Below are 55,757 nucleotides of genomic sequence, written 5' to 3' on the forward strand. Positions count from 1 at the left end.
ACTCAACGTCAAATTCTTCATCAGCGACGTGATTATCGCGGTTATCCACCGCAGAATAAGGCACAAAATCCTTCGCGGGCGCGCCCACAGAATAAAACGAGTCGAAACGGTTCGCGCCATCCAGGCCCAGAACATACTTAGTAATTCTCACCGAAAGAATCCTCCGATTTCATGTTGATGCCGCATAAGAGTATCTAGTGTCCCGAAGGGGAACCCGGGTATGGCGCACGTCGTGCAAACGTAATGCGGATGGGCCGTCTCTTATTTACGACATCCCGGAAAGGAATAATTTACATGAGAGTGAATAATATGAAACTATCACAAATCTAGACGGACAACCTAACAAAGCTAATGTTCAGTTCTTGCCGCCATAAACGCGATATCGGAATAACACGTCCCCTCATGTATAGCAGAGATAGGTTGCCTACCACTGGCCATACACGCGCTCCGAATTCTCACGAATACGGCGGCAGAGCGCCTCCAGCTCCTCACCGCGGTGAGCAGCCATAAAACGCACCGTGTAATTTGTCATGTACGACGCGTTCGGGCGACCGCGGAAAGGATGCGGGGTCAAGAACGGTGCATCCGTCTCAGCCAGAATCAGCTCGGGGCGAGCCATCGCCAACGATTCCTGAATACCCTTCGAGTTCTTGAACGTCACCGTGCCGGCAAAGCTCATGTACCAGCCGCACTCATTGCAGATCGCCGCAAGCTCCGGGCCACCCGAATAGCAGTGGAACACGGTCCGCTCCGGCGCGCCCTCTTCATCCAGGATGCGCACGACGTCCTCGTGGGCGTCACGGTCGTGAATCTGCAGTGCCAGGTTGTGCTTCTTCGCCAGGCGGATGTGTTCGCGGAAGCTATAGTGCTGCGCCTCCTTGCCCTCCTCGCCGGTGCGGAAGTAGTCCAGGCCGGTCTCACCGATAGCGCGCACACGGTCGGTAGCGGCCAGGCGGTCCAGGGTTGCCAGCGCCTCGTCGAGGGTTCCTGCCTGCGCCAGCTCGGGCGCGGTGTTCGGGTGAATCGCGACGGCTGCGAGCACACGCTCATCGGCCTGGGCGGCGGCGACCGCGTAGAGGGAGGAGGGAATATCGCATCCGACCTGCACGATGGCGCCGATGCCAAGTTTCTCACCGGCATCGAGCGCGTCGCGGGCGCTGATTTCTACTTCGCCGTCGAGCAGGTCCATGTGGGTGTGGTTATCCACAATCGGGTACGGTAGCGGCTCGGGGGCGGGCGGGAAGACCAGGTTGCGACTACGACCGTTCTCGCCGGTGGTGGAGCGGCGGCGGGTTCCTTCTCCGCCTTCGGCGTCGCTAATACCCACGTAGAGCTCCGCCTCGTAGGGGGCTGGGATTTCGCCGGGCACGACACTCCAGCCCTGCGGCAGCACGGTTCCCTCCAGCTGCGCGGGGGTGGGCAGGGTGTACCCCGCCAGGGAGGCGAGGGCGTTCAGGTCCTCCTGGGTGATGGTGTTACCGGTGTGGTTCTGGCACATGGGGAATCCTTCTGTGTGTTTGCGATACCGCGGGATAGCCCGCGCAGGACAATCCGGGGGGGGCACGCCCCGCGGTGTCACGGCGTCACAGTAATAACTATTCCGGGCGGTTCATTATTCCGAGCGGGCGGCCAGGGCTGCCTCGTACAGCTCGCGCTTGGAGGTGCCGGTCTCGGCGGCCACGGCGGCGCAGGCGGCCTTGAGTCGCTCGCCGGCAGCCACACGGTCGAGTACCAGCTGCACGACGTCCTGCGCTTCGGGGGTTTCGGGGGCCTGCGCGCCCTCGACGATAATGACGATCTCGCCGCGAATACGTTCTGACTCAGCCCACTCGGCGAGCTCGGCCAGGGTGCCGCGGCGAACCTCCTCGTGGAGCTTGGTCAGCTCACGGCTGACGGTGCCTCGACGGTCCGCGCCGAAGGTCTGCACAAAGTCAGCGAGGGTCGCGGCAGTGCGGTGCGGGGACTCGTAGAAGATCATGGTGCGTTCCTCCCCCGCCAGCGAGGCGAGGCGACGCGAACGCTCGGAGCCCTTTCGGGCCAGGAACCCTTCGAAGGTGAAGCGGCCGGTGGGCAGGCCGGAGAGCGCGAGCGCGGTCAGCGCGGCGGAGGGGCCGGGCACCACGGTGACGGGCAGGTCCGCCTCGGCAACCGCGGCCGCAGCCACGTAGCCGGGGTCGGAGATGGTTGGCATGCCCGCGTCCGAGAGAAGTAACACGCGCTGGCCATCCTGCACCGCCTGCACGATGGTTGCGCTGCGTCCTTCTTCGTTGTGGTCATGGTTGACGATGACGCGACCGCGGGTGCGCACACCGAGCCCGGAGGCGAGGGTCCGCAGCTTGCGGGTGTCCTCAACGGCGATGAGGTCTGCGGTGGCGAGGGCCGAGCGCAGGCGGTCGGAGGCGTCGGCCAGGTTACCGATGGGGGTGCCGCCGAGGATGAGCACGCCGCCTTCCTCGGAGGTGACGGGCACGTCGGAGTTGGGCGCATCGGCCGTTGAGGGTTCGGAGAGCTCGGCGGATTCTTCGGGGTATTCGGCGGCGGGTGCGGTCATGGCAGGCCTCGTGTCTGTGTCTGGTCTTCGCTTACCACCTAAGTGTAACGCTCGTTTTTTGGGCGGCGGGTGAGGGTAGCGCTTTCCCCGCGGCGGACCATCAGGGCGTCATATACCCTCGTCACCGGGCGGAAATGGTGCATCGTACTGTCTAACCATTTAGGATGGATGGGTGAAGATACCTAAGCTCTCCTCCCCCGAGGCCTCGACCGAGTCGAGCCAGGCCGCCGTCCGCGCAGGACGCTACGGCCTGGATTCCCTGCTCGATGCCCTCGCTGTCGCCTACATCCGGGCCCCGCGCTGGGGCTGGGTGGCTCCCACGCTGATTGTGTTGCTGGCCGGCGTGCTGCGCTTCTACAACTTGGCCCACCCGAACGCCATCGTCTTCGACGAAACCTACTACGCGAAGGATGCCTACTCCTACGTTCACTACGGCTACGAACTGAGCTGGACGAAGGACGCGAACGCCTCCTTCGTGGCGGGGCACCCCTCGGGTATCCTGCCGGACTCGCCGGAGTACGTGGTGCATCCGCCGCTGGGCAAATGGATGATTGCCGCCGGCATGGCGATTTTTGGCGATAATAATCCCTTCGGTTGGCGCGTCTCGGCGGCCGTCATCGGTACGCTTTCGGTGGCGCTGATTGCCTACGCAGCGTGGTTGCTCTTCCGTTCCGTAACGGTTTCGACCATCGCGGCGCTGCTGGCCGCTGTGGACGGCCTCATGCTGGTTGAGTCGCGCCTGGCGCTACTCGATATCTTCCAGATGTTCTGGATTCTGGCGACCTTCGTGTGCCTGCTCTTGGACCGCATCCACGCCCGGCGCGTATTGGCCCGCAATATTGCGGAGGCTGCCCGGCAGTACCAGGGGGAGCTCCCTCCGATGTCTTGGGGTCCGGGTATGGGCCTGCGGCTGTGGCGTGTGGCGGCCGGTGTGTGCGCCGGTGCCGCCGTGGGCGTGAAGTGGAACTCTCTCTTCTTTATCGCCGCGATGGGTCTGCTGACGGTTTTCTGGGATATGAATGCCCGCCGCATCGTTGGCCTGCCGAAGTGGGGGCTGATCGCTCTGGTGCGCGATGGCATCCCGGCCTTCGTGCAGATGATTGGTGTGGGTCTGCTGGTGTACCTGAGCACCTGGGCCGGCTGGTTCCAGTCTTCGAATGCGTACTTCCGTCACTGGGCTCAGGAGAACCCGGGCAAGGGCCTTTTGTGGCTCCCGGAGGATTTGCGTTCCCTGTGGGAGTACCACGCCTCCGCTTTCAAGTTCCACTCGGGTCTGAGCACCCCGCACACCTATTCCTCGCAGGCATGGCAGTGGCTGATTCTGGGCCGCCCGACCTCGTACTTCTACGAGTCGCCGAAGCTGGGTTCTGCCGGATGCACGGTAAAGTCATGCTCCGAGGCCATCTTGAACATTGGTAACCCGGCAATCTGGTGGGCGTTTATTCCCGCGATCTTGGTGGGCCTATTCGTGTTCCTGCTCAAGCGGGACTGGCGTTTCGGCGCGCTGCTGCTGGTGTTCGGTGCCGGCTATTTCCCGTGGTTTATGTACCCGACCCGCACGATGTTCTACTTCTACGCGCTGTCCTTCGAGCCGTTCCTGGTTCTGCTGCTGGCCGGTGCCCTGGGCCTGTGCCTCTCGGGGGCTCGCGGTTCGGTGGTGAGGGCGCGCGTCGGCGTGACAGTGGTTGTGCTGTACCTGGTGGGTGTGCTCGTGCTGAGCGCGTACTTCATGCCGCTGTGGACAGCTCAGGTCATCCCCTACGAGCAGTGGTACTCGCACATGTGGTTTAAGTCTTGGATTTAGAATCTCGGGCTTAGTCCACGAGGCTTAGTCTGCGGGGCTTAGTCTGCCGACGCCCCAAATACGCGAGGGGGCCGGAACTTATAGTTCCGGCCCCCTCGTTATGCGTTCTGGTGCGCGATGCTAGTTCTCGCCCACGCGGGCTGAGGCCAGCTTGACGCGCAGTTCCTGGCGTTCCTGGCGGCGACGCTCCGCCTTAAGCTTGCGATAGGTCGTGGGCCAGGTGCCCACCAGCAGAATCACGATCTGCACAGCCACGATAACCGCCACGGCGATGGCCGCGTCAATCCAGAACTGCGGCGGGTAGAGGCGAATCAGGGTGCTTCGCACCGAGAATTCCCAGTTACCCTGCGGGAAGAACACCTGGTGGAAGGTCGTGAAGAGCCATTCCCAGCCGAAAGCTCCCACGACGCCCAACACCACGATGAGGCCGAGGGTAATCCAGGTGCCGGTGAAGAGGCTACGGCGAATCACCCCGGGGGCGCGCTCGCGCAGCGAGAGGCTGCTGAAGAGCGTGATCAGCACAAATACGGCGACGGCCATCGTGGCGATTAGCAGAACCCACTTCACGTCGTGCATGTGGTTGACCTCTGCGTCGGTGAAGGCAAGAGCGTTGTCGGCGCCGGTGGTGATGCGCGCGAGGTACTCTCGCGGGGCAAAGTTGTTGATGTAGTCCAGGCCGTAGGAACCCAGGCGCATGCGTTCGATGAGGTAGTAGCCGTAGCTGTCCTCGGGGAACCCGGGTCGGTGGTACTCGAACCAGAGGAAGGGCGCGGAGGCGACGACGCGAATCGCAATCATCAGCACGCTCAGCGGCACGGCGAGGGCGATGAGCGTGGCACGCAGCCTCAGCAGGCGCGGCTGATCCTGCATGGCGTCCTGGCGTGCCGCGGCGCGTTCCGCAGCCTCGGGTGAGGAGTCAAGCGAAGAGAGCGGCGCGTTGGGGTCGGCGACGGTCCGGTTCTGGCCCGTGCGGGTGGTTTCGGTGCGGTACTTGCGGCTGCTACCCGTGGTGGTTGCGGCCTCGGCGGTGGCGACGCTCGCCGCCTGGGCGGGTGCATCCGCGGCGGGTGCGCTGGAGGCGCTCGCGAGGGTTGTAGCTGTCGCTTCAGCTTCGGCGGCACGCTGCATGGTCTCACGATTGAGATCGCTGAGCGTGGGGTTCTTGGGGGTGCTCTGAGAGTCACGGACCAGGGGCACGAAACCGGTGGAAACGTTGGTTCGGGTGCGCACGCGCGAACCAACACCCTGCTCGCGCAACTTGCTGCGGGCCGGAACGACGGGAACGGAACCGGTGGGCAGGTCGGGTTCTTCGGCAACGTTCGGAACGTCGGCGGCGATGCGTCCGAAGGCGCCGGTGTTCGGTGCCGGTTCAACGGCCTGACGGTTGGTCTGTCGTTCGGCTTGGCGGGCCTGCAGGAGCTCCTCTGCGTTGGTTCGACGGATGGCCGGGCGCAGGGCTCCCCACATGCCTCGAGGTGTTTCTTTGGTCATGGTCTCGCGTTCTATCGTGAGTGAGTGTCCGTTGAGTGTGTTCGGGCGGGTGAATACTACCTGCCAGTTTCTCACACGCAAAGAACCTTCCGCGGCAATTCGCGGAAGGTTCTTTACATTCTAGTGCTTTAAAGCTTAGCTTTCGGTGTCCACAGCCTGGACAGGTACCTTGTAGACTACGTGCCAGCCCTGCGGTGCGGTGAGTCGGGCGGCGTGCTCGTCGCAGAGGTCGTAGGCGTGAGGGTCACGAAACTCCGAGAGCTCATCGATGGTTGCGGTGGAGTCCGCGTAAGAGTAGTGGAGGGTGACGGTCGCCTCTCGTCGGCAGGTTTGGCGGGAGCACAGTCGCGCAGTCTGCATGTGGGTTGTACCTTCCTGGCTTAGCTCGCCTGCTTGCGTAGTCGGCGGCGTTCTCGTTCTGACAGACCGCCCCAGATGCCGAAGCGCTCGTCATTGTCCATTGCATATTGTAGACACTCTTCGCGTACGGGGCATACACCGCACACCCTTTTGGCGTCCCGGGTGGAGCCGCCCTTTTCGGGGAAGAAGGCTTCGGGGTCGGTCTGGGCGCAGAGCGCTTCGGCTTGCCAGGCGAGCTCTCCGTCGTCTCCTTCGGTTCCGTAGAGTCCAGCGGCGGCAGCCCAAATATCGACGGGGGCGGACTGTCGCCGCTCGGCGTCGGTTAGAAAGGCATCGGCGGCCTGTTCGAGTGATGGTGCAGGGTTCATGCTACGGTGCTGAGCGCCTGAGGTGCGTGCCGCGGTTATGCGGTCAGCGGCTAGGTAGGAGCCCATGGGTTTTCCTTCCGTGTTCTCATTGTGAGGATAATGAGTCTGCGGATCCGTCGTGGACGGAATCTTAGTGTGTATGGTGTGGCATGGTTCGCTTCAGCCTCTACGGTCCCCCAAAGCAAACACGCTTATATATCTATTAGACGTGCGACACGCCGTTTCGTCAAACTAGACTTAATGATTATTTAGATGTATATAACGTGACGATTATTTATTGTAATTGCGACTTTTATTTGGTTTGGGAACAAAAATATCGTCTCGCGAACGGCACGAAACCCCTCGTCGGGCTCGTCATCACGTACCTGGTTTCCGGGGCGGTTCCGGGCAATCGGCTACATTTCGGGGCTCCGGCCCTAATTTTAGAAACCCGCCAATAAATTAAGAGTAGCCATACCTCAGCTATTTTTCGTCCGCACGTTTCCCAATTTATGCAGTTGTGCATATAGGCCCTTACGGACAAAAATTTCACACCCGTAACAAGAAAACTTTACATTAAGCGGTTTTATGACAAGCACTATTTGAAAATATCGCTCCGCGCCGCGTGTTTTTTCTTCTCGTTCCCTGAAAATTTTCTCCTTACCGTTCTATGACGATCTCTCCCCTCGGCCGCGTGGCCGAGATAACCCCCGGCTCTCCCCTCCCCTCCCCGTGCCCGGCGCAATGCCTGCGGTGCGGTAGAGTGAAACCATGGTTACCCTATCCCCCACCGGTCCCGCGGTTCCCGCCTCCCTCAACCGATTCTTTGAGGCCCTCAGCTCCGTGCAGACCCCCGCACTCATCTGGTACTCCGACAACGGCGAGCGCATCGAGCTCTCCGGGCGCGTCCTCATGAACTGGGTCAACAAGACCGCCAACCTGCTCATCGAGGAATGTGACCTCGCCACTGAAGAGGCCTTCGATCTGCAGGCACCCCTGCACTGGCGTCCTCTGGTGGTCGGCCTAGCCGCCCTGCGCGTGGGCGCAACTCTCGACCGGGACGAGCCCCTGGCCGCCGCGGTATGCACCGAGCAGGACGCGCGCTTCGTCAACGGCCCAGCCTATCTTCTGGCGGTAGACCGCGCTCCCCTGGCCCTCGCCTACTCTGGGGATTTGACTGCTCTGCAAACCTACGCTGATGAAGTGCTCGATTTCTGTGCCCTGGTGCCCAGCATGGGTGACCACTACGAGGGTCTGCTGCCCGACGAGTCTGCCGAAGTGGTCGAGGGCTTCACCTACTCCGAGGCCTACGCGCAGATTCGCCAGCTAGCGGACTCGTACCGTGGCGAGACGCTTTCCGGTGGTCAGCGGGCGTTGGCCCTCATGCTGAGCCCCAGCTACGGTTTTGATTCCTCGGAGGCGACGCTGAGCACCCTGATGCAGGCCTTGGCCATCATGGCTTCGGGGCGCGCCGTGTTCCTGGCCGATCCGGCCGTTGAGTGGAGCGAAGAGCGGCTTGCATCCTTCCTGGAGGCCGAACGCGCCAAGGAACTGCCCTGTAGTTAGGCCCCCGATACGATAAGAGCGTGAAGCTAAAGCACCGGCCCCGATACACGAAGTATCGGGGCCGGTGCTTTTGTCTTTTATAGGGCTGGTGGGCTCTGAGCGGTGCCGTTTAGCGGCCGCGCTCGGCACCGGACGCGTTCGCCCCGCCGTCCTGAGCCTTGGAGCCTTCCGAGGCTTCGCCGTCCAGGATGGCGGCCGCGTCATCAAACATGTGGCCGAGTTCCTCATGGTCGGTGCCCTCACCCTTGGAGACCTGGTTACGGTGCGAGCCGTACACCCAGAAGCGGTAGAGGAAGTAACGCAGGATGGTGCCCAGGATGGTACCGATGATCGTACCGGAGATGAACGAGGCCTCCGCGGTGCGCAGGTTCAGCACGTAGGTGCTAAAGGCCACGCAGCCGGCCTCAACCATGATGCCCAGCAGGTTGACGATGCCGAATTCGACGGCCTCGCGCTTCCAGTTTTCGGAGCGGGATTCGCGGAAGGTCCACAGGCGGTTCATAAGCCACGAGAAGATGGTGGCCACGATACTTGCGACGACCTTTGCCTTCGTGTGGGACTGCGACATGACGGTCATCATGAGAACCCACACGGTAATGGAATTCACCACAAACGCAGCGCCACCGACGGTTCCGAACTTAAGCACCTCGATGCCGTAGCTGTCCCACAGGGATTTCAGTCGTTCGGTCATGGTGGGTTTAGTCTGTGCGCTCATGCGGGGCCTATCTAACAGGTGGTGTCGGTGGATAGCTTCCGGGTCCGCCAGAGCGGGGCCGCGAGGCAGAGACCGGGCGCCGGGGACTTTTCAAGCTCTTCATATGGTAGTACAGACCGGCCGGGTTATCCCTAGCCGCGCCGGATTTTCAGTCAATACCCAGCCGGTAGCGGCAGTTTTCCCCCCGCCACAGGCAACCGCCCGCCCACAGTTCACGATACGGTTCATCTAACGTGTACGCCCCGAAGCGAGTACACTTAGGTGATGTGACTTACCCTGTGACTGGACCCGTAATTGGCGTCATCGGCGGAGGCCAGCTGGCCCGCATGATGGCCCCCGCAGCAACTAACCTTGGCCTCAACCTGCAGATTCTCGCGGAGGCGCCCACCGTCGGCGCCGTGGCGGCGGTACGCACCGCCCCCGTTGGCGATTACAAGGATCTCGATACCCTCCGCGAGTTTGCCCGCGGCAAGGATGTCATCACCTTCGATCACGAGCACGTGCCCACCGAATTTTTGCGCACCCTCATGGCCGAGGGTGTGAACGTGCAGCCTCAGCCCGACGCCCTGCAGTACGCGCAGGATAAGCTCCTGATGCGCCAGGCCGTCGAGCGCCTGGGTCTGCCGAACCCTCGCTGGGCTAAGGTTTCTACCCTGGACGAGCTTCTTGCCTTCGGCGATGAGATTGGCTGGCCCGTGGTGTTGAAGACCCCGCGCGGCGGCTACGACGGCAAGGGCGTGCTTGTGCTGGATTCCCCCGCCGAGGCCCGCGAGCGTAGCTCCGAATGGTTCGAGCAGCTGCCCTCGCGCACCGATTTCTCCGCCCTGCTGGCCGAGGAGAAGGTTCCTTTCACCCGCGAGCTTTCCGCACTGGTGGCTCGTCGTGAGAGCGGCGAGGTGCGCCCCTGGCCGGTCGTTGAGACCATCCAGGTGAACTCCATCTGTGACGAGGTGATTGCCCCCGCGCAGAACCTGGCCCCCGAGATTGCCGAGGCCGCCGCGGCCGCAGCCGTGACCATCGCCTCCGAGCTGGGCGTGACCGGCGTGATGGCCGCCGAGCTCTTCGAGGTGCCCGGCTCCCCCGCAGGCTTCTACATCAACGAGCTAGCGATGCGCCCGCACAACACCGGCCACTGGACTCAGGACGGCTCGGTGACCAGCCAGTTCGAGCAACATCTGCGCGCCGTGCTGGATCTGCCGCTGGGCGATACCTCCGTGCTGGACGAGGTCGCCGTCATGAAGAACTACCTGGGCGGCGAGAACGAGGACATCTTCGGCGTCTACCCGCTGGCCCTCTCGGCCGAGCCTCGCGCCAAGATTCACTTCTACGGTAAGGAAACCCGACCCGGCCGCAAGATTGGCCACGTGAACATTTCGGGCCGGGTCGATGAGCTTGAGAACCTGCGCCACAGCGCCGCCAACGCCGCATCCATTTTGCGCGATGGCCGCCCCCTGTAGGCGACGGGCCACTCAAATATAGGTCGAGCGCGGGTTCTCTCCGCTGAGAACCCGCGCTCGACGCCCCTAGTGATGGTGGTATTCCACCGCATTGTGAAAGGATATGAGGATTATGTCTCAGTCTCCCTATGATTCCTCCCAACCCATCGTCGGCATTGTGATGGGTTCCGATTCGGACTGGTCGGTCATGGAGGCCGCCGCCGAGGTGCTGGAAGAGTTCGGCATCCCCTACGAGGCTGACGTCGTCTCGGCGCACCGCATGCCCGAGGACATGATTGAGTACGGCAAGAAGGCTCACAGCCGCGGCATCCGCGTTATTATCGCCGGTGCCGGCGGTGCCGCTCACCTGCCGGGCATGCTCGCCTCGGTCACCGCTCTGCCGGTGATTGGTGTTCCGGTGCGCCTGAAGAACCTCGAAGGCATGGATTCGCTGCTGTCGATCGTCCAGATGCCCGCCGGCGTTCCGGTAGCTACCGTATCCATCAACGGTGCACGCAATGCGGGTCTGCTGGCCCTGCGCATCCTGGGTTCGGGCACCGATGCTTTCGCCCGCCAGGTGCACGACGACCTGCACGAGTTCTCGGCTAACCTGCGCCAGTCGGCTATCGACAAGGGTGCGGCTCTGCGCACCCGCGTGGCCGAGGCGAAGGCCAAGGCAGCGGCCGAGTGCGAGGCTGAGGAGAACGTCTCATCTACCCGCCCGAATTCCTCCCCCGAGGCCTCCTCGGAGCCGCAGGCTTACGTTCCCTAAGCTCGGATACACTAGAGGAATGAGCAATATTCTTCAGTCCGATATCTGGGCACGTTTTCAGGAATCTAATGGTCACACCGTAATCCGCAAGAGCGGTAACGGCTGGTCGTACCTTGCGACCGTTGAGGGCGGTGCCACCGGCCGCTACCTGTACAGCCCGTACGGACCGGTTGCTTCGAGCGCTGTGGCCTTCGACGAGGCTCTCGCGTCGTTGAAGGAAGAGGCCGCGAAGCACCGTTGCCTGTTCGTGCGTATCGAGCCTACCGAATCGGCAATCTGGGGTGACCAGGATGCCGCTGCATTCTTGGCTCGTCGCGGCGCGGTGCTGGCTCCCCGCCAGGTGCAGCCCTCGCACACGCAGATTATTGACCTCTCGGGCACCGAGGACGAAATCCTCAAGGGCATGAAGTCCAATAACCGCAATCTGCACCGCAATATCCACAAGAAGGGCGTGACCGTCGAGGTCTCGACCGATCCTTCGGATATGTCGATTCTCTTCGGCTTCCTCGAGGAGACCGCAGAGCGTAACGGCTTCAACCGCCAGCAGGACGACTACCTGATGCAGGTTGCTCGCGTGCTGATGCCCGCCGGTGCGGCATCGCTCTACATTGCGAAGCTGGCGGGCGAGAACGGTGAGAGTACCCCGATTGCGGCGGCGTTCGTGTACGATTCGGACGACACCCGCACCTACGCGCATGCGGCGGCTTCATTCGAGCATCGCCGCCTGTCCGCGGGCATTCCGGTGGTTACGAACTTCATCCTGGACGCTAAGCGTAAGGGCCTGAAGTACGTTGACCTGTTCGGCATCGCGCCAGAGGATCAGCCGGATCACGAGTGGGCCGGTTTCACGAAGTTCAAGAAGTCCTTCGGCGGCGAGTCCGTAGAGTACCCCGGCACCTGGGATGTGCCGGTCACCTCGCTGGGTTACCGCGCCTATACCCTGGCGTACAAGGCACGCCCGGCGGTTCGCGATGCGGTATCTAAGGCCAAGGATAAGCTGCGTTCCCTGCGTTCGCGCTAACACGTGCCGGTAACGGCGATAAGCATAAGGAGCCGCCCCCGACCGAACGATTCGGTCGGGGGCGGCTCCTTATGCTTGGGGGCTACCTCAAAGGCTTAGGCTTCGCCGGGGCTCTTGGTGTGCGAGAGAATCTCGCGCAGGCGGGAGAGGCGGTGCTCAGCCTCAACGGTGCGCACGGTACCGGAGGAGGAACGCATGACCAGCGACTGGGTGGTCACAACGTTCTTGTTGTAGCGCACGCCGCGCAGCAGCTTGCCGTCGGTAATACCGGTTGCGGCGAAGAAGCAGTTGTCGCTGGTGACCAGGTCGTTGGTGGTCAGCACGCGGTCCAGGTCGTGGCCCGCGGCCAGTGCCTTCTCGCGCTCTGCCTCGTCGGTCGGTGCCAGGCGGCCCTGAATCACGCCGCCGGTTGCCTTAATGGCGCATGCCGCGACGACGCCCTCGGGGGTGCCACCGGTGCCGAGCATCAGGTCCACGCCGGTGTTCTCGCGGCAGGCCGCGATAGCGCCGGCGACGTCACCGTCGAGGATGATGCGGGTACGGGCACCTGCATCACGAATCTCCTGGATCAGCTTGGCGTGGCGGGGGCGGTCCAGCACGCAGACGGTCAGCTCGCTGACCTTCTTGCCCTTAGCCTTAGCGACCAGGTGCAGGTTCTGCTTGACGGGCAGGCGCAGGTCCACGAATTCGGCGGCCTCGGGGCCGGTGACCAGCTTCTCCATGTAGAACACGGCGGAGGGGTCGAACATGGTGCCGCCGTCTGCCACGGCAATCACGGAGAGGGCGTTGTCCATGCCGAGCGCGGTCAGGCGGGTGCCGTCGATGGGATCAACCGCGACGTCGAGGGAGGGGCCGGAGCCGTCGCCGACGTTCTCGCCGTTGTACAGCATGGGGGCCTTGTCCTTCTCGCCCTCGCCGATGACCACGGTACCGTTGAAGTTGACGGTGGAGAGGCGGTAGCGCATAGCGTCGACAGCTGCGCCGTCCGCAAGATTCTTTTCGCCCGCGCCAACCCAGGGACCCGCTGCGATGGCTGCGGCTTCGGTAGCGCGCACCAGTTCCATTGCCAGGTTACGGTCGCCGTGGTTATTGTTCGTAGTCATAGACTCACCTTCGAGAATTCTTGACAGCGCCGGTTGGCTGGACCTTTCCAGCACGAAATCACCGGCGATCAGTGCTCCTTTCAGGATAGCGCGCTTACGCACCGCTTTTCTCGTTATGAACGGGTTTTCGGGCGTGTTGGTCATTCAGTGAAAGGATGCGCTCCTCTCACTCCGCGAGGGCGCGTCGCATTAGCTATTTTTTGCATCGTTAGGGCATATTTGAGTTAAGTTCTTTTGGGCGTTGGTGAGGGACCTCTCCATTGAGGCCGCTCGGGTCGCCGAAACCGCATCCCCTGCGCCCAGGTATCAAGGAGAAGACACCATGGCTAAGAAGCCCAACCAGGTTCAGCCGACCCCCGCAGAGGCATGGAAGCGTCTGAAGGACGGCAACCGACGTTTCGTTGAGGGTAGCAACGAGCACCCCAACCAGGACACCATCCGCCGCACCGACCTGGCTGCGGGCCAGTTCCCCTTCGCCTCCATCTTTGGTTGCGGTGACTCCCGCCTGGCGGCGGAAATTATTTTTGACCTGGGCCTGGGCGATGCCTTCGTGGTGCGCACCGCCGGCCACGTGCTGGAGAACGCCGCGCTCGGTTCGCTGGAGTACGCGGTTGAGGAGTTTGAGACCCCCATCGTGATGGTTCTTGGCCACGACTCCTGCGGCGCCGTGACCGCGGCCAGCAAGTCCCTGGAGTCCGGCGAGATGCCGCACGGCTTCATCCGTAACCTGGTGCAGCACATCCTGCCTTCGGTAATGTCCCCGAAGCTGCCGGAGAACCCGGTCGTCAACGACATGGTGCGTGAGCACACCCGCCAGACCGCCATCCGCATTATTGAGCAGTCCCACATCATTTCGGATGCGGTGGTTGAGGGTAAGGTCGCCGTGATTGGTGTCTTCTACCATCTGAAGGAGGGTAAGGCGGAGCTGGTGTTCAGCTCGCAGGACCTCGCTCTGCAGGAGGAGAAGAACGATGAACAGAACCCACCGACCCAGACGCTCCCCGTGGTCGTGAAGACTCCCCCGCGCGTCGTGATTGCCGAGAACCTGGACTAGAGCCCGGATTTATTTCTCTGGAGGGACGATAAAACGGCCCACCGCGAGAACCCACTCGTTCACACGCAAGACCATGTTTTTTCATGGGTAAGCCCCTCCCCTACGGTGTGTTCCCACATTCGCGGGGGTGGGGCTTTTTCCGTGCTCTGAATCCTGCAAAATTTATGAGCGTTTTTCCTTTTCTGGCACCGGATTTTGGCGACGGGGGCCACTTTGAACGCCTATGCTAGAGATATGGCTGAAAACATTGAATACCGCATTGAACATGACACCATGGGCGAAGTTCGCGTTCCGGCTGATGCACTCTACCGTGCACAGACCCAGCGCGCAGTCGAGAACTTCCCGATTTCGGGTCAGACCCTCGAATCCGCCCATATTCGTGCGCTTGCCCTCGTGAAGAAGGCAGCCGCGACCGCCAATGAGGAACTCAAGGTGCTCGACGCTGAGCGCGCCCAGGCTATCCGCGACGCAGCGGATCTGGTAGCAACCGGTAAGTACGACGCCCACTTCCCCATTGACGTCTTCCAGACCGGTTCCGGTACCTCCTCGAACATGAACGCGAACGAGGTTCTGGCAACCCTGGCAACCCGTTCCTTGGAGTCCAAGGGTATTGAGGTTCACCCCAACGACCACGTGAACGCTTCCCAGTCCTCCAACGACGTCTTCCCCACCTCCGTTCACGTTGCTGTGACCGAGGCTCTGGTAAAGGACCTGATTCCCGCTCTCGAGGTGCTCGCTGAGTCCCTGGAGCGCAAGTCCGTTGAGTTCAAGGACGTCGTGAAGTCCGGTCGTACCCACCTGATGGACGCAACCCCCATCACCCTGGGTCAGGAGTTCTCCGGCTACGCCGCAACCGTGCGTTACGGCATTGAGCGTGTGAACGCTTCCCTGCCCCGCGTGGCTGAGGTTCCCCTGGGCGGTACCGCCGTGGGTACCGGCATTAACACCCCGGCAGGCTTCTCTGCTCGCGTGATTGAGCTGCTGGCCGAGGAGACCGGCCTGCCCCTGACCGAGGCTCGTAACCACTTCGAGGCTCAGGCTAACCGCGACGGCCTGGTTGAGGTTTCCGGTCAGCTGCGCACCCTGGCGTACGGCCTGATGAAGATCAGCAACGACATCCGCTGGATGGGTTCGGGCCCGAACACCGGCCTGGGCGAGCTGCACATCCCCGACCTGCAGCCCGGCTCCTCGATTATGCCCGGTAAGGTCAACCCCGTGATTTGTGAGGCTACCATTCAGGTTGCCGCTCAGGTCATCGGTAACGACGCAACCATTGCTCTGTCTTCCACCAACGGCGCGTTTGAGCTGAACGTGGGCATCCCGGTGATGGCCGCTAACCTGCTGCAGTCGATCCGCCTGCTCGCTAACGTCTCTCGCGTTGCCGCCGAGAAGATGGTTGACGGTCTGACCGCTAACGTTGAGCGTTGCCGCTTCCTGGCTGAGGCTTCGCCCTCGACCGTGACCCCGCTGAACAAGCTGATTGGTTACGAGGCTGCTGCGAAGATCGCTAAGTACTCGGTGGCTCACAAGGTGACTGTCCGTGAGGCAGTTGTGGCTCTGGGCTACGTGGAGCGCGGCGAAGTGACTGAGGAGCAGCTGGATGCGGCTCTGGACGTCACCAAGATGCTGGGCAACTTCTAATCTCACCCGCTTGAACCTCACCTGAGGTTCGCGGCTTAACCATAGAGGGAGGGGCGACTCGCCATGACGGCGGGTCGTCCCTCCTTCTGTCTGTGTTCTCTGCCCCGTCATTGAGTTGGCAACAGGTTCTCACTATTGTTCAACAATATTGAACACTTTGAACTGTTTATAGTGGACCAGCGTGTAGATGAGGCAGAGTACAGCCGGGATACTGACGACAAGCGCAGCGTTGAAGGAGCCGAGATGGTCAAGCATCAGTGCTACCGCACCCATGGAGTACAACGTTCCTAGCCCAAACACGGCACCGTCAAGGGAGCTGGCACGCCCCAGTAGCTCATTCGGTGTAATGCAATCACGCAGATTGTTGGAGAAGATGAAAGCTGATGCCCATCCTACGTCCAGGATGAAGAGCAGTGCGCCGAGCACTACGGGGTTATTGCTGATGGTGACCAGCGGTATTCCGAGCAGGGATACGACATTGGCGACCAGTAGCATTCCTCGTGTGTTCTCGAAAGAGAGGAAACGATCGATGATGAGCGCCGCGACGATACCACCGATACCGCTGCAGGCCATAATCATACCTACCACTGAGGCTTCAAAAGTGAGCTCCTCATACAGGCGGTAAATAATAATGAGCGAATACGATGCTGTAGCTGCCGCCAAGAAGAACGTGTAGACAAGGATAAGTCTCTGCGGGGCACCGGAGAACATGTATTGGATACCGTCAAACATGCGGTGAATAAACCCATGTTGTACGGTTTCGCGTTGCTCAGTTTTAGTTTCCATCTCTACGGATGGCAACGTTGCGTATGAAATAGTTGCCGCTCCGAAAAGGAGCACCGGGACGATAAGACCGACCGTTGCACCCGCGACAAGAACAATAAACCCTGCTGTAGGGGGCGCAATGATTGCGGATATTCCCTCGCAAATTTCACGACGTGCATTGTACGAAAGAAGGTTTTCTCGTCCGAGAAGCTGCGGAATATATCCTGCTTCTGAGGCAGCAGCCAGCTCAGAGAAGACACCGCTCACAAATCCTAGTGCGGCGATGGCGAACCATGACAGCATATGCTGCTCAATCATCAACGCCAAGGTAAGGATGCTGAGGATGTTTACTGCCCCGGCAATCACAATCATAGGTTTTCGAGGCAGACTATCCGATAGGGTTGCTAGTGGATATGCCAAGGCGATATTGGGGATTTGCATGGCTACCGCCATCACGCCAGCCAACCCAATTTCGCCTGTACTAGCGAGAATCGCGATGGGTAGGGCGAAGGAATATATTCCTGTACCTACCAGAGAGCCGATAAGGGCTACGTAGATTCTCCAGGGTATTTTATGTGTTGTCATGCTTTGCTCCTTCCAGGACGCATCAAAATAGCGCCCAAGAATTGCGATGAACACAATGAGCCTAGTTCACAGAAAAATGGCATGCCTTAAAGATTTATAGGCAGAGTAAAAGGAAAGCGACTACGCTCACCAGAACATCACGTGAACGAATCTTTCTCGGGTTACTGACTAATACGGGGCCGTCACTCCCAATGTAACCCGTGTCATATATAAAGCATCTCATGCGCACCACCCATAACTCGACACACAGGCACAACTTAAAGTAAAAAAGACATAAACAAGGCAAAGCCACAGCAAAACTTGGGATTTTAGCTCTTCAATCCCACAGAAAAGCAGGAAGAACCACCCAATAACATGTAACAAACTGTCATAAAAATGCTGGGAGGGGCGACTTGCCATGACGGCGGGTCGCCCCTCCCTCTGTATCTACACGCCTCATTCGGAGGCTTTTACTCAGTCCCAGTAGCTGTCTAGTACTCTTCCGGCGGCACCGACTCCAAACCAAAACGGCAGTGACCGTCATAGTTCAGCGCCGCATCAATACGGTCCAGCATCCGCTCCGAAAGCAACGCACGCTCCGCCGGGTCAGACACATCCACCCAACGCACCTGCGAAGACTCCTCGTCGTTCACCTTCGCCTCACCAGAAACCCAGCGGCACAAGAACGTATGATCCAAGAACTGGCAGCGGTCACCATTGCCGAACTGCATCGGCGGGTCAGCCTTCACCTGTGCCAGCTCCAGCACCTCAATCTGCACGTTCGCTTCCTCCTGTGCCTCACGCAGGCAGGTCAGTGCGGGGCTCTCGCCCGGGTCCACAATGCCCGTGATCGGGGTCCACGCCCCGTTATCGCTACGGCGCACCAGCAGCACCTTAGAATCCTGCTCACGGTACACCACAGCCGTCGCGCCGGACAGCCACAGGTAATCCGAACCAATCCGCTCACGCAGCTTACGGATATAGGGAGGAGTAGGCATAACATCAACCTTTCAAAAGCCCCGGCAGTTCTGCCGAGAAATAGGTGCTAGGGAGCAGAGCGAACAGCCGCGAGCCGCACGAAGAACGAACCCGCCGCTTAGCCGGACGGTCACCCTACTTCGGAATCTACCACAGAGAATACGCAGGAGCCGCCAACGCCACCAGCGCACCCAGAAGCATAAACGGGCCGAACGCAATGCGGGTGCTACCGCGCGCCTTCGTGAACAGCACTAGAGCCAAAGACACCAGACCACCGGCAAGGAACGTTACCAGCGACGCCCAGCCCAGGTTCGCCCAAGACAGGTACCCGAGCACGCCGCCCAGGATACCGGCAAGCTTCACATCCCCGCGGCCCAGCGCGCCAAAAGACAGAATACGCAGAAGCCCGTAGCAGAACCACAGCACCAGACCGGCACCAATCACGCGCCAAATATCGGCGGGGCGGCCCGCAAAAAGCAAAGATACAGGCAGCGCCGTATAAGTGGCAATAGCCAAAGGAATCAGGATGCGGTGCGGCAGGCGGTGCTCCCGCACATCAATACGCCACAGCCGCAGGGCGCACCACAGAAAATACAGCAGGTAGCTGCCGAGCACCAGAGCGGCAATTGTGGAGGCGCCGCCTGCGTTGTAGAGGCGGGAAAGCTCAGCGAGCATAGAACGTCCATTCTGTAATGCAGGAGGCAGTACTACCGGAGGCTGCCAGCCACGAGGACCAGCTAGTCGGAGGGCCAGCCAAGAAACACGAGCCGACGGCACTGGAGCGCATAGGCACTAGAGCGTGCAGGTTCTAGGAGCCGAAGCGGCGGGAACGGTTCGCGTAGTCCCGCAGGGCACGCAGAAAATCAACGCGCGTGAAATCCGGCCACAGGGCACGGCAGAAATAAAACTCAGAATACGCGCTCTGCCAGGTCATAAAACCGGACAGGCGCTGCTCGCCCGAGGTACGAATCAGCAGGTCCGGGTCAGGCATATCGGCGGTGTACAGGTGCGAAGAAATATTCTCCACGCTCAGCTGTTCGGCAAGCGATTCCAAGGATGTGCCCTCAGCGGCGGCCTCGCGCAGAACCGAGCGGACCGCATCCACAATCTCCTGGCGGCCGCCGTAACCGACCGCAATGTTCACCCGCACGCCGGATAGGTGCGCAGTCTGCTCAATCGCCCAGTCCAGGCGCTCGTGTAGCTGACGAGGAATCAGGTCAATATTGCCGATGGCGCGCACAGGACCGCACGCAGCCTCCACCAGCCGTACCAGGAAGTTATCGATGACCGCCACCAGGCCGGTCAGTTCCTGCTCGGGGCGCTTGAGGTTCTCAACCGAGAGCATGTACAGGCTCACCTGCGGAATCGACAGCTCGGCGCACCAGGCCAGAAAATCAATAATTCGCTCCGCACCGGCGGCGTGGCCCTCACGGGTGCTCAAGCCGCGCTGAGCCGCCCAGCGGCGGTTGCCGTCCACCAGCACTCCAATGTGGGCGGGCAGGATTTCAGGGCTCAGCGAGCGCTCCAGGGCCCGCTCGTAGACGGTCAGCTCCGTGACAGTACCGGGGTTGCTGGCATGACCGTGCACGGTAATCACGGGCAGGGCGTTAGCGCTCATGGCTCGTACCTCATTCGGCTGTCGAAGCGGATGCATCACGGGCTCTACGGTGTGAGAGCCCAAGCTCTAATTCTACGCCCCGGGCGCGCGCCGCGGGGCTCCCCGCGGGTGCGGAAGGGCTGAGAATCGGCTCAAAGTTTGAGCTTCCGGGGGCTCAGACGGGGCCCGGACCCGGAGTGGGTACTCATGCGAAGGCCCCGGCCCCGCTCTCCGTATGCATCACGGGGCGGAACCGGGGGCGCTGAAGAAGCATCGTGGCTGAGCTCTAGATGACGTAGTAGTCGCTCAGGCCCTCGTCCAGGCTAGATTCGGGCAGCTGAACCTCAGCGTGCGAGGCGGCCAGCGTGTAGTCCTCCCAGGGCCAAATATCCTTCAGCTGTTCGCTGGGAACGGCGAAGAACACGCCGTTCGGGTCCACCTGCGATGCGTGCGCGCGCAAAGCCTGATCGCGCTGCTCAAAGTGGTCGGTCACCAGGATGCGGGTCGTAGTCTCGTGGCGAGGCGCCTCCCCCGAGGAGGCGCGGTGCGCGAGGTTCTCAATCCAGCCGCTCAGCAGGCTCTCACCGTGCGTATCGAGCAGATGCTCGTGCAGGGCCAGGGTGCGTTCGGGGTTGAATGCGCGGTCGTAATAGAGCTTCAGCGGGGTCCAGGGCTCTCCCTCACCCACGTAGGCTTCCGGGTCGCCTGCCTTCTCGAATGCTTCCACGGCAACCTTGTGGGTCATGATGTGGTCGGGGTGCGGGTAGCCGCCGATCTCGTCATAGGTGATGATGATGTGCGGGCGGTATTCACGCACCAGACGCACGAGCGGCGCGGCGGCACGGTCCAGGGGCATGGTGCCAAAGCTACCGAAGGGAAGCGACGGCATGGGGTCGCCTTCGGGCAGGCCCGAGTCGAAGAAGCCAATCCAGCGGTGCTCAATACCCATAATCTCGCGGGCAGCCGCCATCTCAGCGCGGCGCAGACCCGGCAGGTCACGGTGCGCACGCGGGCTCTTATCGACCTCCTCATTCAGAATGTCGCCGCGCTCGCCGCCGGTCATCGTCGCCACCATGAAGCGCGCGCCACGGGCGATATACGCGGATGCGGTACCTGCGCCCTTGGAGGATTCGTCGTCCGGGTGTGCGTGCACGGCCAGGATGCGCAGACCGGTGTAGTCCTCCTCCAGCGGCTTAATAGCCTCGACGGGAGGGTGAGTCGGCAGGTTCGCCTTCAGCTGTTCGATGGCTTCGCTCACGGTGGTGTCCTTTGGGTTAGTGCCTGGCGGTGCGGTGGGTGGCGTATTAGGTGCGGGATGCGTCGGCGCCTTCCGGTGATTATCCGAAGGCCACGACGAAAGCATTACGAAACAACGCCGGTGTAACTCCTCGTATGATACCCGGGGTCGGGAAGGTTCACTAGCGCAGATGACGCCGTGTGACATCGTGAAACGTAAGGTCATATCCGGGGGTGTATCCGGAGAAGCGCTGGGGAATCTCAAGTATGCGGCAGCCACCGTCCGCCCGGCTTTTCTGCCGTCGGCCCGCGCATCGTCGAGGATACGCTCAAAGGTGCGCTCAGAGGGGAAGAAGCGACCGAGCTACCAGCCGAAAACCCTCCGGTGCTCTAAAATAGGTCTGTTGATTCATTCCGTTACCGGCGCCGCCGCGCATTGAACGCGGCACACGGTAGCGGGTTTATTCGTTTCGCACCGGCAACGCCGGCGCACAAGCAAAGGATACGCATGGCTGACAACACCGGTGCATGGCTCACTCAGGACGCCTTCGACCGTCTCACCCAGGAGCTGGAGTACCTCTCCGGCCCGTACCGTCAGGAAATCGTCGACCGCATCGCGCAGGCACGCGACGAGGGCGACCTCCGTGAGAACGGCGGCTACCACGCCGCCCGCGACGAGCAGGCCAAGAACGAGGCACGCATCAAGCAGCTCAAGCACCTGCTGGAGACCGCCCACATTGGCGACGCTCCCGTCGACGACGGCGTCGTGGCCCTGGGTATGGTCATTGAGGCCGAGGTTGCGGGCCGCCACTTGAAGTTCCTGCTTGGTTCCCGCGAGATTGAGGACACCCTCCCCGCCGGTACCGATCTGAAGGTCTTCTCGGAGAAGTCTCCGCTGGGTGCCGCAATCCTGGGCGCTAAGCAGGGCGACGAGGTTTCCTACACCGCTCCGAACGGCAAGGAGCTGAGCGCCAAGATTGTCTCTGTGACCCCCTACCACGCCTAAGTCGAGGCTCATAGATTTGCGGCTGTCGAGGTCCACGGCCCCGGCGCCAACACGCTAAAAGTGCGGGGTGCCGATTCTTCGGAATCGGCACCCCGCACTTTTTATGTCTTCCGCTTCACCGCGTGAAGATTCACGAGCGAGCGGCAACCCACAAAATGTAAGGTCGGCTTAGTAGACGATAATCGGTTTGAAGCCCTCGTCCTCCAAGGCAGAAATGACCTGGCGGCAGTGCTCCACACCCTTGGTTTCCATGTCGATGGTGATGGACACATCGCCCATGGAGAGCGAGCCACCCACGCGGGTGTGATCCACACCGGTAACGTTCGCGTCGTTCTCGGAGATGATGCGTGAGATGGTTGCCAGCTCACCCGGGCGGTCAGAGAGCATCATCTTAATGGTCATGTAGCGGCCGGCAGCAGAAAGACCGCGCTGAATCACCTTCAGCATGAGCATCGGGTCGATATTGCCGCCCGAGAGCACGCACACGACGGTGCCTAGGTCGCCGTACTCTTCCTTCAGCTTGCCGTTCATCAGCGCCGCCACGGGCACCGAACCGGCGGGCTCCACCACGAGCTTGTTGCGTTCCATGAGGAAAATGAGGGCGCGGGCGATATCGTCTTCGCTCACGGTCGCCACGTCATCCACCAGCTCCTTGATGATGGAGAAGGGCATCTGGCCGGGGCGACCCACGGCGATACCGTCGGCGATGGTGGAGACCTTCTTCAGGGGCACCAGAGCATCCGCAGCGAGGGACAGCGGGTAGGCCGCGGCGTGCTCAGCCTGAACACCGATAATCTTGATCTTCTTGCCGAGCTCCTGCTCCTTCGCGCGAATCGCCGCGGACAGGCCGGCCAGCAGACCGCCGCCGCCAACACCCACGATGACGGTATCCACATCGGGCACCTGCTCCAGAATCTCCAGGCCAATCGTGCCCTGGCCCGCGATAATGTCTTCGTTATCGAAGGGGTGCACGAAGACCGCGCCGGTCTCTTCGGCGTAGCGCTTCGCCTCCGCCAGGGCCTCGTCCACGGTCACGCCGTACAGCTCAACCTCGGCACCGTGATCGCGGGTTGCGGTAATCTTCGGCAGCGCCGCGCCCAGCGGCATGTAGATGCGGGCCTTAATGCCCAGGCGGTCAGCCGCCAGGGCCACACCCTGCGCGTGGTTACCCGCGCTCGCGGCCACCACGCCGCGATTCTTCTCCTCCTCGGAGAGCTTTGCCATGCGCACATACGCGCCGCGCACCTTGAACGAACCGGCGCGTTGCAGGTTCTCACACTTGAAGAACACCTCGGAACCCAGGCGCTGGCTCAGGGCACGCGAATGGGCGACCGGGGTGCGTTCAATAACGCCTTCGAGCAGCTCTGCGGCACGTTCAATATCGGTAATGGTCACGGGCAGGGAGTCGAGATCTACGCTCACGGGTTTTCCATTCTGACGGTGCGTTGTCCCGCGGGCGCGGGACGGTGATGTATTGCTCATCCCATTTTAGAGGATGGGTACAGCGAAGGGGGCTACCCGGTCGCGAGTAGCCCCCTGGCGAGACACCGCCGTAGACGGCATCGCGGCCGGCGGTATCGCCGGGACGAGTTAGCGGTGCGTTATCGAGGATGGCGGGGTGCCCTACGCCAAAACCTCCCGCTCGATGCAGGCCCCTAGTCTTCGGAGGAGTCCGAAGCCTCGGAAGCCCGATTCTCAGGCTCCTCAGCCTTCTGATGGCGCGGCACTCGGGAGGCCAGCTTCTTGACGCTCTCCTGCCGTTCCTGGGCCTTCTCCTCAGCCTGCTCGCGGCGAGCCACCTCGTGCGGGAAGAGGAACTCCTCATCGCGCAGGTTAGGATCGTGTTCCCAACCGCGATCCGCCAGGTAGCGCACCACCGAGTTCACCACGGCCAGCGTCGGCACCGCGAACAGCGCGCCCACGGCACCGAAAATCATGGAGCCGCCGGCCACCGAGAAAATCACGGCCAGTGGGTGCAGTGATACAGCCTTACCCATGATGAGCGGCTGCAGAATATGCGACTCCACCTGCTGCACCAGTAGCACGATGCCCAGCATAATCAGCGCCTGCACCGGCCCCAGGGCCACGAGCGCCAGAAGCACCGCCACGACACCGGAGAACAGCGCACCAATCACCGGGATAAAGGAACCCAGGAACACCAGCACGCCCAGCGGAATCGCCAGGGGCACACCCAGGATGGCGGCGCCCAGGCCGATACCGATGGCATCAATCGCGGCCACCAGAATCTGCACGCGGACATAGGCGCCCAGGGACTTCCAGCCCGCGCGGCCCGCACCATTCACGGCCTCGCGCGCGTCCTTGGGGAAGAGACCGACGACGAACAGCCAGATGCGTTCGCCCTCCATCAGGAAGAAAAGTAGCGTGAACAGGGTTAGGAGCACACCGGTTGCGACATCGGCAGCGGTCGAACCGACCCGAGACACGCCGTTCAGCACGGTGTTCGGATTGTCCTTAAAAGTGTTCTCAATCTGGTGCAGGAGCTGGTTCAGCTGGTCAGCACCCAAATCGTACCCGAGGCTCTTCAGCCAGTCCACGAGCTGCTGATAGCCCTGCACCGCCTTATTAGCCATCGTGGCGAAACCGCGCACCAGCTGCTGACCGGTCAGCGAAATAATCACGGCGAGAAGCAGCAGCAGACCCAGCTCGGCGATGGCAGCCGCGCCGCCGGCCCGCACGCCTTTCTTCCGCAGGAGCATGACGGTCGGGCTCAGCAGAGCCGCCAGGAGCATGGCCACCATCATCGCGATGACCAGCAGGGAGACGTGCCCCAAGCCCTTCCACACGACCCAGCCCGCGCCGGCAATCACGATGAGGCGCCAGGACCACGCGCCGGCCACGTCCACGGCGAAGGGAACCCGGTAGCCCTCCCCCGCCCGACGTTCTTCGGCACTCGATATATGCTTCACGCTGTCTCTCTTTCTCAAGCCCGCCAGGTTGCTGGGCGAGCCGGTATTCGTGGGGCGCTAAACCCCGCCAAAGCCGCGAAAGCGGCGGCACCGCTACGGTACCGCCGCTTCGTACGAATTTTTAGTCGTTGCTGAAGATGCTTGCCAGATACATGAGTACGCGCAGAATCTCAACGTACAGCCACACCAGCGATGCGGTCAGGCCGAAAGCCAGGCGCCAGGACTCGCTCTGCGGCAGACCCGCATCCACAGCCTCGGCGGTCGTGGTGTAGTCAATCAGCAGCGAGTAGGTTGCCATCGCAACCGCGATCAGAGCAATCGGCAGACCCAGCGGGATACCACCGATGCTCATGCTATTCAGCGAGAAGCCGAAGAGACCAGCGGTCAGCATGGACACCAGGCCGTAACCCAGGTAGCTGAGCGCACCAATCATGAAAATCTTATTCAGCTTGGGGGTGGTGCGAATCTTGCCGTTGGCGAAGAGAGCCAGGGTCACACCCGCAACCACGATGGTTGCCAGAACCGCCTGGATGGCGGTGCCCGGGTAGCGCAGGTTGACGATGGCGGACAGACCGCCCAGCATCATGCCCTCCATGAGCGCGTAGGCCATGACCAAAACCGGGGAAACCTTCTGCTTGAAGGAGTTCACGAGGCCCAGCACCAGGCCGCCCAGCAGACCCAGGAGCATCAGCACGGGCACGTACCATGCGACCACGGCGCCCACCACGACCAGGCCCAGGTTAATGGCGGTCTTGACCAGCACGTCGTTCATGGTCAGACGCTCACCGGCCGGAACCGGCTCGGAGTAGGTCGGCTCGGAGTAGGTCGGCTCGGAGTAGGTCGGAGCACTGTAATCGGTGTACTGCGGCTGACCGTAGCCCTGCTGGCCATACTGAGCCTGGCCGTACTGGGGCTGGCTCTGCTGACCGTAAGCCTGCTGCTGGCTCTGCTGAGCCTGGCCACCGGCGCCGAAGCGACCGAAGCGAGGATCGCCCTGCCCCTGCTTCTTCGTCATTGAATTAATAAGCGGGTTTCCCGCCATCTTTCTCTCCTTGGATAGATAAGTACTACTAATGCGTTTAATTCTAACCGATGGTTGCCCAGCTCACGCTTCTGTTCGTTCTGAGCACGGCATAGTCTCACATAGCGCGACTCCGCGCAGACACCAGACTTTCGTAAGAGGCCGGCGAGAGATGCTAGGAGGCGTCGCGTGCATCCAGCGCATCCAGCAGGTCTTCCAGATAGCTCAGGACGGCCTGCTCCTCGTTCGTGCCGATCACCTCATCGGCCAGCTCCTTCACGCTCGGCACGGCATTCCCCGTGGCCACGCCGTGTCCGGCGAAGCTGAGCATCCGGCTATCGTTCTCGCCGTCGCCGAAGGCGAGGATTCCTTCGGGGCTGTAGCCAAATCGTTCACAGAGATCCTGCAGACCCGTCGCCTTATTCACGCCCGTGCGAACCAGGTCGATTGCCCCGAAGCCACTAACCAGCGGGGTCACACCCTCGGGCAGCACCTCGCGCAGGTGCGCGTTAATGCTTTGGGTCTGCGCCGGAGGGGTCAGCAGCGGGAACTTGATGGGTGCCCCGCGAACCTCCTCAATGGAGTCAACCAGAATCGCGCCGGGGAAGAAGAAAGCCGCAAAGTCCTCCAGGGTCAGGGTATCGGGAATACTCTGGCCCGTGTCCTCAAAATAATTACGGATGACGTGCACAATCTGTTCGCGGCGATCCTTCGGTAGGAAGATTCCTTCAGTGGTGCACACGAGTAAGCCAATCTGCTTCAGCCCCTCCAGCACTTCGTAGATGGCGGGAACGTCTTCCTCTAGGAAGGGGTGCACCGCCAGCTGGCCGCTATCGTCTGCCAGGTAGGCGCCGTTCTCAGCAATGTAGATGAGGCCTCGGTTCTCAAAGCCACGCATGTAATCCTGCAGCTTGGCATAGGTGTTGCCGCTGGCCACCACGAATCGAATACCGCGCGCATCCAGGCGATCGAGAATCGCGGAGAAGCGTTCGGTGTCGAAGGTCTTCGCGTCGGTGAGGAAGGTGCCATCCATATCGACGGCAATGAGAGAGGGCTGAGTCTGCATGCTATGCCTTTCTGGCTCTGCTATCCCATTCAGGGCGGGTGCGCCTGCGGCTGTACTCCTTTAAGGGTCTCATGTTTTTGAGGTTCCGAATGCCGCCGCTAGGAGGTTTTATGTATTGAGCACCGTCACAAAACGTCATCTAAAACCCCAATTTTTGGGATGCAGATCACTTTTTTGCCCTATTTTTCACCACTTTTGCACTCTTTTCCGCTACGAACTGAATTTACTTGAAGTGTAAAACTTTACTTGTCAAACTTAGGGGCATGAACAACGACACCACGAAATCCACCGGCCTGCTCATCCTCCGCCTCGTCTTCGGCTTCGTCATGATTATGCACGGCATCCAGAAGGCATTCGAATGGACCCCCGCGGGTACCGTCGCATCCTTCGAGCAGATGGGCATCCCCATGGCAGCCGCAGCGGCATACTTCGCCATGGCGACCGAACTACTCGGCGGCACCATGATTATCCTGGGTGTAGGCACCCGCATCGCGGCAGCAGCATCCGTAGTATCCATGAGCGGCGCGCTCATCTTCGTCCACCTCGCGGCAGGTTTCTCCTCATCCAAGGGCGGCTACGAATACGTCCTCACCCTTGCCGCAATCGCAGCAGCCTTCTTCTTCACCGGCGCTGGCAAGTTCTCCATCGACGCGCTCTTCGCACGCCGCAAGTAGCGTCCACAGATAGACTTTCGACCTCCGAATCGGTGCCCTGCACGGGCAACCAATCACCGGTAGTCGAACCAGGCTTCACCGCCAGGCCGCGCTGATTCCGGCAGCGCGCGGCCCTTATCTACCCGCGGTGAAGAGAGCACCGCCGCGTGCTCGGCGATGCCCCCGATAGTATGGGTCGGGGGCATCGCCTTTTAATCGAAACGTTGTTCTGCCTCCGCATCGAGGCTATAGCGGCGATGCTACGGCGAAGGGCGGCGGTCCATTTCCCCTCGGGGAATGGACCGCCGCCCTGTATGCGTCACCGTTTGACGACCGACGAGTGCCCCCACTGGGACTCGAACCCAGAACACAAGGATTTTAAGTCCTCTGTCTCTGCCAATTGGACTATGGGGGCTCGTTTGGTGCACACCAAACATAGAACACCATTATTCCACGAATCCCGAGTAACGCATATCCGCGCCTCGGTACCCAAGAACCCGCACTGGCTCTCACCCGAGGCGGGGCAGGTTGGGTGACGAAGCGCCAATCCCGGGAAACGCCACGAACGCGGCAACGGGCGGCGCCGAAGACCGAAGTCTTCGGCGCCGCCCGTTTCACGTCCAAGGCCTAAGTGGCCTCACCGACTATCGGCCAGCTCGGTTTAGAGCTTTGCCTTATGCGGTGCGGGAGCGGTACCGGTTGCTTCCTGGAATGCCAGGCGCGGGGAGCGCTGGTGGCGAATCGAGGAGGTGTCGCGACCGAAGATCTGGTTCAGAGCCCAGGTGGTCATAACGCGAACGGTACGCTCGGCGGTGGGGATTGCGGAACCGTGGTAGCCGCGGTGCATCATCCAAGCCAGCGGGCCACCAATGGTCTTGCCCTTGAAGTTTGCAACGCCCTTCCACAGGCCCAGGCCTGCCACAACACCGATGGTCTCGTGGTAGTAGTCGGTCAGGGGCTCGCCGCGGCGAGCAGCCAGCAGGTTCTTAGCCAGAACAACAGCCTGGCGGGAAGCGTGCTGAGCGTTGGGGACGCAGAAGCCGCCCACGCCGCCGCCGGAGAGGTCCGGAACAGCAGCGTTATCGCCTGCAGCCCATGCGCCCTCAACCACACCGTCATCACCGGTGACGCGCAGGTCGGCGCTCACGCGCACGCGGCCGCGCTCGTCAATCGGGAAGTCGGTGTTCTTCAGCATCGGGGATGCTGCCACACCTGCGGTCCAAATCAGGGTGTCGGTGGAGATCTCGCCGGCGGGGGACTTGTCAGCCATGTTGATCAGCTGCAGGTTGCCGTCGGTTGCGTCAGCCAGGGAGGTGTTGAGCAGAACCTCGATGCCGCGGGCGCGCAGCTCTGCGACAACCTTCTCGGCGCGGTCTGCGGGGACCTCGGGCATGATGCGCGGTGCGGCCTCAATCAGCACGAAGTGCAGATCGGAGACAGACAGGCGCTCGTTACGCTCGACAGCCACGCGTGCCATGTCCTCGAGCTCGGAGATGGTCTCGATACCGGCGAAGCCACCGCCCACGATCACGAAGGTCAGGGCGCGACGACGAGCCTCAGCGTCGGTCAGCAGGGATGCGACCTCGATGCGGTCCAGAACCCAGTTACGAACCGAGACGGCCTCTTCGATGGTCTTCATGCCGATGGCCACGTCTGCCAGACCCGGAATCGGGAAGGCACGGGTCACGGCACCGGCGCCCAGCACGATCTCGTCGTACTTCAGCTCGAAGGGCTCGCCATTATCGGTGGGCTCAACGACGGCAGTGCGGTTTGCATGGTCGATGGAGACAACACGGCCGGGAATCAGCTCGGTGTCGCGCAGGTGCTGACGCAGCGGCACGGTTGCGTTACGGCCTTCCATGGAACCTGCCGCAACCTCGGGGAGGAAGGGCTGGTAGGTCATGTAGGGGTTCGGCTCGACGATGGTGACGACGCCACCGGTCTCCTTGATAGCCTTCTGAATCTTCTTAGCAACGGTGAAGCCGACGTAGCCACCACCGACAATCAGGACGCGGGGACGGTCCTGTGCCACCTTAGTGAATGCCATGTTAGTTACTTCCTAGTCTCAGGTACCGGGAGTTCTCATCCCGGTAGGGTGGTATGCGCAGCCTCCGGCTCGTTCCGAAAGCTTTCCTAACAAACCAAAGCGGCTCGCCCTGGAAGTCCTTACGCAACGCGAAGTGGCTAGCGGCACGAGCCTGTCTGTTACATACCTGGTTCACCATATATTTTACGCCTTTTGTTTAGGTGAAATCGCATTTATGCCCTCTCGAAGGCGCACCTAAGCCAAAAGTTTCGAGGCTTGAACGAGGTTCACACAAGATAAGGCACTTACAGTTAGGTGAACCCTTTCCATTTTTTCGTTCAACGTTCGAATTTTTCGTTACGATTGGGTGCGTTTGAACCCATCAGGTACCGCCATGAGAGAGAATCACCGCGGCCAGCAAAAACTCAGCCGTTCGCGAACGGGCTAAGGCAAGAAATATAACGGACCGGCATTAGCCGCTCCCCCACCCCGCAAAAAGTGCAATCCCGCGGGGCCGCCCACCGCTACGACGACGAACCGCCGCGCCGGTGAGGCTGGTGATGCGGATGCGGCACGTGCTCCGCCGCGTGATGCGCCTGCTCGCGCACCGCGGTCCCCACCTGACGGGCCGCGTCGCCTGCCCGCACGTGCATCCGGTGCAGACGATGCACCGCACCGGCGGTAATAATCGTGACCCACACCAGGAGCGCACCCACAATGACCGGCGGCAACCAGCCGCGGTCCTCCGGCGGGCGGCTCGCGTCCGGGGCCGCCTGCTTCACGATGTTCTCGCCCTCTTCGTGCACGGGCGCGGCATCGCTGGGCGACGGTGCGCTCACCTGGTGCTTGCGGTGCACCGCAATCCACTCCGACATCGAACCCAGCGGATTCGCCGTCACCGTGGGCGCGGGCAGAGCCATAGCGTCCTGTGGGTTGAACACGCCGTACCCGTACAGCGGGTCACGACCCGTAGCGCCCTCGTCATCGGCTGAGGCAATCAAACGCTGGGCCAGCTGAGCCGCAGACTCCTGCGGGTACTTCTGCTTTAACAGCGCCGCCACGCCCGTCACCAGGGGGGCCGCCGCAGAAGAGCCCGACCACAGCATGTACCCGTTGCCCGGGGCCGCCGCAATCATGTCGGTGCTCGGAGCAACCACGGCAATCGAAATACCCTGCGTCGACGAGCCTTCAGAAACCTGCTTCTTTCGGTCCACGCCGCCGACCGTCAGCACGCCCGGAATCGTCGCGGGAGCACCCACCTGAGTCAGGCCGCTACCGCGGTTACCCGCCGCCGCCACAATCAGCACGCCCTTCTGCTCGGCGTAGGCGAAAGCGTCATCCCAGCTCTGCGGCCAGCTCGTCTTATTCGAGCCAATCGACATGTTGATAATCTGTGCGCCGTGGTCGACCGCGTAGCGCACCGCGGCAGGAATCTGCTCGTCGATGCTCTTACCGCCGGTCGTACCCATGTTCAGCGAAATCGGCAGGATCTTCGCATCCGGGGCCACGCCAATCATGCCGGTCGGCTTACCCGGCTGACCCGCAATCGCGGAGTACCCCTGAGTATCGTGGCCGTGGCCGGCAATCAGCGAGGCGACCTCCGTGCCGTGCATCGGCTCCGCGCCCAGGCCCTGCCAGCCGTCCTCGCTGCCCACGCCCGAGACGTCGGTACCGCGCAGCACGTTGCCCGCCAAATCCGGGTGGTTCCCGTCCACACCCGTGTCAATCACGGCAACCGTCACACCCTTACCCGTGGCCTGCGACCACAGCGAGGTAATGCCGTACTCGTTCAGCCAGTACTCGCGGTGGCGCACATCGTCACCGTTGGCGATATCCGCACCCTGGCTCGGGGCGGCCGTGCTCTTCGGCACCGCCGTGCCCGACGGCGAGGGGGTCGCCGTCACCTCCCTCTTCGGGCTCGGAGAGGCCGTGGCAGAGGAGCTGGGATCGGTCGCGTTGGCCGCGGTCAGCCACGAGGCCGGACCCAGCGGCAACAGGGTCAGCAGGGCGGCAGAGGCCAGCGACCCGGCCGCACGCGAGCGCACCGGGTTCAGGCCCGCCGAACGCAGAACACCCAGGGGGCGGCGGATGCACCGCGCGGCACGCGCAAACCGATCCATTCGTTTCTCCTCAACTGAACGACGCAAACTCACCTGGTGAGGCAAGCTCAGCTAGACAATACAGGCCGGCCGACCCGCACCGCGCGGGTCGGCCGTTAGGATTTCCGGCCCGGAATCGGGGCGGATTTTGCCGAAGTAACGGGCTACAGCTGGGACAGCGCGATGCCGTCCAGGATGTCGTGCTCGCTCACCGTCACCGAATCCACCGCGCCGTCAGTCAGCTCGTTCAGGCGAGTCAGGATGCGGGCGTAAATCGTTGCACCGGCACCAATCACATCCACCCGGCCCGGGTGCATGTAGCCCAGGGCCTCGCGCTCGGCACGGTCCAGGGAAGCCAGCCAGCGAGAAGTCTTCTGAACGGTCTCGATGGAGAAGGTCTGCGCGTTAATGGCCTCGGAGTCGTAGCGGTCCAGGCCCAGGGCGGCCGCCGCAATCGTCGTCGCGGTGCCTGCCACGGCCACCACGCGGCGGGCGTTCTGCAGGGGGACGGTCTTGCGGGCCACGTCAAGAGCTTCGTCGGTGTCTGCCTCAACGCGGGCAATCTGCGATTCGGTTGCCGGCGCGTTCACCATGTGACGCTCGGTCAGGCGCACGCAACCGATGTTGACGCTGCGGGAAGCCTTCACGCCCGACTCATCCCCCAGCACGAATTCGGTGGAGCCACCGCCCAGGTCGAACACCAGGGTGTCGCCGTCGCCCGCACCCACGGCGCGCACGGCGCCTGCGAAGGAGAGCGCGGCTTCCTCATCGCCGCTAATCACCTCGGGCTCAATGCCCAGGATATCGCGGATGCCGTTCACGAAGACGTTGCGGTTACCCGCATCGCGGGTTGCGCTGGTCGCCACGAAACGCACCGAGTCCACGTCGTGGTCACGTAGCAGTACGGCGTACTCACGGGCTGCCGCGAAGGTGCGGTCCAGGGCCTCCTGCGCCAGCCAGCCGGTCGCATCCACGCCCTGGCCCAGACGCACGATGCGCATCTCGCGCACAACGTCCTTCAGGACGGTCTTCTCGACCCCGTCCACCACCTCAGTGGTGGAATCGGCAATCAGCAGACGGATAGAGTTCGTACCGCAGTCAATCGCTCCAACGCGCACGGTGGGTTCCTTTCAGGACTATCGTCATCATCGTTCGCTGCCAAAGGCAACGCGAGCGCCGCAGGCGAAGCTGTTTTCGCTTCTCGGCGCTCTTTCTATCTATTATGCGCCCGCGCCGTCACGGGCGACGGTGCGGGCGCATCGAAATCAGTATTTAGGCTTCCTCGCGCCAGGCGGGGTCGCAGGAGCATACCTCGGGGGTCCACCATTCTGCGATGGCGTCCAGGCCGCGGTCACCCATGGGGTTCACGCCGCGTCCTACCGAGAGGGTGTGGCCGATGACGGCGTGCAGGCACTTCACGCGGGTAGGCATGCCGCCGGCCGAGATGCCGTCAATCTCGGGAACCTCGTCGGTACCGCTGATCAGGCGGATGCGCTCACGCTCGGCCAGGTAATTCTCGTGGGCTGCGGCGTAGGCGGCGGCCAGCTCAGCATCCTCGGCGAGGGCGTCGGTCATCTCGTACATGAGGCCGCCGGCCTCCAGGCGGGATGCGGCGGCGGTGATGACCGGGTGCGCCAGGTAGAACACGGTCGGGAAGGGGGTGCCGTTGCTCAGGCGGGGTGCGGTGGCGGCGACCAGCGGGTTGCCGCACACGCAGCGGGCGGGGATCTCGACCACGTCGCGCACCTTGCGGCCCAGCTGTGCGGAGAGAACGCGGATGTCCTGCTCGGTGGGCTTCAGGGTTTCAACGGTCACGCCGAAACCGCCGGGGGTACGGTTCTTCAGATCCTCAATGGTGTTTTCGGTGCTCATAGTCCTTATTCCTGTCCCGTCCGCTCGTGCGGTCCGGGAACGTTAGGGTCGTGGGTTCGTGGCGGGTCGCCGGTCTGCGCGGCGAGCCTCTCGGTCAGCCGCTCGGCGCGGTTTTAGTTCTTTTCGAGGGAGTCCCAGATCTTGGTGGTCCAGGCGTCCTCGGGGGCATTCTTTGCGTTCGCGGAGGTCTTGTCAGCCTTCGAGGAGTCGTCGGTGATGCCGGTGACCACGTAGGGAGTATCCCCGGGGTTGACGTAGTAGAGGCGGCTGCGGGCCTGCTGGCGCACGTAGTTATCGTCGTTCCACCAGGTCTGTTCGGCCTTCAGCTGGGCGTTCTCCTGCTGTAGCTGCGAGATGTGGGTGTGGATTCGGTTTATTTCCCGGTCCTGATCCATGTAGGTCAGCACCGGGTATGCGGTGCCAAGGGCAATCACGCCCACCATAACGGTCATCAGGAAGCTTCGCCCGGAGAACATGTGGGCGGCCACGGGCGTGGCGTAGCCTTCATCTTCACCGTTCTGCCGACGGGCACGGCGCCGCGCGCGCTCCTGCCGGCGGGCCTGCTCCGCGCGTTCGCGTTCGGGGTGACGGCGGTTGAGGCCCACACCGAAGAAGAGCGCGCTGGCCTTCTTCAGCAGGGAGGTGCCGGCCTGGCGGGCCGCCGAGGGTTTCTGGGAATCGGTGGAGGTTTGAGCGGTGCCGCGGTCCTCAGCCGAGGTGCGACCCGTTGCGTTACGCCGGGTCTGCTCGTCTGCTCGCTGGCTCATTAGTTCTCTCCCCCATCGTTGTTCCTACAGCAGTGCGCTTCTACCTATTCTACCCGGGTTTGTGTACCCGCCTGAGCGTTCCTTCCGGGACTGTTTCTGGCCTATTTCGAGGGGCTCCAGGGCTTTCTGCGCTACCCGGGTAACGGGTGCTCTCCCGGGTACGGCCGGAGGCGGCGCCACCCCGATTTGGGTAGCGCCGCCTCCTTGAGAGCTAACCGCTCACGCGGTCACATGCTTCAGTAGCTTATGCCTTGAAGCGGGGGAATGCGGACTTGCCAGCGTAGACAGCTGCGTCGCCCAGCTCTTCCTCGATGCGCAGCAGCTGGTTGTACTTAGCAACGCGCTCGGAACGTGCGGGAGCACCGGTCTTGATCTGGCCTGCGTTGGTTGCAACAGCCAGGTCGGCGATGGTGACGTCCTCGGTCTCACCGGAACGGTGAGAAACCATGCAACGGTACTCGTGGCGCTGAGCCAGCTCCATTGCATCCAGGGTCTCGGTCAGCGAACCGATCTGGTTCACCTTCACCAGCAGAGCGTTAGCAGCGCCCTCCTTGATGCCGCGAGCCAGGCGCTCGGGGTTGGTCACGAACAGGTCGTCACCGACGATCTGGACCTTGTCACCGATCTGCTCGGTCAGGGTCTTGTAGCCCTCCCAGTCGTTCTCGTCCAGCGGATCCTCGATGGAAACCAGCGGGTACTTAGCAACCAGGTCAGCGTAGTATGCGCTCATCTCGGCTGCGGACTTCTTCTGACCCTCGAAGTCGTATGCGCCGTCGTTGTAGAACTCGGAGGAAGCAACGTCCAGAGCCAGTGCAACCTGCTCGCCCGGCTTGTAGCCGGCCTTCTCGATTGCCTCAACGATCAGGTCCAGTGCAGCTGCGTTGGACTCCAGGTTGGGTGCGAAGCCACCCTCGTCGCCCAGGCCGGTTGCCAGACCGCGGTCGTGCAGCACGGACTTCAGGGAGTGGTAAACCTCAACACCTGCGCGCAGAGCCTCGGAGTAGGTGTCGAAGCCGATGGGAGCAATCATGAACTCCTGGATGTCAACGTTGGAGTCTGCGTGAGAACCACCGTTGAGGATGTTCATCATGGGGACGGGCAGAACGTGAGCGTTCGGGCCGCCGAGGTACTTGTACAGGGGCAGGTCTGCAGACTCAGCAGCAGCCTTGGCCACGGCCAGGGAGACGCCCAGGATAGCGTTGGCGCCCAGCTTGCCCTTGTTGTTGGTGCCGTCCAGAGCAATCATGGCTGCGTCAACAGCGCGCTGGTCGGAAGCCTCGATGCCGATGACCTCTTCAGCGATTTCTTCGATAACAGACTTCACTGCGCCCAGAACACCCTTGCCCAGGTATACGGACTTGTCGCCGTCGCGGCGCTCAACAGCCTCCCACTCACCGGTGGATGCGCCCGAGGGCACAGCTGCGCGTGCGAATGCACCGTCTTCGAGCAGAACCTCGACCTCAACGGTCGGGTTGCCGCGGGAATCCAGGATCTGGCGTGCGTGAACTGCGGTAATAACAGCCATGGATTGTTCTCCTTATGAGACGTCAAGGATGTGAACGACACACCCGGTCGTGGCGCGTCGCGTCCCCTAAATTTTAGCAAAACTCCCACACAAACACACTAGTAGCCACCGCTTTTTTAGAGCCTTATTGAAGGTGTATGGAACCCTTAGTAGCCCTACAGGACGCGGCAATCGATGCGCAGAGAGCCCCCGCTCCCCCGCCGACCGCGCGTGTGGGATGTATCCCAAAGCACAACACGACCCCAACCGGCGGGGCGTCACCCACGGTTAATAGCGCGGCTCGTCATTCGTATGCTGCGCAACATAGCGGCGGATGTACGAACGCAGGGCGCGTTCGGCGTCCAGGCCGTTGCGCTGAGCACGGCAGACCAGCGCGAACAAAAGCTCGCCGAAATCCTCCTCGGTGTGCATATAACGCAGGTCGTCGTCCATGCTCGTGGGCTCCGGGGGCAGAATGATGCCGGCCTTACGTGCCTTCACAGCAGTCTTCTCAGCCATGGCGAGCGCCGGCAGATGCGGCGGAATACCGTCCAGCGCGCCACGGTCGCTCTTCTCCTTCTTCTTCAACGCATCCCACGCCGCCTGCTGCTCAGCTGCGGTGCGGGGTGCCTCCGAAGAGCCCTCAGACTCAGCCGCGAACACGTCGGGGTGGCGCGAACGAAGCTTCTGCACCAGGCCCTCAACCACCTGCACAATGTCGAAGCCCTGCGGGTTTGCCGCAGCAATATCAGAGTGGAACACGACCTGCAGCAGCACGTCACCCAGCTCCTCACGCAGCAGCGGCATATTCGGCTCGCCGCCGGTTTCTACGGCCTCGACGACCTCGTAGGATTCCTCCACGAGGTAGCGAATCAGGGAGGCGTGGGTCTGCTCGGCGTCCCAGGGGCAACCTCCGGGAGCGCGCAGGCGGGCCATCGTCTCAACGAGCGTCTCGAAGGCCCCTCCGGCTCGACGGGCGGTGTCTTCGCTGCTCCGGGTGGCGGGCAAATCGGGAGTGATGGGGGTATCAGTCATAGCGGTCTTCCTCACCGAAAGTGTGAATACAGCGCGCCGCGCCGACCCCCACACGGGGAGCCGGCGCGACTCAAATGGTTTTAGAGGTTCCAGTGCGACAGGGCGCTCGTCATGTGCGCCGGGATCTTCGAGCCCAGACGCGGGAACATGCGCAGCTCCTCCACGTAGCGTTCAGCATCCAGCGGGCGCGGGTAGCTGACGAAGGCCTGCTCGTTCGCATAGTCAAACGCAGCCTGTACCGGCACGCCGGGGGTGAAGGTGAGGCTCATGGCCAGTGGCGAGCCCTCACCCTCGCTGTACGAGTCGGTCTTCAGGGCGGGAATATCGAGCAGGGTTTCGGGAATCAGCTCGAAGGTGCGTGCCTGCTCCCAGAAGCCGTTGCGGCGCACGTGGGTCAGGGCGTCGTAGTACGAGCCGAGCGCACGCACGCGAATCAGCACGGTCGTGGCGTCCTTCGCGGTGCCATTCTCGCCGAAGAGGTGCTCGACGACCGGGGCCAGACGCTGGGCGACCTGGGCCTCGGTCAGCACGAGGTTGCCCTCGGCCAGCTGAGTTTCGGAAGGAACCAGCGGGCTCACCGGCTGGGATGCGGGGGTATCCGGCTCGTCGGCGACGGTGGGCAGCTCGTTGAACTCGCTCAGGACCGAGGTCGAGGGTGCCGAGGGCACCGCCGAGGATGCTGCCGAAGAAGCAACGGGAGCAGCGGATGCTGCGGCGCCACCGGCGGCCACGGCTGCTGCCGCGGCGAGCGCACCGGTGACGGCCGGCGCCGGTGCCTCCGCCTTTGCAGGTTCCTCGGAACGAGCCTGGGCGGGTTCGGGTTCCTCTGCCTTCGCGGTCTTCGAGGGTTCCTCTGCTTCGTCGGCGGGCACCAACTCGCGGTCGTTCAGGAAGGTGGGCAGTTCGGGCTCAGCCTCGGTGGATGCTACCTCCTCAGCGGTCTTTTCACCCTTTTCGGCGGGAGCCTCGTGAGCGGAGGATTCCGCGGCGGAAGACTCAGCGTTAGAAGCCTCAGCGCCGGAGGCCTCGGCGGCAGGAGCCTCGACCGGTGCCGCGGGCTCCTCGACGGAGACGAACGCGGCAGCCTCGGTGGAGGTTTCCTCGGGTTCCTGCGGCTCGTCCAGCTTCTCCTGGGCGTTGGCGACGATAGCGGCCAGGGCGGCTTCCATCTCTTCGCCGTGGTCGACGGCCTCGGCCTCAGCATCCTCAGCCTCAGCGGCATCGGGCTGGGCGTGCACGGGCTCGGTGTCCTCGTCAGCCTCAGAAACCTCGGGCTGCTCCGGCTGTGCGGAAGTAGCCTCGGCGTCCTGCGAGTTGGCGGTACCGAAAATCGGGTCGTTATCGTAGTCGTGCTCGTACTCGGGCTCGGCGACCGAGGCTTCGCCCGATTCGGAGGCCGAGGCGGCGAGCGCGGCGGCACCGGTCACGGCAGCGCCGGCAACGGCGAGGCCCGCAGGAGCGCTCTGGCGCTCGACCTGCTCGGGAGCCTGTTCCTCGCGGACTTCCTCGGAGGGCTGAGCCTCAGCTGCGGGGGTCTCGGGCTCAACCTCCGGGGAATCGCCGGACTCGGATGCCTCAGCCTCCGATGCCTCAGCCTCGGGTGCTTCAGCCTGGTGAGCTTCGGCTGCCTCAGCGGTAGCCACAACCGAGGTCTCCTCGCGGGCGGGGGTTTCGAGCAGGAAGCTCTCGTGGGTGGTCTGCCCATCTACGGCACCCAGGTAGGAGGCGTGCACCTCCAGGCCCTCACCCAGGCGCGGGTTCAGGGTCACAGCCGCGCGGTTCCAGGTCGCGCCGGCTTCCTGGGCCTCGGTGTACAGGGCTGCGACGGGCGCAAACCAGTCAACGCCGGGTAGCACGATGCCGTTCTCGACCTCGCGACCGCGGTGCAGCAGACGGTAGTGCATGTCCTCATCCACCTGGCGCAGCTCCAGGCTCAGGGTTCCCGAACCGCGGGTGCGCATGAGCTCAGTCAGCGAGTGGAGGGCGCGCTGCTCGCCGAGGACGGGGAGGTCCGCGGCACCCTCTGCGGGGGCGGTGAGCACAATGGATTCGGCCACAAGCTCGGCGTCATCGGCGCTCAGCTTCTGCTCGGCGGAGGCAGCTTCATCGGATCCCGGCTCGGATGCGGGGTCCTCGGTGTCCTTCTTTGCCTCGTCCTTAGCGACCTCGAGCTTCTCCTCGGACTCGTTAGAAGGCTCGGCAGGCTCGGAGGCAGGCTCGGAAAGCTCCTCCACCGTGGCCGTTTCGCTCACAAGTACCTCCACCGCAGGTTCGGTCTTTTCGCCTGAGCGGGTAGGCTCGGCGCTGAGGGATTCGGGCTCGGTAGAACGCTCGGAAGCGGAGTGCTCGGCGGCGGGCTGCTTAGCGGCAACGGCCTCGGATTCCTCGGCCTGCTCGGCCTGCTCGACCTCCTCGAAGCTGTCCTCCTCGCTCTCCGGGTTCAGGCCCAGGCGAGCCGCGTAGACGGCGGCCAGGTCGTCCAGGCCGGCGCTCTTTGCTTCGATGATGGCGGCGCGGGTACGCGCCTCGCGAATCTGCTCAGCCGAGAGGTATTCCTCTGCGGCAGCGTTATGGTCGGTGTCGTCGACATCGGAGGTAGCCGGGCTTTCCTCCGCGGAGCTCTCCGCACGGACGGCGCGCAGATGCTCTTCAAACTGGGAGCGAGCATCCTCGGCGGTGTCGGTTGAGGGCTCGGCCTTCGCGGAGGAGTCGCCCTCGGCCTCCTCGGAGGTTTCGTCCTCATCGTCGCGCAGGAAAGCGGGGGTTTCAGGAGCAACCGGGGCGTCCTCGACGGCCTCGGAGTCGTTGCTCTCCTCGCGAGCTTCGGGAGCCGCGGCGACCTCGGAGTCCTCGTGCGGGTAGGAGTTCAGGGCCTCCAGGATGCTACGACGCTCCTCCTCGTCGGTGGTCTTGCCGGTATCCGAGAGGGAGCCCTCGGCGAACGAGGGGGCCTCCTCGTCATCATGCAGGAGGGCGCGCTTCAGATCTTCCACGGCGCGATGCTCTTCGGAACGTTCCTCGTCACGGTTCTGGCGGGTGCCCTCCGACTTCACGAAACGGCGCAGGGAATCCTCCCACTGCTGCTGCTCCATAATTTTGTCGCTCAGCCCCGAGCCGCGGGACGGCTTGCTTTCCTCGTGCCCGTCCTGTGCCGCGGTGCTCTCCGCCTCGCGCGCCTGTTCATCCCACTTCTTCTTACCGATCCCAAAGAAGCTCATTGGGCGTCCTCCTTCGGCGTGCGCCGTGAATACGCGCGGTGCCCGCCGAACCTCCCTCGCGACCACGCGCGGGTTCACGGGCACAACGCTGATGTCCTCATAATCTCTTTAATTCTATCGTGTGCATAGAGTTTCGCCTCGCTATCTGACCGATAGCGAGGCGAAACTCTATGAAACGACACAACCTGCCACCCGCACACCGGCAGAACGCGGGATGCGCGGCTCGGTACCCCGGGGGCCTATCGGGCCTCGTCTCGTACCGGGTTGGCGGCCTTCGCGGCCTTCGCCAGCTCGAAGCGCACCGCGCGCAGGGCGGTTGCGGCCATGACGCGCACGCCAATGCCGATGGCCTGCTCGCTCGGGGCGTAGTCGCCCTGGTGCAGGTCGTAGGTGGGGTCGCCGGGGGCGCGGGTACCCAGTCGGAACATGGAGCCGGGCACCTCCTGCAGCATCCACGCGAAGTCCTCGCCACCCATGGACTGCTCGACGAGCACGATGGAATCCTCGCCCAGCTCGGCGCGGGCGGCGTTCTCGAGCATGGTGGTTTCCAGGTCGGTGTTCACGACCGGGGGTACGCCGCGGATATGCTCCACGCGGGCGTCCACGCCGAAGGGAACGGCGACCTGTTCGATGACCTCGTCCAGCAGGTTGCCCGCCTGGCGCCACACCTCAACGTCCAGGCAGCGCATGGTGCCGGCCAGGTAGCCCTCGGCGGGAATCGCGTTGGGGGCGACGCCCGCGCTGACCTGGCCCCAGGCAACCAGCACGCCCGAACGAACGTCGGTGCGGCGGGTCAGCACGGCGGGAACCTGCACCGCAATCTGGCTCATCGCGTAGATGAGGTCCTCGGTCAGGTGGGGTCGGGAGGTGTGGCCGCCGTGGCCGCTCAGGTGAATCTTCACGGTGTCGGAGGCGCTGGTAATCGCACCGATGCGCGTACCGATTTGGCCGAGGTCCACCTTCGGGTCACAGTGCAGGGCGAAAGCGCGCGGAACATCCTTGAGCAGGCCCTGGGAAATCATCTGCACAGCGCCGCCGGGCAGCTGCTCCTCGGCCGGCTGGAAGAGAATACGGATGCTGCGGCCCAGCGGGGTCTTCTCGTTGAGCTCGTGTAGCGCCAACGCCACGCCCAGCATGACGGTCTGGTGAATATCGTGGCCGCAGGCGTGCATCACGCCGGGAACCGTGGAGGCGTAGGGCAGCTCGGTCTGCTCGACGATGGGCAGTGCGTCGATATCGGCGCGCAGAGCCGCGGCGAAGGGGCCGTCTCCGATGTCAACGTAGCAACCGGTGCCTTCGCACGCGATGGGGTTCATGCCGGCTTCTCGCAGTCGGTTCATGAGGCGCTCGGTCGTGACGACCTCGCGGAAGGAAAGCTCGGGGTTGGCATGCACTTCGCGGCGGAATTGCACGAGGGTGCCCATCATGCGCTCCACCCAATCGTCGAAGACGGGGGTGGACAAATCGTAGCGAGAATTAGCAAAAACCATACACAGTAGAATAACCCTCCCGGTGACGGTTTTCCTATCCATCCCGGCCGTTACCGGCCCTTTAAGAATGTCTGTGACTTTGTGACGGATTTTGAAGACCGCTCGGGGGTTCGTCGGAGGTGCAGGCGGCGAGGGCTGCGGGGGTCCGGGGTGTGCTTCTCCCCCACCCCGGACACGCGACAAGCCGCCGCCCGGTGAGGGGCGACGGCTTGTCACAGAAGGCGCTTGGCCTTCAAGAATCCGAGAAGGAACGTTCTAGAGCGAACGGCTCAGGATAGCCTGCTTCACCTCGGCAATAGCCTTGGTGATCTGGATGCCGCGGGGGCATGCCTCGGTGCAGTTGAAGGTGGTGCGGCAGCGCCACACGCCTTCCTTGTCGTTCAGGATCTCCAGGCGAAGGTCGCCGGCGTCATCACGAGAGTCGAAGATGAAGCGGTGAGCGTTCACGATAGCGGAGGGGCCGAAGTACTGACCGTCGGTCCAGAAGACCGGGCAGGACGAGGTACACGCTGCACACAGGATGCACTTGGTGGTGTCATCGAAACGTGCACGGTCCTCGATGGTCTGCAGGCGCTCGCGCTCAGGCTCGTTCGAGTCGTTGATGAAGAACGGCATGATTTCGCGGTAGGCCTGGAAGAAGGGCTCCATGTCAACGATGAGGTCCTTCTCGCAGGGCAGACCCTTAATCGGCTCCACGGTAATCGGCTTGGACAGGTCAAGGTCCTTGAGCAGGGTCTTGCAGGCCAGTCGGTTACGACCGTTGATGCGCATTGCATCCGAGCCGCAGATGCCGTGTGCACAGGAACGGCGGAAGGAGACGGAACCGTCCAGCTCCCACTTGATCTTGTGCAGGGCGTCGAGCACGCGGTCGGTGCGGTACATGGTCAGCGGGAACTCGTCCCAGTACGCCTCGGAGGAAACCTCCGGGTTGTAGCGGCGCACCTTGATAATCACGTCGTACGTGGGGATGGAGTCGGAATCGCCGCCGGTCATGCCCTCAAATAGCTTGACGGATTCCGGTTCGGGAAGTTCGTTTTCAGCCATTTTAGTACTTACGCTCCTTCGGCTCGTAACGGGTGTAGACGACGGGCTTGGTGCCGAAACGCAGGCCCTTCACACCCTCAAACTCGGATTCGGGGTCGAGGTAGACCATAGAGTGCTTCATGAAGTTCACGTCATCGCGCTTGGGGTAGTCCTCACGGTAGTGACCGCCGCGGGACTCCTTGCGGTGTAGCGCACCGACGGACATGACCTTGGCCAGCTGGAGCAGGAAGCCCAGCTCGACGGCCTCGAGCAGGTCGAGGTTGAAGCGCTTGCCCTTGTCCTGAATCGAGATGTTCTTGTAACGCTCTTCGAGCTTCTCGATGGTGGCCAGTGCGGCGCGGATGGTCTCCTCGGTGCGGAACACCTGCATGTCGGCCTCCATGGCCTTCTGCAGGTCTGCGCGGATAGCGCCGACCTTCTCGGTGCCCTTGCCTTCGAGGATGCCGTTGAGCATGTTCAGCACGCGATCTGCTGCGTCGTCCGGAACGGGAACGAACTCGGCGGATGCGGCGTACTCGGCGGCCTTGCGGCCGGCGCGCTTACCGAAGACGTTGATGTCGAGCAGGGAGTTGGTGCCCAGGCGGTTTGCACCGTGCACGGACACGCAGGCAACCTCACCGGCTGCGTAGAGGCCGGGGATGGTCTCTTCGCTGTTGCGGTACACCTCGGTCTCGTTGTTGGTGGGGATACCACCCATTGCGTAGTGCGCGGTGGGGAACACCGGGATGGGCTGGTGGTGCGGCTCCACGGCCAGGTAGGTACGAGCGAACTCGGTGATATCCGGCAGCTTCTCGTCGATGTGCGAGGGCTCCAGGTGGGTCAGGTCCAGCAGCACGTAGTCCTTGTGGGGGCCACAGCCGCGGCCCTCGCGCACCTCGTTTGCCATGGCTCGTGCCACGATATCGCGGGGTGCGAGGTCCTTAATGGTCGGTGCGTAGCGCTCCATGAAGCGCTCACCGTCAGCGTTACGGAGAATACCGCCCTCACCGCGAGCACCCTCGGTCACGAGGATACCCAGGCCTGCCAGGCCGGTCGGGTGGAACTGGACGAACTCCATATCCTCCAGAGGCAGGCCCGCGCGCAGTGCGATGGCCATGCCATCACCGGTGAGGGTGTGGGCGTTGGAGGTGGTCTTGAAGATTTTGCCGCAGCCGCCGGATGCGAAGATCACGGACTTGGCCTGGAAGACGTGCACCTCGCCGGTTGCCAGGTCGTAGGAGACGACGCCGGCGGGACGGGGCTTACCCTCTTCGTCCTTGACCAGAATCAGGTCGAGCACGTAGAACTCGTTGTAGAACTCAACGTTGTGACGCACGCAGTTCTGGTACAGGGTCTGCAGAATCATGTGGCCGGTACGGTCAGCTGCGTAGCATGCGCGGCGCACGGCAGCCTTACCGTGGTCGCGGGTATGGCCACCGAAGCGGCGCTGGTCGATGCGGCCCTCGGGGGTTCGGTTGAAGGGAAGACCCATCTTCTCCAGGTCGAGCACGGCGTCGATGGCTTCCTTAGCCATGATTTCTGCCGCGTCCTGATCGACCAGGTAATCGCCACCCTTGACGGTGTCAAAGGTGTGCCACTCCCAGTTGTCCTCCTCGACGTTGGCCAGAGCGGCACACATACCGCCCTGCGCCGCACCGGTGTGGGAACGGGTCGGGTAAAGCTTGGTCAAAACCGCGGTGCGGACTCGCTGGCCTGCCTCAATAGCGGCACGCATACCGGCACCGCCGGCGCCGACGATCACTACATCGTACTTATGTACCTGCATGATGTTCTTTCTGTGTTTTCGATGTTTGAATTTGTCTGCCGGTTACGTCGTCGTTAGTGTGCCGCGCAGAAGCTGGGGAGCAGGTTGGCCGCTGCGCCCGAGGGGCAGGGGTCAAACGCGAAGATGGTGAGGGTACCAACCAGCAGGACAAATGCGGAGGCGGCGAAGAGGATAACCTTCAGCCACACGCGCAGGCGGTCCTTCTCGGCGTAATCGTCGATGATGACGCGGATGCCGTTGGTGCCGTGCAGCATGGCCAGCCACAGCAGCAGCAGGTCCCAGACCTGCCAGAAGGGGTTGGCCCACTTGCCACCCACGAAGCCGAAGTCGATGGCGTGGATGCCGTCGCCGACCATCAGGTTCGAGAAGAGGTGGCCAAAGATAAGAATCACAAGCACGACGCCGGACAGGCGCATGCCCAGCCAGGCGAACATCTCAAAGTTGTTGCGCTTGGAGGAGGAGCGGTTGTACTTCACACCGTCGATGCGGTTATCACGCAGGCGGGGTACGTAGGTGCGGGGCTTAAGCGGAGTAGCCATGGTTTAGTGACCTCCAATGTGCGAGAAAACGATCGGCAGGTGACGGGCGGCGAAGCCGGCAACGGTGAGTGCCCAGAGAATCAGCACAACCCACAGAATCTTGACGTGCATGTAGGTTGCCTTCTGGCTGATTTCGACGTTGCCGTCCTTGTTCTTCGCCTGGATGTGCTCCACGTGTGCGTTGGTTGCCTTACCCCAGAAGTCGATGAGGATAATGCGGATACCGTTGAAGGCGTGGTAGACGATGGCTGCGACCAGGGCGGTCTCACCCAGGCCCATGATGGGGTTCTTGTACAGGCCCAGCACACCGTTGTAGGCCTCCGGAGAGATGCGCACGACGGCGGTATCGAGGATGTGGACAAGAAGGAAGAAGAAAATCGCGATACCGGTAATGCGGTGAGCAACCCAGGACCACATGCCCCAACGGCCGCGGTAGAGGGTTCCCTTAGAACCATTCAACACTGAATAACCTCCTGCTGAGACGGCGGGCTCGGGGCGCAAAGGGGCACCGGGCGCCTCTCTGCGAGCCGGTCACGACTATGTACTCGCCGACTGCTTTGTTCGTCTGTTACTTCCAAGATATCAGGTAAATTCACAGCTTATTGACACACTGTTTATAGATTTTTCCCAGCCTATAAACGTGAATTAGGTTATATTTTTTTTGCGATATTACGATTTGCCCCGAGTTGATGCGGAAGTAACCTTAACCTAACAATGCACCCCTCCCCCAATGAGAGCCGCCTGACATTTTCTGCCAAATCCTAAAAGAATTCGATATATGACAAATTCACCCGTTATTCTTGAAGCGATGAATACTGCACTCACTCGATTCCGCCCGCTGATTCCCGCCGGCGGTGTTGGCTCGCGTTTGTGGCCCCTGTCCCGCGCGCACGCCCCGAAGTTCCTGCTCGACCTCACCTCGTCGGGCAATTCCCTGTTGCGTGACACCTACGACCGTCTCATCGACCTCAGCGACGGTTCCGTCATGGTCGTCACCGGCACCTCGCACGCCAATGCGGTCACCCAGCAGATTCCTGAGCTGCGCGCCGCTGACCTGGTGCTGGAGCCCTCCCCCAAGGACTCGGCTGCAGCTATTGGCCTGGCATGCGCAATCATCCACCGCCGCGAGCCGGACGCCATCATCGGCTCCTTCGCAGCCGACCACGTCATCAGCCCCGTGGACGAGTTCCACCGCGTGGTGACCGAGGCTGTCATCACCGCGGCCACCGGCAAGATTGTCACCATCGGCATTACCCCCACCGAGCCCTCCAGCGCCTTCGGCTACATTCACGCCGGCGCTTCCCTGGGCATCGAGGATGCTCCCAACGCGCACGCCGTGGACACCTTCGTTGAGAAGCCGGACACCGCCACCGCACAGAAGTACCTGGACTCCGGTGAATACACCTGGAACGCCGGCATGTTCGTGGCACCGGCCGCCCTGATGCTCAAGCACCTCGAGGCCAACGAGCCCGAGCTGTACGCGGGCATCATGGAGATCGCTAACGCCTGGGACACCCCCGAGCGCGAGGCCGTCATGGAGCGGGTGTGGGAAACCCTCCCCAAGACCGCAATCGACTACGCGGTGGCAGAGCCCGCCGCCGCCGCGGGCGACGTCGCCATGGTTCCCGGCTCCTTCAGCTGGGATGACGTTGGAGACTTCGACGCCGTGGCACGCCTCAACTCCGAGAAGAGCGGCGAGCAGCTGACCATCCTTGGCGAGAAGGATAACGTCATTAACCACGGTTGCTCCGGCATTGTCGTAGCCAATACCGATCGCAAGATTTCGATCATTGGCCTGAACGACATCGTCGTGGTTGACACCTCCGATGCCCTGTTGGTCGCACCGCGCTCCAAGGCTCAGGCCGTCAAGGATGCCGTGGGCGAGATCAAGGCACGAGGCCTGAACAACCTTCTCTAAATCTTTGACCCGGACGGGAATACAACCCCGCCCAATAAAACACTCAACTAGACAATCGGCCCCCTTCACCGCGAAGGGGGCCGATTTTTTGTGCTCGCCCGTGCCCGCCCCGCTCCGGCACGGAATGACAGAGTATTTTGCCCGGTGAGGCACCCGCGGCATGCTTGAGGAATTTCACGGCCCTAAGCCGGCCCTTCCAGAGTGTGACACGCACCAGAAAACAATGCATATAGAGAATTATTCTCATGTTAATATTCTGTCATGCACATGACCCGTAAGTTTTTCCTCACCCGCGCCGGCGCACTCGGCGCCGTGGCCGCCCTCGCCCTGACTGCCTGCGGTTCCCAGGCCACCCAGAACGCACAGACCAGCCCCAGCGCCTCCACCTCTGCGAGCGCAACCCCCGCACCCATCACCGAAGGCAAGGGCGCTGCCAGCCGCGTTGCCATCACCTACGACGGTGGCGTGCTCGTCTATGACGCCAAGGACATGAAACTGCTGGCCGATATTCCCAAGGAAGGATTCCTGCGCCTCTCCGATGCCGGCGATAACCGCCATCTCGTCGTGGCCGACGGCAACAGCTACACCTTCCTGGACACCGGCGTGTGGTCCGTAGCGCACGGCGATCACTCGCACTACTACACCACCGCCCCGTCTCTGTCTTCGCTGTCTCTTGCCGCTGACCACACCGGCCACGTCATCAAGGACAACGGCAGGGTTGCGGCCTTCGCTGACGGCACCGGCTCCTTTGCCGTGTACGATCCGGCGAAGCTGACCCACGACAAGCGCACCGCGGCCTCCCTGGACACCACCACCGTCACCCTGCCGAAGCCGCACCACGGCTTCGCAATCCCCCTGCCCAACGACCAGTACCTGGTGGCGGTCGGCGACTCCAAGACCCGCACCGGTGCCGCCGTTGTGAACGCTCAGGGTAAGACCGTAACCGAGAGCCCCGCATGCCCCGGCGTGCACGGTGAAGCCATCGCCAAGGACGGCGCGTTCACCATCGGTTGCACCGACGGCGCGCTGGTCTACAAGGACGGCAAGTTCACCAAGGTCACCAACCCCGAGGACCCGTACTCGCGTTCCGGTAACCAGGCTGGTAAGGCTGACTCCCAGTACGTTCTGGCGGACTACAAGACCGACAAGGACGCTAAGCTGGAGCGCCCCGAGAAGTTCTCCATCATCGACACCGTCGCGGCAACCCGCACCGTCTACTCCCTGCCTTCTGGCGTGAGCTACACCTTCCGATCGCTGGCTCGCGGCCCCCAGGGTGAGGCTCTGCTGCTAACCACCGACGGTAAGCTGCGCGTCTTCAACCCGGCAACCGGCGCCGAGCTGGGCTCCGTACAGCTCATGGAGGCGTGGACCGAGTCTGAGACCTGGCAGGACGAGCGTCCGGCCCTGTGGGTGGATGGCAAGACCGCCTACGTGACCGACCCGGCCACCAAGAAGCTCATCGCGGTGTCCCTATCGAACCCGGCGGCTCCGAAGGAGCTCATGAGCGTGGAACTGCCCAAGACCCCCAACGAGATCCTGGGCGTCTCTTCTGCGAACGCCGCGCCGGTTGAGGCTGAGTCACACGGCACTGAAGCTCACGGCTCGGCTTCCTCCTCGGCTTCGGCTGACGCGCACGAGTCCGGCGAGGCTCATGAGGGCCACTCCCACTAGGGATCTCACGCTGAGATAAACCACGTGAAAGCATAAAGAGAGATGCGACCGATAGTCTATCGGTCGCATCTCTCTTAGCGTTTTAGGCTGGCTACTACCGCAGCGGCAGAACCCCGATTTCCTCCCAGTTCTGCCCGTCGTAGGAGTAGCAGTGCAGGCGGTCCACCGTGAAGGTGCGCCGCTCCGCGGGCAGGGAGTCAAACGCCTCGCGGGCGCTGGCCACCTGTTCCTCGCTCAAACCGTGGCCCAGGGTCACGTGCGGCACGTACGGGAAGGGGGCCGCACCCGTACCGAGCATCCGAACAAGATCCCGGTGAATCCGCTCGAATTCGGCCTTGCCCGCCTCCAGGTTCAGGTACTCCACCTCGGTCACCGGGCGGAAGGAGTGCACCGACCCCCAGCGAGCCTCGAAACGCGAGGCGCCCAGGTCTTCGGAAAACCGCGGGGAACGCACGGTATCCAGCAGGGAGTCATCCAGCTCCGCCACGTACACGGTCACGTGGGTGCTCATTGACGCGGCCGGGACCCCCGTTGTCTCCCGCTTCCACTCCTCCAGGCGCTGAACATTCTCACCGCTCACGTGAGCAATAATGCTCAGGTAGCGGCGACCGGGCTTGAGGGTGGGTGATACGGAGGCCTCAGAGGGACTCGATTGCTCGCGGGGTTCTGTCATGGGTGTCGTGCGCTTTGCGTTCGTTGAAGATGAGGAATTGATAAGCGCCCGGTAGCTAGATGCTCACCGAGGGCAGGAAGCCGACCTTCTTGTAGACGTTTTCGATCGTGGCGGTGGCGATCTCGCGGGCGGCGGAGGCACCCACGGCCAGCAGGCGGTCCAGCTCGGCGGGGTCGTCCATCAGCTCGAGGGTGCGTTCGCGCACCGGAGCCAGGCGGTCCACCACAATATCGGCCAGGTCGACCTTCAGGTGGCCGTACATCTTGCCCTCGTAGCGTGCCACAATCTCGTCAATGCTCTCGCCGGTCATGGCGGAGTAGATGGAGAGCAGGTTGGACACGCCGGGCTTGGCCTCGCGGTCGTAGGCGATGACGGAGCCGTCGTCGGTCACGGCGGACTTAATCTTCTTCTGGGTAACCTTGGGGGTGTCCAGCAGCTTGATGAGGCCTTTATCGGATGCCGCCGACTTGGACATCTTCGAGGTAGGTTCCTGCAGGTCGTAAATCTTCGCGGTTTCCTTCAGGATGACCGGCTCGGGCACCACGAAGGTTTCGCCGAAGCGGGAGTTGAAGCGCTGGGCCAGGTTGCGGGTCAGTTCGAGGTGCTGGCGCTGGTCCTCGCCCACGGGCACGCCGTCCGCCTGGTAGAGCAGAATGTCGGCGGCCATGAGAATCGGGTAGGTGAACAGACCAACCGAGGCCTTATCGGCGCCCTGCTTCTGCGACTTGTCCTTGAACTGGGTCATGCGGGAGGCCTCGCCGAAGCCGGTGAAGCAGTTCAGAACCCAGGCCAGCTGGGCGTGCTCGGGCACGTGCGACTGCACGAACAGGGGCGCACGGGACGGGTCAATGCCGGAGGCGATGTACTGCGCCGCGGTCAGGCGAGTGCGTTCGCGCAGCTCCTCGGGATCCTGCGGAACGGTGATGGCGTGCATATCCGGAATAAAGAACAGACATTCGTTATTCGGGTCGTTCTGCAGGGCCACCCAGTTGTTCACGGCGCCAATGTAGTTACCCAGGTGCATCGAATCGGCCGAGGGCTGGGCACCAGAGAAGATACGCGTCTTCTGCTGGGAGGCGTTCGGGATGAGGGACTTATCCTGCTTCTTTTCGTCTGCCATAGTTATTTCCTGTGCAGTTCTTCCTGTGCGGTGCTGCGAACGGTGCAGCGTGTATCTCAAAACTTATGTTCGGGGCGCGGTGGCGCTAGGCTCTAGCCATCGATGCGGTAGTCCACCACCAGCGGCGCGTGGTCACTGAAGCGTTCCTCGTAGGTGGCGGCGCGATCAACCTGCGCCTGCACGGCGCGCTCGGCCCAGGCGGGGGTCGCCATCTGGTAGTCGATGCGCCAGCCAGCGTCGTTATCGAAGGCCTTGCCGCGGTAGGACCACCAGGTGTAGGGGCCGGGAACCTGACCGGCCAGATCGCGCGCCACGTCGCGGTAGCCGATATCGCCAAAGAAGCGGTCGAAATAGGCGCGTTCCTCGGGCAGGAAACCCGCACGCTTCTGGTTGGCCTTCCAATTCTTGATATCCAGCTCGGTGTGGCCCACGTTCAGGTCACCCACGATGAGCACGTGATCGGAATGCTCGGCCAGCTCGGGCATACGCACCAGCATACGCTCCAGGAAGCGGTACTTGTCCTCCTGCTTCTGGGTTCCGACCTCACCGGAGTGCACGTACGCGCTCACCACGGTCAGGGTCTGCCCGTTCGGCAGAACGTAGTCGGCCTCAACCCAGCGTCCCGAGTCGTCGAAGTACTCCTCGCCGATGGTGGAGCGGGTGGCCACGGGCTGATCCTTCAGCACCTCACCAGCCGAGTTCGGGGTGCGGCGGGTAGCCACCAGCACGCCCGCGCGGCCCTTAGCGGCGGCCTCGGCGTGCAGAATATTCCACTGCGACTCATCGAGGAGCTCACGCACGATGGCGTCGGGCGCGCGAACCTCCTGCAGGCAGAGGATGTCGATGTCTCGCTCAGCCAGCCAGTCGGCCATGTTCTTGCGGTAGGCGGCGCGGATGCCGTTGACGTTGACGCTCGCCACGCGGAGCAGACCGGGCTCACGCGGAACGGGAGGAATCGAAGAATGCATAGTCTTAATTATGCCAGCATGCGCGGAAGTAAAAATTCACCGTGATTCATTTTTCTTTCACAGATGGTTAAAATGTTGGGTGATGAATTCACACTCCTCACATACCCCCGAACCCACCGCCCACTCGCTCTCCACCGATGCTCAGGCCGCAGATCAGGCCTCCCCGAGTACTTCCCCCAACGGTAGCCAGACCTATGAGCTGCCGCCGATTCCGGGACCCAAGTACGAGCAGGTGATTCACTACCTCGAGCAGCGCTACATCATTCCGGGTAAGCCCGGCGATAAGCTCCCGACCGAGCGCACGATTCAGCAGAACTTCGGCGTGAGCCGCCAGACGGTACGCAGCGCCCTGAAGGTCCTCATCGAGCGCGGCCTGCTCTACAACGTGCAGGGGTCCGGCACCTACGTGGCCGAACGCAGCGAAGCCACGTACATCCCGCGCGTGGACACCTTCGCCGACGATATGCGCCGCCGCGGGTTCGAAGGCTCGACCCGCATGATCGCGACCCGCTGGGTGGACGCCACCGAGGAGATTTCGACCCGACTATCCGTTCCCGTGGGCGAGTCGGTCCTCTTCGTGCGCCGTCTGCGCCTGGCCAACCACGAGGTCATCGGCTTCGAGCGTTCCTACTTTGTCAAGGAAGCCGCCAGCAGCATCCTGGACTCCATGATGGCCGGCCTCTCGGGTTCCTCCAGTTCCCTGGATCAGCTGGCCGACACCCCCAACGCCATTAAGCACGCCCGCGTACGCACGGGCGCGGCCCTCTTCACCGATGCCGATACCGAGGCCTTCAACCAGCAGGTTCCCGTGGGCGAGGCCGCCTTCAAGGTGTGCGTCACCGGCTACACCAAGGAGGGAACGCCGGTCGAATACGCTGAGACCCTGTACCTCTCGGACCACTACTTTTACGAGCTGCTTCTCTAGCGCCTCTCCCCTGACGCAGGAGGCCGCACGAGACGCGCGAAAGGGCGGTGCCCCGGTAGATTGCTCTACCGGGGCACCGCCCTTTCGCTACCGGTCTTTCGTTACAGGTCTTTCGTTACGGGTCTATGCGAACGTCGCGGGGACCTACGCGGCCTGACGCTCCGCGGTCTCCACCACGTTCACCAGCAGCTCGGCGCGGGTCATCGGGCCCACGCCACCGGGGTTCGGGGACACCCAGGATGCCTTCTCGGCGGCCTCGGGCGAGACGTCGCCGAAGAGCTTCTTCTTGCCGGTTTCGGGGTCCTCGGCGCGGGAAACACCCACGTCCAGCAGGATTGCGCCCTCCTTGACCTGGTGAGCCTTCAGCACATGGGGCACACCCACAGCGGCGACGATGACGTCGGCCTCGCACAGTACCTCGTCGAGGTTCTGGGTGCCGGTGTGAGCCAGGGTTGCGGTGGCGTTCACCTCGCGGCGGGTCAGCAGCAGGCCCAGCGGGCGGCCCACGGTAATGCCGCGGCCGAGCACCACCACGTTCTTGCCGTTCCAGTCGATGCCGTGGCGCTTGACGAGCTCAATCACGCCGTTCGGGGTGCAGGGCAACGGGGAATCCAGCGGCTCCGAAACGTTCAGCACGAGCTTGCCGAGGTTGGTCGGATGCAGGCCGTCGGCGTCCTTCTCGGGGGCGATGCGCTCGAGCACGCGATTGGTGTCCAGGTGCTTGGGCAGGGGCAGCTGCACAATGTAGCTGGTGCAGGCCGGGTCGTTGTTCAGCTTGTCAATCTCTGCGTCGAGCTCCTCCTGGGTGATGTCGCCGGGCAGGTCCACGCGGATGGAGTTAATACCGATCTCTGCGCAGTCGCGGTGCTTAGCGCCCACGTAGGAGCGGGATGCCGGGTCGTCACCGACCAGGACGGTACCCAGGCCGGGGGTGATGCCCTTAGCCTTCAGCGCCTCGACGCGCTCCTTCAGCTCCGCCTTGATGGCGGCAGCGGTTGCGTTACCGTCTAGAATCTGGGGCATTGTTTTTCCTTCCATAGATTGCGGCGGGTTCGCCGAAACGAATGGTCTATGTGTTGGGTTCTTGGGGTCCCGCAGCGCCTCACCGATAGAGCGGGTCCGGGACGGCGGTCTGAGGGCGAAATAACCCCGTCCGCGCATCGGCCACTCGGGCGGATGAGCGAACGGGGTTATTTACGGGTCTACCAGTTCTCGCTGCCCTGGTAGAGGGGGTACTTGGCGCAGAGCGCATCCACGCGAGCGCGCAGGGCCGCGATGTTCGGGTTCGGCAGCAGCACGGAGGCGATGATGTCAGCAACCTCGGTGAAGCCCTCGGCGTCGAAGCCGCGGGTTGCCAGCGCGGAGGTGCCGATGCGCAGACCGGAGGTCACCATCGGCGGGCGCGGGTCGTTCGGCACGGCGTTACGGTTGACGGTGATGCCGGCGTCGTGCAGCAGGTCCTCTGCCTCCTTGCCGTTGAGCGCGTGGTGGCGCAGGTCGACGAGCACCAGGTGAACGTCGGTGCCGCCGGAGGCAATCGAAACGCCGGCGTCCTTCACGTCCTGCTCCAACAGGCGCTTCGCCAGGATCTGCGCGCCCTCAACGGTGCGCTTCTGACGTTCCTTGAAGCCCTCGGATGCGGCAATCTTGAACGCGGTAGCCTTCGCGGCGATCACGTGCATGAGCGGGCCGCCCTGCTGGCCGGGGAACACGGCCGAGTCAATCTTCTTCTTCAGCTCCTCGGTGCAGAGGATGAAGCCGGAGCGGGGGCCGCCCAGGGTCTTGTGCACGGTGGAAGAAACCACGTGTGCGTGCGGGACAGGGTTCGGGTGCAGACCCGCAGCCACCAGACCCGCGAAGTGTGCCATGTCCACCCACAGGTACGCGCCGATTTCGTCCGCAATCTCACGGAATGCGGCGAAGTCCAGCTGGCGGGGGTACGCGGACCAGCCGGCAATAATCAGCTTGGGGCGCTCGGCCAGGGCCAGCTCGCGCACCTGCTCCATGTCAACGTAGCCGTTCTCGTCCACGCTGTAGGCGACAACGTTGTACAGCTTGCCGGAGACGTTCAGCTTCATGCCGTGGGTCAGGTGGCCGCCGTGCGCCAGGGACAGGCCCATGATGGTGTCGCCGGGGTTCAGCAGCGCGTGCATGACGGCGTTGTTCGCCTGCGCGCCGGAGTGGGGCTGTACGTTCGCGTGCTCCGCGCCGAAGAGCTCCTTCACACGGGCAATGGCGAGGTCCTCAACGATATCGACGTACTCGCAGCCGCCGTAGTAGCGGCGGCCGGGGTATCCCTCAGCGTACTTGTTGGTCAGCACCGAGCCCTGGCTCTGCATCACAGCGCGGGGGACAAAGTTCTCGGATGCAATCATCTCGAGGGTGTTCTGCTGGCGCTTGCGCTCCAGCTCAATGGCTTCTGCTACCTCGGGGTCGAGGTCGGCGAGGGGCATCTCGAGGATCTTCTGCTCGGTCATTACGCTCCTGGGAGTGTTTTTACGGTATCTTCGGTGGCTCATCATCGGGGTTGCGGCAGTGTCTGCGGCTGAAAACCCTGAATGAAAAAATATGAGCTACACCTCATAATACCGTAAAGCCCGTTCTCCTTCGAAAAGGAAAACGGGCTTTGGGATGCATCATGATGAAGTTTTACGGCGCCGGTATGGTACCGGTGCGGGACGCTTGACACGCCCCGGCGGGCCTATCGGCAAGGCGGCGCAGGTCGGTGAGTCCTAAGCCTGGCGCAGGATGGCGGAGGCATACTCCAGGTAGGCCTCGCGGGCGCTATCCTTCTTACCGCCGGCCACCAGCTGGGTCTGCACCACGTAACCGGTCAGCACAGAGAGCACAGCCGCGCCGATGACGGTCAGCCATTCCTCGAGCTCCTCATCGGTGAAGTCCAGTTCAGCGGCGCCCCAGGCGCGGTAGCGCTCCAGGGCCTGATCGCGCAGGTAGGTTAGCTGCTCGGAAACCACGGCACCCAGCTGCGGCATGGAGACCGCCTCACCCCAGGTCACCAGCAGGTGACGGCGCACCTTGGGGGTGTCCAGCACCTTCAGGCACCCAAACACGTAGTCCCAGGGCTGCTCGGCGCGGATGCGGTCGAAGGGAGCCAGGTCCATGCGCGCGGCGGCGAGGATAATCTCATCCTTGGAGGAGAAGTGATTGTAGATGGCTCCAGCAGACAGGCCGGTGGCGGCGATGATCTCGCTCATTGAGGCCTTCTGGTAGCCGTGCTTGATGAAACACTCGCGGGCGGTCTCTACAATCTGAGAACGCCTGTTCTTTTTGTATTCTTCGCTGACTTTAGGCACAACCTAATCCTAGCGAATTTTTTGGCGCTCCGCGCGCCTTCCGGGCGCACCTTCCGAGCTGTGGAGCCCCAAAACGCAAAAAATAGAATAAAAATTCCATAAAAAGGCGGGGTGCCCCGAAAACCCGGGGCACCC

At 62.6% G+C, this 55,757-nt stretch carries 47 protein-coding genes and 1 tRNA gene; 12 read left to right on the forward strand and 36 right to left on the reverse strand.

Features of this window, described 5'->3' with window-relative positions; all coding sequences use genetic code 11:
• Positions 1-424 precede the first annotated feature (424 nt).
• A complete protein-coding gene (locus HMPREF2944_RS05245; protein ID WP_070681207.1) occupies positions 425-1,498 on the reverse strand; it encodes a TatD family hydrolase in 1,074 nt (357 codons plus the stop codon).
• A gap of 114 nt (positions 1,499-1,612) precedes the next feature.
• Positions 1,613-2,551 (reverse strand): 16S rRNA (cytidine(1402)-2'-O)-methyltransferase, encoded by a 939-nt coding sequence (gene rsmI, locus HMPREF2944_RS05250; RefSeq protein ID WP_049342945.1) that lies wholly within the window; start codon positions 2,549-2,551, stop codon positions 1,613-1,615.
• 172 nt (positions 2,552-2,723) lie between these two features.
• Here rsmI and HMPREF2944_RS05255 point away from each other — a divergent pair, with 172 nt between their 5' ends.
• The gene (locus HMPREF2944_RS05255) at positions 2,724-4,355 is read left to right on the forward strand and encodes a dolichyl-phosphate-mannose--protein mannosyltransferase (RefSeq protein WP_070681210.1); all 1,632 of its coding nucleotides are present in this window, start codon (positions 2,724-2,726) and stop codon (positions 4,353-4,355) included.
• A 120-nt stretch (positions 4,356-4,475) separates the two neighbouring features.
• On the opposite strand, the gene HMPREF2944_RS05260 is transcribed toward HMPREF2944_RS05255, so the two are convergent.
• From HMPREF2944_RS05260 to HMPREF2944_RS09255, 3 genes are all read right to left on the reverse strand, one after another.
• Positions 4,476-5,846 carry a TIGR01906 family membrane protein gene (locus HMPREF2944_RS05260; RefSeq protein WP_070681213.1) on the reverse strand — a complete coding sequence of 457 codons (1,371 nt, stop codon included), beginning with the start codon at positions 5,844-5,846 and terminating at the stop codon, positions 4,476-4,478.
• 135 nt (positions 5,847-5,981) lie between these two features.
• A complete protein-coding gene (locus HMPREF2944_RS05265; protein ID WP_049333002.1) occupies positions 5,982-6,206 on the reverse strand; it encodes a DUF3499 family protein in 225 nt (74 codons plus the stop codon).
• A gap of 20 nt (positions 6,207-6,226) precedes the next feature.
• Positions 6,227-6,640 (reverse strand): WhiB family transcriptional regulator, encoded by a 414-nt coding sequence (locus HMPREF2944_RS09255; protein ID WP_083313072.1) that lies wholly within the window; start codon positions 6,638-6,640, stop codon positions 6,227-6,229.
• A gap of 684 nt (positions 6,641-7,324) precedes the next feature.
• Here HMPREF2944_RS09255 and HMPREF2944_RS05275 point away from each other — a divergent pair.
• Positions 7,325-8,119 (forward strand): TIGR03089 family protein, encoded by a 795-nt coding sequence (locus tag HMPREF2944_RS05275; protein WP_070681217.1) that lies wholly within the window; start codon positions 7,325-7,327, stop codon positions 8,117-8,119.
• Positions 8,120-8,228: 109 nt separating this feature from the next.
• Here the strand turns inward: HMPREF2944_RS05275 and HMPREF2944_RS05280 are convergent, their stop codons facing one another.
• Positions 8,229-8,834, reverse strand: a complete 606-nt coding sequence (locus HMPREF2944_RS05280) for a GtrA family protein (protein WP_049333005.1) — start codon at positions 8,832-8,834, stop codon at positions 8,229-8,231.
• Between the two features lie 326 nt (positions 8,835-9,160).
• Here HMPREF2944_RS05280 and HMPREF2944_RS05285 point away from each other — a divergent pair, with 326 nt between their 5' ends.
• From HMPREF2944_RS05285 to HMPREF2944_RS05295, 3 genes are all read left to right on the forward strand, one after another.
• Complete coding sequence (locus HMPREF2944_RS05285) at positions 9,161-10,291, forward strand: 5-(carboxyamino)imidazole ribonucleotide synthase (protein ID WP_246826269.1); 1,131 nt, start codon at positions 9,161-9,163, stop codon at positions 10,289-10,291.
• A 112-nt stretch (positions 10,292-10,403) separates the two neighbouring features.
• Complete coding sequence (gene purE / locus HMPREF2944_RS05290; protein WP_070681224.1) at positions 10,404-11,042, forward strand: 5-(carboxyamino)imidazole ribonucleotide mutase; 639 nt, start codon at positions 10,404-10,406, stop codon at positions 11,040-11,042.
• 19 nt (positions 11,043-11,061) lie between these two features.
• Positions 11,062-12,063 carry a lipid II:glycine glycyltransferase FemX gene (locus HMPREF2944_RS05295; protein WP_049358320.1) on the forward strand — a complete coding sequence of 334 codons (1,002 nt, stop codon included), beginning with the start codon at positions 11,062-11,064 and terminating at the stop codon, positions 12,061-12,063.
• Positions 12,064-12,158: 95 nt separating this feature from the next.
• Here HMPREF2944_RS05295 and glpX read toward each other — a convergent pair whose 3' ends face one another.
• Complete coding sequence (glpX, locus tag HMPREF2944_RS05300) at positions 12,159-13,166, reverse strand: class II fructose-bisphosphatase (RefSeq protein ID WP_049333011.1); 1,008 nt, start codon at positions 13,164-13,166, stop codon at positions 12,159-12,161.
• 322 nt (positions 13,167-13,488) lie between these two features.
• Between glpX and HMPREF2944_RS05305 the strand changes: the two genes are divergently transcribed.
• Positions 13,489-14,220 carry a carbonic anhydrase gene (locus HMPREF2944_RS05305; protein WP_049358319.1) on the forward strand — a complete coding sequence of 244 codons (732 nt, stop codon included), beginning with the start codon at positions 13,489-13,491 and terminating at the stop codon, positions 14,218-14,220.
• A 234-nt stretch (positions 14,221-14,454) separates the two neighbouring features.
• On the forward strand, positions 14,455-15,861 hold the full coding sequence (locus tag HMPREF2944_RS05310; protein WP_070681226.1) for a class II fumarate hydratase: 1,407 nt from the start codon (positions 14,455-14,457) through the stop codon (positions 15,859-15,861).
• Between the two features lie 132 nt (positions 15,862-15,993).
• Here the strand turns inward: HMPREF2944_RS05310 and HMPREF2944_RS05315 are convergent, their stop codons facing one another.
• The 5 genes from HMPREF2944_RS05315 to mca all read right to left on the reverse strand — a co-directional run bounded on the left by HMPREF2944_RS05315 (position 15,994) and on the right by mca (position 21,023).
• Positions 15,994-17,211, reverse strand: coding sequence for an MFS transporter (locus HMPREF2944_RS05315; protein WP_070681229.1), 1,218 nt, complete (start codon positions 17,209-17,211; stop codon positions 15,994-15,996).
• A 470-nt stretch (positions 17,212-17,681) separates the two neighbouring features.
• Positions 17,682-18,188: an NUDIX hydrolase gene (locus tag HMPREF2944_RS05320; RefSeq protein ID WP_005506863.1), complete on the reverse strand. Its 507-nt coding sequence runs from the start codon at positions 18,186-18,188 to the stop codon at positions 17,682-17,684.
• A 127-nt stretch (positions 18,189-18,315) separates the two neighbouring features.
• Positions 18,316-18,843 carry a prepilin peptidase gene (locus HMPREF2944_RS05325; protein ID WP_070681232.1) on the reverse strand — a complete coding sequence of 176 codons (528 nt, stop codon included), beginning with the start codon at positions 18,841-18,843 and terminating at the stop codon, positions 18,316-18,318.
• 133 nt (positions 18,844-18,976) lie between these two features.
• Entirely contained in the window at positions 18,977-19,786 is an 810-nt protein-coding gene (uppS, locus tag HMPREF2944_RS05330) for a polyprenyl diphosphate synthase (protein ID WP_070681235.1), read from the reverse strand.
• A gap of 265 nt (positions 19,787-20,051) precedes the next feature.
• Complete coding sequence (gene mca / locus HMPREF2944_RS05335; RefSeq protein ID WP_070681238.1) at positions 20,052-21,023, reverse strand: mycothiol conjugate amidase Mca; 972 nt, start codon at positions 21,021-21,023, stop codon at positions 20,052-20,054.
• A 486-nt stretch (positions 21,024-21,509) separates the two neighbouring features.
• On the opposite strand from mca, the gene greA reads away from it, so the two are divergent.
• Complete coding sequence (greA, locus tag HMPREF2944_RS05340) at positions 21,510-22,007, forward strand: transcription elongation factor GreA (protein WP_049346542.1); 498 nt, start codon at positions 21,510-21,512, stop codon at positions 22,005-22,007.
• A 168-nt stretch (positions 22,008-22,175) separates the two neighbouring features.
• Here the strand turns inward: greA and ilvA are convergent, their stop codons facing one another.
• From ilvA to HMPREF2944_RS05360, 4 genes are all read right to left on the reverse strand, one after another.
• Positions 22,176-23,429: a threonine ammonia-lyase gene (gene ilvA, locus HMPREF2944_RS05345; RefSeq protein WP_070482909.1), complete on the reverse strand. Its 1,254-nt coding sequence runs from the start codon at positions 23,427-23,429 to the stop codon at positions 22,176-22,178.
• Between the two features lie 233 nt (positions 23,430-23,662).
• Complete coding sequence (locus HMPREF2944_RS05350) at positions 23,663-24,925, reverse strand: AI-2E family transporter (protein WP_371440406.1); 1,263 nt, start codon at positions 24,923-24,925, stop codon at positions 23,663-23,665.
• A gap of 130 nt (positions 24,926-25,055) precedes the next feature.
• Positions 25,056-25,976: a Bax inhibitor-1/YccA family protein gene (locus HMPREF2944_RS05355; RefSeq protein ID WP_070681244.1), complete on the reverse strand. Its 921-nt coding sequence runs from the start codon at positions 25,974-25,976 to the stop codon at positions 25,056-25,058.
• 154 nt (positions 25,977-26,130) lie between these two features.
• Positions 26,131-27,021, reverse strand: coding sequence for a Cof-type HAD-IIB family hydrolase (locus tag HMPREF2944_RS05360; protein WP_070681247.1), 891 nt, complete (start codon positions 27,019-27,021; stop codon positions 26,131-26,133).
• 263 nt (positions 27,022-27,284) lie between these two features.
• On the opposite strand from HMPREF2944_RS05360, the gene HMPREF2944_RS05365 reads away from it, so the two are divergent.
• Positions 27,285-27,695, forward strand: coding sequence for a DoxX family protein (locus HMPREF2944_RS05365; RefSeq protein WP_070681250.1), 411 nt, complete (start codon positions 27,285-27,287; stop codon positions 27,693-27,695).
• Between the two features lie 320 nt (positions 27,696-28,015).
• On the opposite strand, the gene HMPREF2944_RS05370 is transcribed toward HMPREF2944_RS05365, so the two are convergent.
• From HMPREF2944_RS05370 to sdhC, 14 genes are all read right to left on the reverse strand, one after another.
• Positions 28,016-28,089: transfer RNA gene (locus HMPREF2944_RS05370), tRNA-Leu, on the reverse strand.
• Between the two features lie 246 nt (positions 28,090-28,335).
• Entirely contained in the window at positions 28,336-29,721 is a 1,386-nt protein-coding gene (locus tag HMPREF2944_RS05375) for an NAD(P)/FAD-dependent oxidoreductase (protein ID WP_070681253.1), read from the reverse strand.
• Positions 29,722-30,224: 503 nt separating this feature from the next.
• Positions 30,225-31,820: a S8 family peptidase gene (locus tag HMPREF2944_RS05380; protein WP_083313073.1), complete on the reverse strand. Its 1,596-nt coding sequence runs from the start codon at positions 31,818-31,820 to the stop codon at positions 30,225-30,227.
• 143 nt (positions 31,821-31,963) lie between these two features.
• A complete protein-coding gene (locus HMPREF2944_RS05385) occupies positions 31,964-32,917 on the reverse strand; it encodes a Ppx/GppA phosphatase family protein (protein WP_070648848.1) in 954 nt (317 codons plus the stop codon).
• A 154-nt stretch (positions 32,918-33,071) separates the two neighbouring features.
• Complete coding sequence (locus HMPREF2944_RS05390; RefSeq protein ID WP_070482901.1) at positions 33,072-33,671, reverse strand: DUF501 domain-containing protein; 600 nt, start codon at positions 33,669-33,671, stop codon at positions 33,072-33,074.
• A gap of 113 nt (positions 33,672-33,784) precedes the next feature.
• Positions 33,785-34,438 (reverse strand): septum formation initiator family protein, encoded by a 654-nt coding sequence (locus HMPREF2944_RS05395; RefSeq protein ID WP_070681256.1) that lies wholly within the window; start codon positions 34,436-34,438, stop codon positions 33,785-33,787.
• Positions 34,439-34,682: 244 nt separating this feature from the next.
• Positions 34,683-35,963, reverse strand: a complete 1,281-nt coding sequence (gene eno, locus HMPREF2944_RS05400; protein ID WP_070681259.1) for a phosphopyruvate hydratase — start codon at positions 35,961-35,963, stop codon at positions 34,683-34,685.
• Between the two features lie 267 nt (positions 35,964-36,230).
• Positions 36,231-36,977: a nucleoside triphosphate pyrophosphohydrolase gene (locus HMPREF2944_RS05405; RefSeq protein WP_070681263.1), complete on the reverse strand. Its 747-nt coding sequence runs from the start codon at positions 36,975-36,977 to the stop codon at positions 36,231-36,233.
• 80 nt (positions 36,978-37,057) lie between these two features.
• The gene (locus HMPREF2944_RS05410) at positions 37,058-40,195 is read right to left on the reverse strand and encodes a hypothetical protein (RefSeq protein ID WP_070681266.1); all 3,138 of its coding nucleotides are present in this window, start codon (positions 40,193-40,195) and stop codon (positions 37,058-37,060) included.
• Positions 40,196-40,434: 239 nt separating this feature from the next.
• A complete protein-coding gene (locus HMPREF2944_RS05415) occupies positions 40,435-41,685 on the reverse strand; it encodes an amidohydrolase (protein WP_070681269.1) in 1,251 nt (416 codons plus the stop codon).
• 255 nt (positions 41,686-41,940) lie between these two features.
• Positions 41,941-42,729, reverse strand: a complete 789-nt coding sequence (locus HMPREF2944_RS05420) for a succinate dehydrogenase iron-sulfur subunit (RefSeq protein WP_070681272.1) — start codon at positions 42,727-42,729, stop codon at positions 41,941-41,943.
• Position 42,730: 1 nt separating this feature from the next.
• Positions 42,731-44,494, reverse strand: a complete 1,764-nt coding sequence (gene sdhA / locus HMPREF2944_RS05425) for a succinate dehydrogenase flavoprotein subunit (RefSeq protein ID WP_070681275.1) — start codon at positions 44,492-44,494, stop codon at positions 42,731-42,733.
• A gap of 53 nt (positions 44,495-44,547) precedes the next feature.
• On the reverse strand, positions 44,548-45,033 hold the full coding sequence (locus tag HMPREF2944_RS05430) for a succinate dehydrogenase hydrophobic membrane anchor subunit (RefSeq protein ID WP_049333054.1): 486 nt from the start codon (positions 45,031-45,033) through the stop codon (positions 44,548-44,550).
• Positions 45,034-45,036: 3 nt separating this feature from the next.
• Complete coding sequence (gene sdhC, locus HMPREF2944_RS05435) at positions 45,037-45,495, reverse strand: succinate dehydrogenase, cytochrome b556 subunit (RefSeq protein ID WP_083313074.1); 459 nt, start codon at positions 45,493-45,495, stop codon at positions 45,037-45,039.
• Between the two features lie 346 nt (positions 45,496-45,841).
• Here sdhC and HMPREF2944_RS05440 point away from each other — a divergent pair, with 346 nt between their 5' ends.
• Positions 45,842-46,951 (forward strand): mannose-1-phosphate guanylyltransferase, encoded by a 1,110-nt coding sequence (locus HMPREF2944_RS05440; RefSeq protein ID WP_083313075.1) that lies wholly within the window; start codon positions 45,842-45,844, stop codon positions 46,949-46,951.
• Positions 46,952-47,218: 267 nt separating this feature from the next.
• On the forward strand, positions 47,219-48,622 hold the full coding sequence (locus tag HMPREF2944_RS05445; RefSeq protein ID WP_246826268.1) for a hypothetical protein: 1,404 nt from the start codon (positions 47,219-47,221) through the stop codon (positions 48,620-48,622).
• Between the two features lie 94 nt (positions 48,623-48,716).
• Here the strand turns inward: HMPREF2944_RS05445 and HMPREF2944_RS05450 are convergent, their stop codons facing one another.
• From HMPREF2944_RS05450 to HMPREF2944_RS05460, 3 genes are all read right to left on the reverse strand, one after another.
• Positions 48,717-49,295: a 2'-5' RNA ligase family protein gene (locus HMPREF2944_RS05450; RefSeq protein ID WP_070681285.1), complete on the reverse strand. Its 579-nt coding sequence runs from the start codon at positions 49,293-49,295 to the stop codon at positions 48,717-48,719.
• 55 nt (positions 49,296-49,350) lie between these two features.
• Complete coding sequence (trpS, locus tag HMPREF2944_RS05455) at positions 49,351-50,415, reverse strand: tryptophan--tRNA ligase (protein ID WP_049333061.1); 1,065 nt, start codon at positions 50,413-50,415, stop codon at positions 49,351-49,353.
• 92 nt (positions 50,416-50,507) lie between these two features.
• Positions 50,508-51,383, reverse strand: coding sequence for an exodeoxyribonuclease III (locus HMPREF2944_RS05460; RefSeq protein WP_070681288.1), 876 nt, complete (start codon positions 51,381-51,383; stop codon positions 50,508-50,510).
• Between the two features lie 82 nt (positions 51,384-51,465).
• On the opposite strand from HMPREF2944_RS05460, the gene HMPREF2944_RS05465 reads away from it, so the two are divergent.
• Positions 51,466-52,308, forward strand: coding sequence for a GntR family transcriptional regulator (locus HMPREF2944_RS05465; protein WP_246826270.1), 843 nt, complete (start codon positions 51,466-51,468; stop codon positions 52,306-52,308).
• A gap of 144 nt (positions 52,309-52,452) precedes the next feature.
• Here HMPREF2944_RS05465 and HMPREF2944_RS05470 read toward each other — a convergent pair whose 3' ends face one another.
• From HMPREF2944_RS05470 to HMPREF2944_RS05480, 3 genes are all read right to left on the reverse strand, one after another.
• A complete protein-coding gene (locus HMPREF2944_RS05470) occupies positions 52,453-53,331 on the reverse strand; it encodes a bifunctional methylenetetrahydrofolate dehydrogenase/methenyltetrahydrofolate cyclohydrolase (protein WP_070681299.1) in 879 nt (292 codons plus the stop codon).
• A 179-nt stretch (positions 53,332-53,510) separates the two neighbouring features.
• Entirely contained in the window at positions 53,511-54,785 is a 1,275-nt protein-coding gene (gene glyA / locus HMPREF2944_RS05475) for a serine hydroxymethyltransferase (protein ID WP_070681303.1), read from the reverse strand.
• A 255-nt stretch (positions 54,786-55,040) separates the two neighbouring features.
• Positions 55,041-55,622 carry a TetR/AcrR family transcriptional regulator gene (locus tag HMPREF2944_RS05480; protein ID WP_049333070.1) on the reverse strand — a complete coding sequence of 194 codons (582 nt, stop codon included), beginning with the start codon at positions 55,620-55,622 and terminating at the stop codon, positions 55,041-55,043.
• Positions 55,623-55,757: the final 135 nt, after the last annotated feature.

This window comes from Rothia sp. HMSC072E10, assembly GCF_001813965.1.
GTDB classification, from domain to species: domain Bacteria; phylum Actinomycetota; class Actinomycetes; order Actinomycetales; family Micrococcaceae; genus Rothia; species Rothia mucilaginosa_A.

Excerpts from the sequence above, each read along its gene's own strand:
- HMPREF2944_RS05440 (WP_083313075.1), top strand. The coding sequence starts at position 45,842 with ATGAATACTGCACTCACTCGATTCCGCCCGCTGATTCCCGCCGGCGGT.
- HMPREF2944_RS05280 (WP_049333005.1), bottom strand. The coding sequence starts at position 8,834 with ATGAGCGCACAGACTAAACCCACCATGACCGAACGACTGAAATCCCTG.
- sdhA (WP_070681275.1), bottom strand. The coding sequence starts at position 44,494 with ATGCAGGTACATAAGTACGATGTAGTGATCGTCGGCGCCGGCGGTGCC.
- HMPREF2944_RS05320 (WP_005506863.1), bottom strand. The coding sequence starts at position 18,188 with ATGCCTACTCCTCCCTATATCCGTAAGCTGCGTGAGCGGATTGGTTCG.
- HMPREF2944_RS05305 (WP_049358319.1), top strand. The coding sequence starts at position 13,489 with ATGGCTAAGAAGCCCAACCAGGTTCAGCCGACCCCCGCAGAGGCATGG.
- HMPREF2944_RS05275 (WP_070681217.1), top strand. The coding sequence starts at position 7,325 with ATGGTTACCCTATCCCCCACCGGTCCCGCGGTTCCCGCCTCCCTCAAC.
- HMPREF2944_RS05365 (WP_070681250.1), top strand. The coding sequence starts at position 27,285 with ATGAACAACGACACCACGAAATCCACCGGCCTGCTCATCCTCCGCCTC.
- trpS (WP_049333061.1), bottom strand. The coding sequence starts at position 50,415 with ATGGCAGACGAAAAGAAGCAGGATAAGTCCCTCATCCCGAACGCCTCC.
- HMPREF2944_RS05380 (WP_083313073.1), bottom strand. The coding sequence starts at position 31,820 with ATGGATCGGTTTGCGCGTGCCGCGCGGTGCATCCGCCGCCCCCTGGGT.
- HMPREF2944_RS05420 (WP_070681272.1), bottom strand. The coding sequence starts at position 42,729 with ATGGCTGAAAACGAACTTCCCGAACCGGAATCCGTCAAGCTATTTGAG.
- HMPREF2944_RS05410 (WP_070681266.1), bottom strand. The coding sequence starts at position 40,195 with ATGAGCTTCTTTGGGATCGGTAAGAAGAAGTGGGATGAACAGGCGCGC.
- HMPREF2944_RS05405 (WP_070681263.1), bottom strand. The coding sequence starts at position 36,977 with ATGACTGATACCCCCATCACTCCCGATTTGCCCGCCACCCGGAGCAGC.
- HMPREF2944_RS09255 (WP_083313072.1), bottom strand. The coding sequence starts at position 6,640 with ATGGGCTCCTACCTAGCCGCTGACCGCATAACCGCGGCACGCACCTCA.
- purE (WP_070681224.1), top strand. The coding sequence starts at position 10,404 with ATGTCTCAGTCTCCCTATGATTCCTCCCAACCCATCGTCGGCATTGTG.
- HMPREF2944_RS05450 (WP_070681285.1), bottom strand. The coding sequence starts at position 49,295 with ATGACAGAACCCCGCGAGCAATCGAGTCCCTCTGAGGCCTCCGTATCA.
- HMPREF2944_RS05325 (WP_070681232.1), bottom strand. The coding sequence starts at position 18,843 with ATGCTCGCTGAGCTTTCCCGCCTCTACAACGCAGGCGGCGCCTCCACA.
- HMPREF2944_RS05355 (WP_070681244.1), bottom strand. The coding sequence starts at position 25,976 with ATGGCGGGAAACCCGCTTATTAATTCAATGACGAAGAAGCAGGGGCAG.
- HMPREF2944_RS05465 (WP_246826270.1), top strand. The coding sequence starts at position 51,466 with ATGAATTCACACTCCTCACATACCCCCGAACCCACCGCCCACTCGCTC.
- HMPREF2944_RS05285 (WP_246826269.1), top strand. The coding sequence starts at position 9,161 with ATGATGGCCCCCGCAGCAACTAACCTTGGCCTCAACCTGCAGATTCTC.
- HMPREF2944_RS05445 (WP_246826268.1), top strand. The coding sequence starts at position 47,219 with ATGACCCGTAAGTTTTTCCTCACCCGCGCCGGCGCACTCGGCGCCGTG.
- HMPREF2944_RS05395 (WP_070681256.1), bottom strand. The coding sequence starts at position 34,438 with ATGAGCCAGCGAGCAGACGAGCAGACCCGGCGTAACGCAACGGGTCGC.
- HMPREF2944_RS05470 (WP_070681299.1), bottom strand. The coding sequence starts at position 53,331 with ATGCCCCAGATTCTAGACGGTAACGCAACCGCTGCCGCCATCAAGGCG.
- HMPREF2944_RS05430 (WP_049333054.1), bottom strand. The coding sequence starts at position 45,033 with ATGGCTACTCCGCTTAAGCCCCGCACCTACGTACCCCGCCTGCGTGAT.
- greA (WP_049346542.1), top strand. The coding sequence starts at position 21,510 with ATGGCTGACAACACCGGTGCATGGCTCACTCAGGACGCCTTCGACCGT.
- HMPREF2944_RS05295 (WP_049358320.1), top strand. The coding sequence starts at position 11,062 with ATGAGCAATATTCTTCAGTCCGATATCTGGGCACGTTTTCAGGAATCT.
- HMPREF2944_RS05415 (WP_070681269.1), bottom strand. The coding sequence starts at position 41,685 with ATGGTTTTTGCTAATTCTCGCTACGATTTGTCCACCCCCGTCTTCGAC.
- HMPREF2944_RS05390 (WP_070482901.1), bottom strand. The coding sequence starts at position 33,671 with ATGAGCACCGAAAACACCATTGAGGATCTGAAGAACCGTACCCCCGGC.
- rsmI (WP_049342945.1), bottom strand. The coding sequence starts at position 2,551 with ATGACCGCACCCGCCGCCGAATACCCCGAAGAATCCGCCGAGCTCTCC.
- eno (WP_070681259.1), bottom strand. The coding sequence starts at position 35,963 with ATGGCTGTTATTACCGCAGTTCACGCACGCCAGATCCTGGATTCCCGC.
- HMPREF2944_RS05265 (WP_049333002.1), bottom strand. The coding sequence starts at position 6,206 with ATGCAGACTGCGCGACTGTGCTCCCGCCAAACCTGCCGACGAGAGGCG.
- uppS (WP_070681235.1), bottom strand. The coding sequence starts at position 19,786 with ATGAGCGCTAACGCCCTGCCCGTGATTACCGTGCACGGTCATGCCAGC.
- HMPREF2944_RS05310 (WP_070681226.1), top strand. The coding sequence starts at position 14,455 with ATGGCTGAAAACATTGAATACCGCATTGAACATGACACCATGGGCGAA.
- glyA (WP_070681303.1), bottom strand. The coding sequence starts at position 54,785 with ATGACCGAGCAGAAGATCCTCGAGATGCCCCTCGCCGACCTCGACCCC.
- HMPREF2944_RS05260 (WP_070681213.1), bottom strand. The coding sequence starts at position 5,846 with ATGACCAAAGAAACACCTCGAGGCATGTGGGGAGCCCTGCGCCCGGCC.
- HMPREF2944_RS05315 (WP_070681229.1), bottom strand. The coding sequence starts at position 17,211 with ATGACAACACATAAAATACCCTGGAGAATCTACGTAGCCCTTATCGGC.
- HMPREF2944_RS05375 (WP_070681253.1), bottom strand. The coding sequence starts at position 29,721 with ATGGCATTCACTAAGGTGGCACAGGACCGTCCCCGCGTCCTGATTGTC.
- glpX (WP_049333011.1), bottom strand. The coding sequence starts at position 13,166 with ATGACTACGAACAATAACCACGGCGACCGTAACCTGGCAATGGAACTG.
- HMPREF2944_RS05245 (WP_070681207.1), bottom strand. The coding sequence starts at position 1,498 with ATGTGCCAGAACCACACCGGTAACACCATCACCCAGGAGGACCTGAAC.
- HMPREF2944_RS05360 (WP_070681247.1), bottom strand. The coding sequence starts at position 27,021 with ATGCAGACTCAGCCCTCTCTCATTGCCGTCGATATGGATGGCACCTTC.
- HMPREF2944_RS05460 (WP_070681288.1), bottom strand. The coding sequence starts at position 51,383 with ATGCATTCTTCGATTCCTCCCGTTCCGCGTGAGCCCGGTCTGCTCCGC.